Origin of the sequence: Citrobacter sp. C348 (genome assembly GCF_047467975.1) — a bacterium.
GTDB lineage: Bacteria > Pseudomonadota > Gammaproteobacteria > Enterobacterales > Enterobacteriaceae > Citrobacter > Citrobacter gillenii.
The window spans coordinates 461,374-519,044 of the sequence record NZ_JASJUJ010000002.1 but is presented as its reverse complement, the minus strand read 5'-3'; the positions used below and the strand labels follow the sequence as shown (position 1 = coordinate 519,044).

At 52.4% G+C, this 57,671-nt stretch carries 53 protein-coding genes and 1 tRNA gene (2 of these 54 only partly in view); 27 read left to right on the top strand and 27 right to left on the bottom strand.

The features are described from left to right. From efeB to putP, 4 genes are all read right to left on the bottom strand, one after another. A protein-coding gene (gene efeB, locus QNN86_RS06415; protein ID WP_115258892.1) for an iron uptake transporter deferrochelatase/peroxidase subunit crosses the window boundary here: on the bottom strand, positions 1 to 1,091 show its 5' portion. Its footprint begins 193 nt before the window's first position; only the first 1,091 of its 1,284 coding nucleotides appear in the window; its start codon is at positions 1,089 to 1,091; its stop codon lies off the left edge, out of view. 5 nt (positions 1,092 to 1,096) lie between these two features. Next, positions 1,097 to 2,224, bottom strand: coding sequence for an iron uptake system protein EfeO (gene efeO, locus QNN86_RS06410; RefSeq protein WP_414210788.1), 1,128 nt, complete (start codon positions 2,222 to 2,224; stop codon positions 1,097 to 1,099). A gap of 58 nt (positions 2,225 to 2,282) precedes the next feature. Beyond that, positions 2,283 to 3,116, bottom strand: a complete 834-nt coding sequence (gene efeU, locus QNN86_RS06405) for an iron uptake transporter permease EfeU (RefSeq protein ID WP_096757602.1) — start codon at positions 3,114 to 3,116, stop codon at positions 2,283 to 2,285. A 495-nt stretch (positions 3,117 to 3,611) separates the two neighbouring features. Next, entirely contained in the window at positions 3,612 to 5,120 is a 1,509-nt protein-coding gene (gene putP / locus QNN86_RS06400) for a sodium/proline symporter PutP (RefSeq protein WP_096757603.1), read from the bottom strand. 422 nt (positions 5,121 to 5,542) lie between these two features. Between putP and putA the strand changes: the two genes are divergently transcribed. Then, a complete protein-coding gene (gene putA, locus QNN86_RS06395; RefSeq protein WP_414210787.1) occupies positions 5,543 to 9,505 on the top strand; it encodes a trifunctional transcriptional regulator/proline dehydrogenase/L-glutamate gamma-semialdehyde dehydrogenase in 3,963 nt (1,320 codons plus the stop codon). Positions 9,506 to 10,300: 795 nt separating this feature from the next. Then, complete coding sequence (locus QNN86_RS06390; protein WP_414210786.1) at positions 10,301 to 10,696, top strand: lysozyme inhibitor LprI family protein; 396 nt, start codon at positions 10,301 to 10,303, stop codon at positions 10,694 to 10,696. On the opposite strand, the gene rutR is transcribed toward QNN86_RS06390, so the two are convergent. Next, positions 10,693 to 11,331 carry an HTH-type transcriptional regulator RutR gene (gene rutR, locus QNN86_RS06385; RefSeq protein WP_096757607.1) on the bottom strand — a complete coding sequence of 213 codons (639 nt, stop codon included), beginning with the start codon at positions 11,329 to 11,331 and terminating at the stop codon, positions 10,693 to 10,695. The two genes, QNN86_RS06390 and rutR, sit on opposite strands and share 4 nt — an antisense overlap. A gap of 194 nt (positions 11,332 to 11,525) precedes the next feature. Next, positions 11,526 to 11,699, bottom strand: coding sequence for a general stress protein (locus tag QNN86_RS06380; protein ID WP_096757608.1), 174 nt, complete (start codon positions 11,697 to 11,699; stop codon positions 11,526 to 11,528). Between the two features lie 385 nt (positions 11,700 to 12,084). On the opposite strand from QNN86_RS06380, the gene wrbA reads away from it, so the two are divergent. After that, positions 12,085 to 12,681, top strand: coding sequence for an NAD(P)H:quinone oxidoreductase (gene wrbA, locus QNN86_RS06375; RefSeq protein WP_096757609.1), 597 nt, complete (start codon positions 12,085 to 12,087; stop codon positions 12,679 to 12,681). 20 nt (positions 12,682 to 12,701) lie between these two features. Continuing rightward, complete coding sequence (locus tag QNN86_RS06370) at positions 12,702 to 12,929, top strand: YccJ family protein (protein ID WP_096757610.1); 228 nt, start codon at positions 12,702 to 12,704, stop codon at positions 12,927 to 12,929. 47 nt (positions 12,930 to 12,976) lie between these two features. On the opposite strand, the gene agp is transcribed toward QNN86_RS06370, so the two are convergent. The 5 genes from agp to QNN86_RS06345 all read right to left on the bottom strand — a co-directional run bounded on the left by agp (position 12,977) and on the right by QNN86_RS06345 (position 17,769). Then, a complete protein-coding gene (agp, locus tag QNN86_RS06365) occupies positions 12,977 to 14,218 on the bottom strand; it encodes a bifunctional glucose-1-phosphatase/inositol phosphatase (RefSeq protein ID WP_135912269.1) in 1,242 nt (413 codons plus the stop codon). Positions 14,219 to 14,361: 143 nt separating this feature from the next. Next, positions 14,362 to 14,868 carry a protein disulfide oxidoreductase gene (locus QNN86_RS06360; protein WP_279277029.1) on the bottom strand — a complete coding sequence of 169 codons (507 nt, stop codon included), beginning with the start codon at positions 14,866 to 14,868 and terminating at the stop codon, positions 14,362 to 14,364. Then, on the bottom strand, positions 14,858 to 15,481 hold the full coding sequence (locus QNN86_RS06355) for a DsbA family protein (RefSeq protein ID WP_279277030.1): 624 nt from the start codon (positions 15,479 to 15,481) through the stop codon (positions 14,858 to 14,860). Before QNN86_RS06355 ends, QNN86_RS06360 begins: the two co-directional genes overlap by 11 nt. Continuing rightward, positions 15,478 to 17,358, bottom strand: a complete 1,881-nt coding sequence (locus QNN86_RS06350) for a protein-disulfide reductase DsbD family protein (protein WP_279277031.1) — start codon at positions 17,356 to 17,358, stop codon at positions 15,478 to 15,480. Before QNN86_RS06350 ends, QNN86_RS06355 begins: the two co-directional genes overlap by 4 nt. A 48-nt stretch (positions 17,359 to 17,406) precedes the next feature. Next, complete coding sequence (locus tag QNN86_RS06345) at positions 17,407 to 17,769, bottom strand: copper resistance protein (protein WP_115258903.1); 363 nt, start codon at positions 17,767 to 17,769, stop codon at positions 17,407 to 17,409. Positions 17,770 to 18,114: 345 nt separating this feature from the next. Here QNN86_RS06345 and dsbA point away from each other — a divergent pair, with 345 nt between their 5' ends. From dsbA to cbpM, 3 genes are all read left to right on the top strand, one after another. Further along, a complete protein-coding gene (gene dsbA, locus QNN86_RS06340) occupies positions 18,115 to 18,738 on the top strand; it encodes a thiol:disulfide interchange protein DsbA (protein ID WP_279277032.1) in 624 nt (207 codons plus the stop codon). A 204-nt stretch (positions 18,739 to 18,942) separates the two neighbouring features. Beyond that, positions 18,943 to 19,863, top strand: coding sequence for a curved DNA-binding protein (gene cbpA, locus QNN86_RS06335; RefSeq protein WP_414210785.1), 921 nt, complete (start codon positions 18,943 to 18,945; stop codon positions 19,861 to 19,863). Beyond that, positions 19,863 to 20,168 carry a chaperone modulator CbpM gene (cbpM, locus tag QNN86_RS06330; protein ID WP_096757618.1) on the top strand — a complete coding sequence of 102 codons (306 nt, stop codon included), beginning with the start codon at positions 19,863 to 19,865 and terminating at the stop codon, positions 20,166 to 20,168. Before cbpA ends, cbpM begins: the two co-directional genes overlap by 1 nt. Positions 20,169 to 20,243: 75 nt before the next feature. Here the strand turns inward: cbpM and QNN86_RS06325 are convergent, their stop codons facing one another. Continuing rightward, entirely contained in the window at positions 20,244 to 20,603 is a 360-nt protein-coding gene (locus QNN86_RS06325) for a YcgJ family protein (RefSeq protein WP_181619044.1), read from the bottom strand. Between the two features lie 326 nt (positions 20,604 to 20,929). Here QNN86_RS06325 and QNN86_RS06320 point away from each other — a divergent pair, with 326 nt between their 5' ends. Both QNN86_RS06320 and QNN86_RS06315 read left to right on the top strand, forming a co-directional pair. After that, complete coding sequence (locus tag QNN86_RS06320; RefSeq protein WP_414210784.1) at positions 20,930 to 22,102, top strand: efflux RND transporter periplasmic adaptor subunit; 1,173 nt, start codon at positions 20,930 to 20,932, stop codon at positions 22,100 to 22,102. A 13-nt stretch (positions 22,103 to 22,115) separates the two neighbouring features. Continuing rightward, positions 22,116 to 25,235, top strand: a complete 3,120-nt coding sequence (locus QNN86_RS06315) for an efflux RND transporter permease subunit (RefSeq protein ID WP_414210783.1) — start codon at positions 22,116 to 22,118, stop codon at positions 25,233 to 25,235. 133 nt (positions 25,236 to 25,368) lie between these two features. On the opposite strand, the gene QNN86_RS06310 is transcribed toward QNN86_RS06315, so the two are convergent. Beyond that, positions 25,369 to 26,205 carry an alpha/beta fold hydrolase gene (locus tag QNN86_RS06310; protein WP_135912278.1) on the bottom strand — a complete coding sequence of 279 codons (837 nt, stop codon included), beginning with the start codon at positions 26,203 to 26,205 and terminating at the stop codon, positions 25,369 to 25,371. 349 nt (positions 26,206 to 26,554) lie between these two features. Here QNN86_RS06310 and QNN86_RS06305 point away from each other — a divergent pair, with 349 nt between their 5' ends. Beyond that, the gene (locus QNN86_RS06305) at positions 26,555 to 27,763 is read left to right on the top strand and encodes a multidrug effflux MFS transporter (RefSeq protein ID WP_414210782.1); all 1,209 of its coding nucleotides are present in this window, start codon (positions 26,555 to 26,557) and stop codon (positions 27,761 to 27,763) included. A gap of 39 nt (positions 27,764 to 27,802) precedes the next feature. On the opposite strand, the gene QNN86_RS06300 is transcribed toward QNN86_RS06305, so the two are convergent. Then, positions 27,803 to 28,285: a glutathione peroxidase gene (locus QNN86_RS06300; protein ID WP_137362676.1), complete on the bottom strand. Its 483-nt coding sequence runs from the start codon at positions 28,283 to 28,285 to the stop codon at positions 27,803 to 27,805. A gap of 204 nt (positions 28,286 to 28,489) precedes the next feature. On the opposite strand from QNN86_RS06300, the gene QNN86_RS06295 reads away from it, so the two are divergent. The 4 genes from QNN86_RS06295 (at position 28,490) to QNN86_RS06280 (ending at position 31,223) form a co-directional block, all read left to right on the top strand. After that, positions 28,490 to 29,086: a DUF1989 domain-containing protein gene (locus QNN86_RS06295; RefSeq protein WP_117341739.1), complete on the top strand. Its 597-nt coding sequence runs from the start codon at positions 28,490 to 28,492 to the stop codon at positions 29,084 to 29,086. Between the two features lie 95 nt (positions 29,087 to 29,181). Continuing rightward, positions 29,182 to 29,796, top strand: a complete 615-nt coding sequence (locus QNN86_RS06290; RefSeq protein ID WP_135912281.1) for a LysE family translocator — start codon at positions 29,182 to 29,184, stop codon at positions 29,794 to 29,796. Between the two features lie 132 nt (positions 29,797 to 29,928). Next, positions 29,929 to 30,228: a putative quinol monooxygenase gene (locus QNN86_RS06285; RefSeq protein ID WP_414210781.1), complete on the top strand. Its 300-nt coding sequence runs from the start codon at positions 29,929 to 29,931 to the stop codon at positions 30,226 to 30,228. A gap of 143 nt (positions 30,229 to 30,371) precedes the next feature. Further along, entirely contained in the window at positions 30,372 to 31,223 is an 852-nt protein-coding gene (locus tag QNN86_RS06280) for an aldo/keto reductase (protein ID WP_096757627.1), read from the top strand. A 211-nt stretch (positions 31,224 to 31,434) separates the two neighbouring features. Here QNN86_RS06280 and QNN86_RS06275 read toward each other — a convergent pair. Both QNN86_RS06275 and QNN86_RS06270 read right to left on the bottom strand, forming a co-directional pair. Next, positions 31,435 to 31,522 (bottom strand) — tRNA-Ser (locus tag QNN86_RS06275). Between the two features lie 143 nt (positions 31,523 to 31,665). Beyond that, positions 31,666 to 33,294 carry an ABC transporter substrate-binding protein gene (locus QNN86_RS06270; RefSeq protein ID WP_117341737.1) on the bottom strand — a complete coding sequence of 543 codons (1,629 nt, stop codon included), beginning with the start codon at positions 33,292 to 33,294 and terminating at the stop codon, positions 31,666 to 31,668. A gap of 271 nt (positions 33,295 to 33,565) precedes the next feature. Here QNN86_RS06270 and yccA point away from each other — a divergent pair, with 271 nt between their 5' ends. Further along, positions 33,566 to 34,225 carry an FtsH protease modulator YccA gene (yccA, locus tag QNN86_RS06265; protein ID WP_096757630.1) on the top strand — a complete coding sequence of 220 codons (660 nt, stop codon included), beginning with the start codon at positions 33,566 to 33,568 and terminating at the stop codon, positions 34,223 to 34,225. Positions 34,226 to 34,313: 88 nt separating this feature from the next. After that, the gene (gene tusE / locus QNN86_RS06260) at positions 34,314 to 34,643 is read left to right on the top strand and encodes a sulfurtransferase TusE (RefSeq protein WP_096757631.1); all 330 of its coding nucleotides are present in this window, start codon (positions 34,314 to 34,316) and stop codon (positions 34,641 to 34,643) included. Here tusE and yccX read toward each other — a convergent pair. Beyond that, a complete protein-coding gene (yccX, locus tag QNN86_RS06255; protein ID WP_096757632.1) occupies positions 34,640 to 34,921 on the bottom strand; it encodes an acylphosphatase in 282 nt (93 codons plus the stop codon). The two genes, tusE and yccX, sit on opposite strands and share 4 nt — an antisense overlap. 94 nt (positions 34,922 to 35,015) lie before the next feature. Between yccX and rlmI the strand changes: the two genes are divergently transcribed. Further along, positions 35,016 to 36,206, top strand: coding sequence for a 23S rRNA (cytosine(1962)-C(5))-methyltransferase RlmI (gene rlmI / locus QNN86_RS06250; RefSeq protein ID WP_096757633.1), 1,191 nt, complete (start codon positions 35,016 to 35,018; stop codon positions 36,204 to 36,206). Positions 36,207 to 36,263: 57 nt separating this feature from the next. After that, positions 36,264 to 36,581, top strand: coding sequence for a heat shock protein HspQ (gene hspQ, locus QNN86_RS06245; RefSeq protein ID WP_005123508.1), 318 nt, complete (start codon positions 36,264 to 36,266; stop codon positions 36,579 to 36,581). A gap of 49 nt (positions 36,582 to 36,630) precedes the next feature. Here the strand turns inward: hspQ and QNN86_RS06240 are convergent, their stop codons facing one another. Beyond that, a complete protein-coding gene (locus tag QNN86_RS06240; RefSeq protein WP_096757634.1) occupies positions 36,631 to 37,044 on the bottom strand; it encodes a CoA-binding protein in 414 nt (137 codons plus the stop codon). 172 nt (positions 37,045 to 37,216) lie between these two features. On the opposite strand from QNN86_RS06240, the gene csgI reads away from it, so the two are divergent. Further along, a complete protein-coding gene (gene csgI / locus QNN86_RS06235; RefSeq protein ID WP_414210780.1) occupies positions 37,217 to 37,879 on the top strand; it encodes a curli synthesis inhibitor in 663 nt (220 codons plus the stop codon). A 93-nt stretch (positions 37,880 to 37,972) separates the two neighbouring features. Further along, positions 37,973 to 38,431: a methylglyoxal synthase gene (mgsA, locus tag QNN86_RS06230; RefSeq protein WP_115258915.1), complete on the top strand. Its 459-nt coding sequence runs from the start codon at positions 37,973 to 37,975 to the stop codon at positions 38,429 to 38,431. A gap of 30 nt (positions 38,432 to 38,461) precedes the next feature. Here mgsA and helD read toward each other — a convergent pair whose 3' ends face one another. After that, positions 38,462 to 40,516 carry a DNA helicase IV gene (gene helD, locus QNN86_RS06225; RefSeq protein WP_414210779.1) on the bottom strand — a complete coding sequence of 685 codons (2,055 nt, stop codon included), beginning with the start codon at positions 40,514 to 40,516 and terminating at the stop codon, positions 38,462 to 38,464. Between the two features lie 125 nt (positions 40,517 to 40,641). Here helD and QNN86_RS06220 point away from each other — a divergent pair, with 125 nt between their 5' ends. Then, on the top strand, positions 40,642 to 41,088 hold the full coding sequence (locus tag QNN86_RS06220; protein WP_096757638.1) for a YccF domain-containing protein: 447 nt from the start codon (positions 40,642 to 40,644) through the stop codon (positions 41,086 to 41,088). A gap of 18 nt (positions 41,089 to 41,106) precedes the next feature. Then, the gene (gene yccS, locus QNN86_RS06215; RefSeq protein ID WP_279277040.1) at positions 41,107 to 43,269 is read left to right on the top strand and encodes a YccS family putative transporter; all 2,163 of its coding nucleotides are present in this window, start codon (positions 41,107 to 41,109) and stop codon (positions 43,267 to 43,269) included. Here yccS and QNN86_RS06210 read toward each other — a convergent pair. Further along, positions 43,238 to 43,852: a TfoX/Sxy family DNA transformation protein gene (locus QNN86_RS06210; RefSeq protein WP_181619032.1), complete on the bottom strand. Its 615-nt coding sequence runs from the start codon at positions 43,850 to 43,852 to the stop codon at positions 43,238 to 43,240. The two genes, yccS and QNN86_RS06210, sit on opposite strands and share 32 nt — an antisense overlap. Before the next feature lie 216 nt (positions 43,853 to 44,068). On the opposite strand from QNN86_RS06210, the gene sulA reads away from it, so the two are divergent. Together sulA and ompA are read left to right on the top strand one after the other, a co-directional pair. After that, positions 44,069 to 44,578 (top strand): SOS-induced cell division inhibitor SulA, encoded by a 510-nt coding sequence (gene sulA / locus QNN86_RS06205; RefSeq protein WP_332599892.1) that lies wholly within the window; start codon positions 44,069 to 44,071, stop codon positions 44,576 to 44,578. Between the two features lie 355 nt (positions 44,579 to 44,933). Beyond that, positions 44,934 to 45,980: a porin OmpA gene (gene ompA, locus QNN86_RS06200; RefSeq protein ID WP_181490379.1), complete on the top strand. Its 1,047-nt coding sequence runs from the start codon at positions 44,934 to 44,936 to the stop codon at positions 45,978 to 45,980. 98 nt (positions 45,981 to 46,078) lie between these two features. Here ompA and matP read toward each other — a convergent pair whose 3' ends face one another. Next, the gene (matP, locus tag QNN86_RS06195; protein ID WP_414210778.1) at positions 46,079 to 46,531 is read right to left on the bottom strand and encodes a macrodomain Ter protein MatP; all 453 of its coding nucleotides are present in this window, start codon (positions 46,529 to 46,531) and stop codon (positions 46,079 to 46,081) included. 185 nt (positions 46,532 to 46,716) lie between these two features. Here matP and QNN86_RS06190 point away from each other — a divergent pair, with 185 nt between their 5' ends. Both QNN86_RS06190 and fabA read left to right on the top strand, forming a co-directional pair. Continuing rightward, entirely contained in the window at positions 46,717 to 48,477 is a 1,761-nt protein-coding gene (locus tag QNN86_RS06190) for an AAA family ATPase (protein ID WP_115258918.1), read from the top strand. A 68-nt stretch (positions 48,478 to 48,545) separates the two neighbouring features. Further along, positions 48,546 to 49,064 (top strand): bifunctional 3-hydroxydecanoyl-ACP dehydratase/trans-2-decenoyl-ACP isomerase, encoded by a 519-nt coding sequence (fabA, locus tag QNN86_RS06185; protein ID WP_003035875.1) that lies wholly within the window; start codon positions 48,546 to 48,548, stop codon positions 49,062 to 49,064. An 85-nt stretch (positions 49,065 to 49,149) separates the two neighbouring features. Here fabA and rmf read toward each other — a convergent pair whose 3' ends face one another. The 6 genes from rmf to rlmKL form a co-directional block, all read right to left on the bottom strand. Next, positions 49,150 to 49,317: a ribosome modulation factor gene (rmf, locus tag QNN86_RS06180; protein ID WP_003035871.1), complete on the bottom strand. Its 168-nt coding sequence runs from the start codon at positions 49,315 to 49,317 to the stop codon at positions 49,150 to 49,152. A gap of 255 nt (positions 49,318 to 49,572) precedes the next feature. Next, positions 49,573 to 50,136 (bottom strand): membrane integrity-associated transporter subunit PqiC, encoded by a 564-nt coding sequence (gene pqiC, locus QNN86_RS06175; protein ID WP_181619029.1) that lies wholly within the window; start codon positions 50,134 to 50,136, stop codon positions 49,573 to 49,575. Then, a complete protein-coding gene (gene pqiB / locus QNN86_RS06170) occupies positions 50,133 to 51,773 on the bottom strand; it encodes an intermembrane transport protein PqiB (protein WP_117341732.1) in 1,641 nt (546 codons plus the stop codon). Before pqiB ends, pqiC begins: the two co-directional genes overlap by 4 nt. 4 nt (positions 51,774 to 51,777) lie before the next feature. Next, a complete protein-coding gene (gene pqiA / locus QNN86_RS06165) occupies positions 51,778 to 53,031 on the bottom strand; it encodes a membrane integrity-associated transporter subunit PqiA (protein ID WP_096757646.1) in 1,254 nt (417 codons plus the stop codon). Positions 53,032 to 53,045: 14 nt separating this feature from the next. Next, on the bottom strand, positions 53,046 to 54,953 hold the full coding sequence (locus tag QNN86_RS06160; protein ID WP_096757647.1) for an ABC transporter ATP-binding protein: 1,908 nt from the start codon (positions 54,951 to 54,953) through the stop codon (positions 53,046 to 53,048). A 12-nt stretch (positions 54,954 to 54,965) separates the two neighbouring features. After that, entirely contained in the window at positions 54,966 to 57,074 is a 2,109-nt protein-coding gene (gene rlmKL / locus QNN86_RS06155) for a bifunctional 23S rRNA (guanine(2069)-N(7))-methyltransferase RlmK/23S rRNA (guanine(2445)-N(2))-methyltransferase RlmL (protein ID WP_414210777.1), read from the bottom strand. A 98-nt stretch (positions 57,075 to 57,172) separates the two neighbouring features. Between rlmKL and QNN86_RS06150 the strand changes: the two genes are divergently transcribed. Continuing rightward, positions 57,173 to 57,671, top strand: partial view of a YcbX family protein gene (locus QNN86_RS06150; RefSeq protein WP_279277043.1) — the start only. 611 nt of this gene lie beyond the right edge of the window; the window shows 499 of its 1,110 coding nt (coding positions 1–499); it begins with the start codon at positions 57,173 to 57,175; the stop codon falls past the right edge of the window.

The window sequence follows — 57,671 nt, the reverse complement described above, 5'->3', positions numbered from 1 at the left end:
CCAGATTGCGTCACACCGAGCGAATAGCTGTAGCCACGACGCATCATCAGGCTGGATTCGGTCTCTTTGGTCCGCGGGTTCGCCAGCCGGATATGGCTGTCGAGCGCAATCACCTCACCTTCAGGATCATTGGCATAGTCCGGTACATCATGCTCATGCTGCATTCCCAGCGGAGCGCCGGTCTGTTTATCGCGCCCAAAAATGGTTTGCTGCTCTTTAAGCGGCGTGCGATCCCAGAACTCCACGCGAAACTGAATAAGTCTCACCGCCTGATAGCTGCCCCCTACCGCCCATGCAGGCTCGCCCTGATCGGCCGTGACCCACACCACGTTTTGCATCAGCTTTTCATCAGTACCATCCGGGTTCGCGGTCCCGTCTTTAAAACCGAGTAAATTTACCGGGGTTTCTTTGCCTTTACTGCGTGCAGCATGATCGGAGATAAATCCCTCTCGCTTCCAGCGCACGCTGAGCAGATCCGGCGTGTGCTTGATGATGTCGCGCAACGCGTGGATAACGGTGTCCTGCGTGTTGGCGCAAATTTGTAACAGCAGATCCCCGTGGCACAGCGCCGCATCCAGCGAATCATTCGGGAAGCGCGTCATTTTTTGCAGTGTTTTCGGCATTTGTGTTTTCAGGCCATAGCGCTCATCAAACAGTGAATGGCCGACCGACAACGTCATCGTCAGGTTGTCCGGGGCAATGTAAGCCCCCAGAATGCCGGAGTCCATTGGCGGCAAGCGCGGATTCGGCGTTTCTGGAGCCGGGCCGCCGGTGGTCAGGAACGCAAAGCGATGGGTCAGTAAACGGAACAGACGTTCAAGATCTGCTTTGTCGCTGGCGAGGACATCAAATGCCACCAGCATCATCGAGGCCTGCTGCGGCGTCAGGATCCCCGCCTGATGCGGTCCATAAAAGGGCTGTACATCATCGCGCGCATTGGGTGACAGAGTGCCCGGCGCACTGTGCGGTTTTTGCGCATGCGCAACCGGACAGCCGCCCGCCAGTGCCAGCGCGCCGCCCAATGCTCCCATGCCTTTCAACAGACGTCGGCGTGATGGTTCACTCACGCCGTTTTCATTATCTTGTTGCATGATGCTTAATCCAGACCCAGTACGCCGCGTAATTGCGACAAATCTTCTGCCAGCGTCGTAATCGGTCCTTTCAGCGCGTTGCGATCAGCATCGGTCAGTTTGTCGTAAGTTTCAAACCCGTCTTTGGTGCGATACTTGCTCAGGATGCTATCGACTTTTTTGAAGTTCGCATCCACTTTTGCCAGCAGTTCAGCATTGGATTTTTGCAGTTGCGGACGCAGGAGATCGACAATTTTCTGCGCGCCATCGACGTTGGCCTGAAAATCCCACAGGTCGGTGTGGCTGTAGCGATCTTCTTCGCCGCTAATTTTACTGGCGGCCACCTCTTCAATCAGGCCAGCCGCTCCGCCAACCACTTTTGACGGCGGGAAGGCCAGTTCACTGATGCGCGTTTGCAGGTCGATAACGTCGCTATTCAGCTGATCGGCGTATTTATCCATCCCCTTGGTGGTATTGTCGCCAAACAGCGCTTTTTCCAGGCGGTGGAAACCGGTGAATTTAGGATCGGCGGCTTTTTGCTCGTAATCATCTTCACGTGCATCGATGCTGCCATCGAGGTCAGAGAACAGCTCAGCAATCGGTTCAATACGTTCATAATGCTGGCGCGTCGGCGCGTACAGGGATTTAGCCTTCTCGATATCCCCGGCTTTAATGGCATCTGTAAATGCTTTGGTCCCCGCCACCAGCTGTGCGGTTTCTGCGGTCACATAGGCTTTGTATTCGGTTATTGCGCCGCTCAGGCTCAGCAAGGCGTCACTCTGCGGCGCATCTGCCGTTGCACTACCCTTGACGATCAGCTTCCCTTTCGGGTTCGTCAGCAGGCCGCAGGTCATATCATATTCGCCTGGCTGCAGGTTGGCGGTCATTTTCTGACTAAAGCCCGGCGCAATATTTTCACGCTCTTCCACCACCATCACGCCTTTGAGGATTTCCCACTCCAGCGCTTTCTGACTGTGGTTCTGAATAATGAACTGGGTTTTCCCGGCATTGACCGTGATCGTCATCGGTTCACACTGTTTGTCGTTAACCGTGACGTTGACCTTGGGAATATCTGCGGCGTGTGAGGCAAAAGCAGAAGTAAACAGCGCAGCCATACCCAGCTGCAGCGCACTACGGCGAAAGTTAATCGTCATGACCTATCCCTATAAATAAGTATGTTGTAACTAAATGATATTCTGCGTCGCGTTGTTATCAGGGTGCAGTACGAGACGCCGTAGAGCCTGAACGAGGCGGTAATGCAAACATAATCAGTGCCGGGATCAGGTAGATAAACCAGACGGCAACCTCACTGACGCTTGGCGCTTCCTGGTAACCAAAAATCCCTTCCATCAGCGTGCCAAACAGCGAGTGCGTTGACAGTACGCTGCTCAGATCAAATGCCACATCCTGGAAATGATTCCATAACCCGGCTTCGTGGAACGCGCGAATGGCTCCGGCGGCAAGACCTGCGGCCACCAGCAAAATGAACAAACTGGTCCATTTGAAGAAGGCCCCGAGATTGAGGCGAATGCCGCCAAGATAAATCAGGTAGCCCAGCACAACGGCCGTTGCCAGTCCAAGCATCGCCCCGACCGGTGGCCAGATACCCACATCCTGCTGAAATGCCGCAAGCAGAAAGAACACCGACTCCAGGCCTTCACGAGCGACGGCAAAAAAGACCATCATCACTAGCGCCCAGCCGTGATGATTGCCACGCTGTAGGGCGTTATCGACCGCCTGCTCCAGTTGAACTTTGACGTTGCGCGAAACTTTACGCATCCAGAAGACCATCCAGGTGAGGATCACCACGGCAATCACGGCCACGATCCCTTCAAAAAGCTCCTGCTCTTTTTGCGGAAATTCACCGGTAGTTTCATTGATGAAAATCCCCAGCGCCAGGCATAGCGCCGCCGCCAGCAGAACACCAATCCACATTACGCCAATCCAGCGACCGCGCTGAGTCCGTTTCAGGTAACTGGCTATCAGGCTGACAATCAGCGCGGCCTCTAAGCCTTCGCGCAACATAATCAGAAATGGAACAAACATGCGAAGCACCCTTAAACGTTATTCTCAGTCAACTCGTGAAAAGAAAAGTAAATTACAGTGATAGTGATTATCATTACAGGAAGGAAAAACTCAAGCAGAATGTTTTGAGAATGATGACTTAATGTAAATGGTTAGTCTGATAAGGGTTACTGTGATTTTGCGAAGAGGAAAAAAAGCCCGCACGCGGTGCAATGTTATTCAGTTAACGACACGTTTTCAGAAGGTATCAACATCTGCTGCCGGAGATAATGAACATGCTATCTCAGAGAAAGGTTCCGTTCACCTCATGTTCATCGTTTTTCTATGCCTTGAAGGCCAGTGAACGTGCAAGGGAGGCGGCGGTGAGCCTCCCTTGCACGTTCACTGGTATCTGCGCTTCAGAGAAATGACACTGCTGAGGTGAACGGAAACCTGAGCAAGAATCACATGTTCACCCTACATGCTTAACTGAACCGCATTGCCCGCACGCGGCGGGCTGTAGAAGCAATAAGCAGATTACTCAACCTGTAAACGCGACGGCGGTGCAGAGTGATAATGCGCATCAGCTTCAGCAAACCGTTTTTGCATTGCGGCTGAAGGGGCTTTACCCAGCAAGCTGAATACCACGATACCAATACTGCCGAACACAAAGCCCGGAATAATTTCATACAGGCCCAGCCAGGCGAACTGTTTCCAGACGATAACCGTGACCGCACCAATGATCATCCCAGCCAGCGCACCGTTACGGGTCATACGCGACCACAGTACGGAGAACAGCACCACCGGCCCGAATGCCGCACCAAAGCCAGCCCAGGCGTAGCTCACCAGACCGAGAACGCGGTTTTCCGGGTTAGCTGCCAGAGCAATAGAGATCAGCGCGACTACCAGTACCATGACGCGACCAATCCACACCAGTTCTTTCTGGCTGGCATTTTTACGCAGGAACGCTTTGTACAAATCTTCCGTAATGGCACTGGAACACACCAGCAGCTGGCAGCTCAGCGTCGACATCACCGCCGCAAGGATAGCCGACAGCAGAATACCGGCAATCCACGGGTTGAATAGGATTTGCGCCAGTTCAATAAACACCCGCTCGGCGTTCTGGTTCACCGCACCGGCCAGTGCCGGATTGTTATTGAAGTAGGCGATACCGAAGAAACCAACGGCCACCGCGCCCGCCAGACACAGGATCATCCACGCCATGCTGATGCGACGTGCATGCACGATGCTATGGTGAGAATCTGCCGCCATAAAGCGCGCCAGGATGTGCGGCTGACCGAAGTAACCCAGCCCCCAGCCCATCAGGGAAATAATGGCGACAAAGTTCAGGCCTTTGAGCATGTCCACGTTCTCAATGCTCTTTTGTTTGATCACTTCCAGCGAGTCTTCAAAGCCGCCGACACCAATAATCACCATCACCGGCGTCAGGATCAGAGCAAAAATCATCAGGCTGGCCTGCACGGTATCGGTCCAGCTGACGGCCAGGAAACCACCAATAAAGGTATAGATAATCGTCGCTGCCGCACCCGCCCACAGCGCTGTTTCATAACTCATGCCGAAGGTGCTTTCGAACAGACGCGCCCCTGCAACAATCCCTGAAGCACAATAGATGGTGAAAAACAGCAGAATAACCAGCGCGGAAATAATACGCAGCACGCGGCTTTTATCTTCAAAACGACCGGTAAAGTAATCCGGTAGCGTCAGAGCATTATTATTGAACTCGGTGTGTACGCGTAAACGTCCGGCCACCAGCTTCCAGTTGATCCATGCGCCTAATGTCAGGCCGATGGCGATCCAGCTTTCTGAAATCCCCGACAGGAAAATCGCGCCTGGCAGCCCCATCAGCAGCCAGCCGCTCATATCTGATGCCCCGGCGGAAAGCGCGGTGACAAACGGCCCCAGGCTGCGTCCACCCAGAATGTAATCATCAAAGTTTTTGGTTGAACGCCATGCAATAAACCCAATCAACAACATGCCAAAAATATAGACACAGAATGTCACTAACATCGGTGTGCTAATAGCCATCAAAACTCTCCAAAATTATGTATCGACAATGCCGTGGCTTGCCGTTTTATTACCCTGCCGGAACGTGGCAAAGATATCTATGTTGACCTGGGCGACCGTATCCTGCCGGAAGCAAGGATCATTCACAATCGATTTAACACACCATTTACATCAATTTTGATCTCGAGTAGATAGCATTTTTCTGGAGGTTGCACTCTCTCACACTTTTCGCGGTTGCACCTTTAAAAAGTGTTAACTGCCGCAGAGAAAAAGCGCTCGTATTTTTTACAGACATCCCAACAAATACCACATTTATTAACATTTCATTCATTTTCAAGCTTGCAAACCAAGTCACATTTAACACGGTTGCACAAAGTTGCAACATAGTGGATATTTCTCAGTAACTATCAGTCCCGTATTTCAGCACAACAGGAGTAAACGGCATGGGAACCACCACGATGGGGGTTAAGCTGGACGACGCCACACGCGAGCGTATTAAAACAGCCGCAACACGAATCGATCGCACGCCGCATTGGCTGATCAAACAAGCCATCTTTAATTATCTCGAAAGACTGGAAAATGACGATGCCCTGCCTGAGCTGCCTGCCCTACTGGCGGGTGCAGCCAATGAAGGTGATGACGCCTCGGCATACCAGAATGAAACTCACCAGCCTTTCCTCGAGTTTGCCGAGCAGATCCTGCCGCAGTCTGTTTCCCGGGCGGCGATCACCGCCGCGTATCGTCGTGCAGAAACCGACGCCGTACCGATGCTGATGGAACAGGCGCGCCTGCCGCAACCGATCGCTGAACAGGCTCATAAGCTGGCATATCAGTTAGCCGACAAACTACGTAACCAGAAAACCGCCAGCGGTCGCGCCGGCATGGTACAGGGACTCTTGCAAGAGTTCTCGCTGTCCTCTCAGGAAGGTGTTGCGCTGATGTGCCTGGCGGAAGCCCTGCTGCGTATTCCCGACAAAGCCACGCGCGATGCGCTGATCCGCGACAAAATTAGCAACGGTAACTGGCAGTCGCACATTGGACGCAGCCCGTCGTTATTCGTCAATGCGGCAACCTGGGGACTGCTGTTTACCGGACGCCTGGTCTCCACACATAACGAAGCCAGCCTCTCGCGCTCGTTGAACCGCATCATCGGTAAGAGCGGCGAGCCGCTGGTCCGCAAAGGCGTCGATATGGCGATGCGCTTGATGGGGGAGCAGTTCGTCACCGGGGAAACCATCGCCGAAGCACTGGCTAACGCACGGAAGCTGGAAGACAAAGGTTTCCGCTACTCCTACGACATGTTGGGAGAAGCCGCACTGACCGCCGCTGACGCGCAGGCCTATATGGTGTCTTACCAGCAGGCTATCCACGCGATTGGTAAAGCGTCTAATGGACGCGGCATTTATGAAGGGCCGGGGATTTCGATCAAGCTGTCGGCGCTGCACCCACGCTACAGCCGTGCGCAGTACGATCGCGTAATGGACGAGCTTTATCCACGCCTGAAGTCGCTCACCCTGCTGGCGCGTCAGTACGACATTGGCATCAATATTGACGCCGAAGAAGCAGACCGCCTGGAAATCTCCCTCGATCTGCTGGAAAAACTGTGCTTCGAACCTGAGCTGGCGGGTTGGAACGGGATTGGTTTTGTCATCCAGGCCTACCAGAAACGCTGTCCGTACGTGATTGATTATCTGATTGATCTGGCCACGCGCAGCCGCCGTCGCCTGATGATCCGCCTGGTAAAAGGCGCATACTGGGACAGCGAAATTAAACGCGCCCAGATGGACGGTCTGGAAGGGTATCCAGTGTATACCCGTAAGGTCTACACCGACGTTTCCTATCTGGCCTGCGCCAAAAAACTGCTTGCCGTGCCGAATCTGATCTACCCGCAATTTGCCACCCATAACGCCCATACGCTGGCGGCCATTTATCAGTTAGCGGGTCAGAACTATTATCCCGGACAGTACGAGTTCCAGTGCCTGCACGGCATGGGTGAACCCCTGTACGAGCAGGTTACCGGCAAAGTTGCCGATGGCAAACTGAACCGCCCATGCCGTATTTACGCACCGGTAGGGACCCATGAAACGCTGCTGGCGTACCTGGTGCGTCGGCTGCTGGAAAACGGCGCGAATACCTCGTTCGTTAACCGCATTGCCGACACCACCCTGCCGCTGGATGAACTGGTTGCCGACCCGGTCGAAGCCGTGGAAAAGATGGCGCAGCAGGAAGGCCAGGCCGGTCTGCCGCATCCGAAGATTGCACTGCCGCGCGACCTGTACGGCAAGGGACGCGAAAACTCTGCCGGGCTGGATCTGGCGAACGAACATCGCCTGGCCTCGCTGTCCTCTGCCCTGCTCAACAGCGCACTGCAAAAATGGCACGCGAAACCGATGCTGGAGCATCCGGTAGCTGACGGACAAATGACGCCGGTAATTAACCCGGCGGAGCCGAAAGATATTGTCGGCTACGTACGTGAAGCGACCCCGAATGAAGTGGAACAAGCGTTACAAAGTGCGGTGAATAATGCACCGATCTGGTTCGCTACGCCGCCGCAGGAGCGTGCCGCCATTCTGCATCGCGCCGCCGTTCTGATGGAAGGCCAGATGCAGCAGTTAATTGGCATTCTGGTTCGCGAAGCTGGTAAAACGTTTAGCAACGCCATTGCCGAAGTCCGTGAAGCGGTCGACTTCCTGCATTATTACGCCGGGCAAGTCCGCGATGATTTTGATAACGAAACCCATCGTCCGCTCGGCCCGGTGGTCTGTATCAGCCCGTGGAACTTCCCGCTGGCCATCTTCAGCGGGCAAATTGCCGCCGCGCTGGCTGCAGGCAATAGCGTGCTGGCAAAACCGGCAGAACAGACACCGCTGATTGCCGCCCAGGGGATCGCCATTTTACTGGAAGCTGGCGTGCCGCCAGGCGTGGTACAACTGTTGCCCGGCCAGGGTGAAACCGTCGGGGCACAGCTGACGTCCGATGAGCGCGTACGCGGCGTGATGTTCACCGGTTCAACAGAAGTCGCCACGCTGTTACAACGTAATATTGCCCGCCGTCTTGACGCGCAAGGCCGTCCGATCCCGCTGATCGCCGAAACCGGTGGAATGAACGCGATGATCGTCGACTCCTCGGCGCTGACGGAGCAAGTGGTCGTTGATGTGCTGGCCTCCGCCTTTGACAGCGCCGGACAGCGCTGCTCGGCACTGCGCGTCCTATGCCTGCAGGATGACATCGCCGAGCACACACTGAAAATGCTGCGCGGCGCGATGGCCGAATGCCGGATGGGCAATCCGGGCCGCCTGACCACTGACATTGGGCCGGTTATTGACGATGAGGCCAAAACCAATATTGAGCGCCACATTCAGGCCATGCGCGCCAAGGGACGTCCGGTATTCCAGGCTGCACGTGAAAACAGCGAGGATGCGCGGGAATGGCAAACCGGTACCTTTATTGCGCCGACGCTGATTGAGCTGGAGAGCTTCGACGAACTACAAAAAGAGGTGTTTGGTCCGGTGCTGCACGTCGTACGCTACACCCGCAGCAATCTGGGCAATCTGATTGAGCAAATCAATGCTTCCGGCTACGGCCTGACGCTGGGTGTGCATACCCGTATTGATGAAACCATCGCTCAGGTCACCGGCTCCGCACACGTGGGTAACCTGTACGTCAACCGTAATATGGTTGGCGCGGTGGTCGGCGTGCAGCCCTTCGGCGGCGAAGGCTTGTCAGGCACCGGTCCGAAAGCCGGCGGTCCGCTGTATCTGTACCGTCTGCTGGCTAACCGTCCGGAAAATGCGCTAAGCATCACCCTGGCGCGCCAGGATGCCGATTACCCTGTCGATGCACAGCTCAAGGCGGCGCTGAACCAGCCGCTGGATGCCCTCACCGAATGGGCAGCCGATCGCCCGGCGTTGCAGGCTCAGTGCCAACAGTTTGCTGAACTGGCGCAGGCTGGAACCCAGCGTTTACTGCCTGGCCCTACCGGCGAGCGCAACACCTGGACCCTGTTACCTCGCGAACGCGTCCTGTGTATTGCCGATAACGAGCAGGACGCGCTGGTCCAGATCGCCGCCGTGGCTTCCGTGGGCAGTCTCATCCTGTGGCCGGATGATGCTTTCCACCGTGAACTGGCTAAACGTCTGCCAGCCGACCTTTCCGGACGAATCCAGTTTGCCAAAGCGGATAATCTGACCGTACAACCGTTCGATGCCGTTATCTTCCACGGTGATTCCGATCAACTGCGCACGCTGTGCGAAGCGGTTGCCGCACGGGAGGGCGCAATTGTCTCGGTACAAGGCTTTGCCCGTGGCGAGAGCAATATTCTGCTAGAGAGGCTGTACATTGAACGCTCCCTGAGCGTCAATACCGCCGCAGCTGGCGGGAACGCCAGCCTGATGACAATCGGCTAAGGGTATGGTTAATTAAGGCTCCGGTAACGGCAATACCATTCAGTTAAGCGTGTAGGGTGAACATGTAATTCTTGCTCAGGGTTCCGTTCACCTCAGCGGTATCATTTCTCTGAAGCTCAGGTACCCGTGAACGTGCAAGGGAGGCTCACCGCCGCCTCCCTTGCAACCCAGGCTCCCGGCGGGAAAATCGTCGCTACGCGAGTTATTCGTCTTATTCCGTCTGACTGTCGGGTCGGGGCCGAGCCTGCATCCATGCAGGCCGTCCCCTCTGCCCGCATCCCTGCGGGCAGACCCGGTCAGCCGTCAACACCTCATCAATTTTCAGCCGGACCAGGGTGTCGCTTCAGCGCTCTGGCTTTCAGCTATATCCGTTTTGCTGTTCAGAGATATTCAAGTAAAAGCACAGGTGGACAGGTGTGGGCTGGTCCGGCTGAAAATTGCCGACGTGTTTCCGTAAGGCCGGGAGAGCCAGCATGGATGCTGGCTCAGGGCGCGTTTTGCAGGGACGCTACCTCGCGCCCGGCCCGATAGCCTGGAGAAATAAGCGGAGGGAACCACGAAGTGGCAATTTTCCTGCCGGGAGCCGGGATTGTAAAGGGCGTGGCGGAAAACGCCCTTTACACGTTCACAGGAATCGGTGCCTCAGAAAAACGATGAACATGAGGTGAACGGAACCTCTCTCTGAGATAGCATGTTCATCACCTCCCCAACACTGGTTGATGCTTTCTGAAACTGAGTCGTTGACTGAACAGTATTACCGGTAACGGGGCCTTTTTTATGGAGTCAGAGAGAAGCATGAAACGAATTGTACTGACATGTGCGGCACTGCTGCTCAGCAGCCCGGCGCTGGCAGAAGACTGCACCAACGCGAACACCCAAACTGAGATGAACACCTGTGCAGCAGAGCAATATAAGGCGGCCGACGCCAAACTTAATGAAACGTATCAGAATGCGCTTAAGCGTGCAGCGCCCACTCAACGTGAATTACTGAAAAAGGCGCAAGTCGCGTGGATAACCCTGCGCGATGCTGACTGCGCGTTAATCAGCTCAGGTACGGAAGGCGGCAGCGTACAGTCGATGATCACCAGCCAGTGTCTGACCGATAAAACCAATGAGCGTGAAGCGTTTCTCGCCTCGCTGCTGCAGTGTGAAGAAGGTGATTTAAGCTGCCCGTTACCGCCCGCCGGTTAACGCACGCGGATCCCTTCGATAATCATCCGCTGGACGTTCTCAACCGTTTGGTTAAAAAAGGCTTCATCGCGTAGTGTCGCACCCGTCACTGCTTCCACCTGTGGAGCAAAGTCGGCGTAGTGCTGGGTTGAAGCCCAAATCATAAAAATCAGATGATGCGGATCGACCGGAGCCAGTTTGCCGCTACTGACCCACCCGGCAATCAGCGCGGATTTCTCATCAATCAGCGTTTTGAGATCTCCCGTCAACTCGGTCATCAGCAGCGGCGCGCCTGCCAGCATCTCCATACAAAACAGCCGTGATGCCTGCGGGTAATCGCGGGAAACTTCCAGTTTGAGGCGGATATATTCTTTGATCGCCACCAGCGGCGCAAAGTCTTCACGAAAGGCCTTCAGCGGCGCCAACCAGATGTCGAGGATCTGGCGTAACACGGCAATATAGAGCACTTCTTTTGACGGGTAATAATAGAGCAGATTGGTTTTTGACACGCCCGCCTGCTCAGCCACCTGTTCAAGACGCGTGCCGTGGATCCCAAACTGGGAGAAGATATTTAGCGCCGCAGTTAAAATGGCCTGGCGTTTCGCGTTGACCGCCTGCGAGCGTTTACCTGTTTTTTTCTCTACGCCTTGAGCCATCCGCCCTCTCCTTGTTCTGAGGGCGTCAGCATAACAAATCATACGGTGAATGGATAAATTAAAGCGGCCACGGGAAGGTGTTACCGTGCATCCTTCAAACAAAAAAACCGCCGGATAATCCGGCGGCGGTGGCTTTGCGACGTCTGTCGTTGAACGCTCAGACGTCACGATATAGTTAACAGACAGCCTGGCAATTACGTTTTGTTATTGCCGTGGCTATTTTTGCCCCCTTTTTTGCCTGCCTCTGAAGCGCGTTGCGGGTCATTCTTGAAATTCCCCCCGCTGTGCTGGCCACCTTTTCGACCTGCTTCTGATGCTCTTTCGCGGTCTTCCGCAAAGTTGCCGGAACCGCCTCGATGGTTTGCCATTACTGACCTCCGTCATTGATTAGACATCATATTGCATAGGTACTGAGGAGTGATACCTCACGCAAGCTGTGGGCAATGCCCGATGTTCGCTGCGTGGGATTAAGCATAGTGAAGACTGGCCTGACAACCGGCTAACGGTAATATTCTGCAACAGGTTTGCCGGTATTTGGCGAATAATCACCGCCGGAAATCAATAACCCTTTCTTATGACTAGCAAATCCAACCTGCTCAAAAATGTATCATTTTGCGACAAAATAGAACTGCCATTAAAATTGTTATAAATCAAAGAAATGATGGTGAAATTTGCACTCCTGGCAGTACGTCATATCTTTAAAGAGAGGTAGCGATTCGCTACACAGACGGTTAACTCGAGGAGTAGTGTAAAATGGCAAAAGTTCTGGTGCTTTATTATTCCATGTACGGACACATTGAAACGATGGCCCATGCAGTCGCAGAAGGTGCAAATAAGGTCGATGGCGCGGAAGTCATTATTAAGCGTGTGCCAGAAACGATGCAGCCTGAGATCTTCCTGAAGGCGGGCGGTAAAACACAAAATGCCCCTGTCGCGACCCCGCAAGAACTGGCTGATTACGACGCCATTATTTTCGGCACCCCTACCCGCTTTGGCAATATGTCCGGTCAGATGCGTACCTTCCTGGATCAGACCGGTGGCCTGTGGGCTTCTGGCGGCCTGTACGGCAAACTCGCCAGCGTATTTAGCTCAACAGGAACCGGCGGCGGTCAGGAACAAACCATTACCTCAACCTGGACAACGCTTGCCCACCACGGGATGGTCATCGTTCCTATTGGATACGCCGCGCAAGAGCTGTTTGACGTCTCGCAAGTTCGCGGCGGGACACCGTACGGCGCGACCACCATTGCCGGGGCCGACGGCTCTCGCCAGCCAAGTCAGGAAGAATTGTCTATCGCCCGCTATCAGGGTGAATATGTCGCCGGTCTGGCAGTAAAACTCAACGGCTAATCTGCAACAGGAGGATTCGTATGCCAACTCAAGAAGCGAAAGCCCATCGCGTCGGTGAATGGGCGCGTCTGCGCAATACATCGCCGGAAATCGCCGAGGCTATTTTTGAAGTCGCCCATTATGACGAGAAACTGGCGGAGAAAATTTGGGAAGAAGGCAGCGACGAGGTGCTGATCAAAGCCTTCGAGAAAACGGACAAAGACTCACTCTTTTGGGGTGAACAGACTATCGAACGTAAAAACGTCTAGCATCATGACTCCCCCGTCTGCACGGGGGAGTTTCTTGTTATTTCACTCTACTTTGCCGCCGCATTCAGCACGCTATCGAATTTATCGATCGGGCAGAAGCCATTCGCATCTATCGGGCAGCCTTTCAGTTCCAGCGTCACGCGCTGCGCAGGTGATTTCAACGTCAACACCTGTGCATCACGCAGCTGCTGCGAGCTTTGATAAACATACTCGATTTTCATCAGATCCCGGTTAGCATTACTGTCATGCCAGCGCTGGAAGACAATCTTCCCACCAATCGGCGTGCGTTCGTTCTGGTCATGCAGCTGATACGGTTTGAAATCCAGCGCGGTGAGTAATGACGCAATGTTGGAGTCGTGACCGACCAACACGGTAATTTTCGGCGCTTTTGTACGCTCGGTCACCAGTGCGTTATCGATATATTTCACCAGCGGCCTGGCCACATTTTGCGCCACGGCCGGCGAGGTAAACAGGCTGTCCTGATAGCCATTTTTCAGCTTTGACAGCACCTTCCACTGTTGATCGGATTTGATCTCACCCCAGGCCACCTCATTTAGCGGGAACCCTTCGTAATATTGCAACGTGAACGCATCCACCAGCGAGTTACCAACCTTTAGCGGTCCTGAAACTCCAGGCTCCTGTTGGTACTTCGCAGTAAACGTGTCTTTGGCGTCGGTCAGTGAGCACTGCTGTTTTTCTTTACAGGACGGTGAGTCTTTGTAGTTTGTCATTTGCTCTAGCAACTGGTAGCTGTCGCTAAGCTGCATTTTGCTGCGCTCTTTTTCCATCGCCTGCACGGCCTGCTGACTAAAGGCGGTGGAATCATCGGTGATTACCGGGTTGAAGGTGGGATCCATGGTGCCCATTTTTTCCTGATGGTGCACGGGAACATCGCAGCCCGGAAACGCGCCGGTCACAAAGAACTGCGCCGTTGCGACCGTACGCTGCAGGCTATTGGCGTAGGTATACACCGTGTCCGGGGCCGGACACTCACCGGATTTCACCATCCCCTGCTCTGCCAGCCATTCACGCATGTAATGGCCCATATAGATTTCCAGCACGCCGCCTTTGGTGGTGAGCTGACCGCCCGGCACATCCCATTGTGGCCACGGCTTCGGCGTCGATTGCTCCAGAACGCTGCCATTATTGGCTAAAGGTGCACGTAAGTTATGTCGGCTCATCATCAATACTTGCTGGAGTTGATAGCCCTCCGGCGCGGTCTGCGCCTGTGCGGCGGATGACAGTAATACGACCCCTGCCACGGCTGCGGCGATTAACGATTTATTCATCCCTACGACCTCTTGTTGTTATCAATCACCACTGAGTGTGACAGAAACACGACATTTTTCCGGGAACGCTTTCGCAAAAATGCAGGTGTAGTTAAGGGTTTATCTTAGCTGTGTAAAAATGCCGGGTTTCCCCGGCTCGATATTCAGAACGTTTTTGCCCACCACAGCCGCAGTTTCATACCCCAGTAACTGGTCCAGCCGCTGGTCGTGGAAACCACGCGACCTTGCGACATCACCACCAGCGTCGGCGTGACGCTAACCTCCCAACTGCGGGAGAGTGCGCCATCGGCGTCGTTGATGACCGGGAAGTCCACGCCTTTACGCGCCAGCCAGCGAGACACCTCCGCCTCACTGCCAGAGCGTAACACAATGGTCATCACGTTCTCGCCTTCCCGTTGCAGCCTGGCAACTTCTGGCGTGGTGAAGCGGCAAACGCCGCACCAGCTGGCCCAGAAATAGAGCAGCACAGGTTCCTGTTTGCTCAGCGCCGCAAGGGTGACGGTTTCACCGTCCAGCGTCTGCAAAGGCGTGCTGTCAAAAGAGGCGGGGAGCGTGGGCGCGCGCCACGCATCCATCAGCAGCATGCCACCCGCCAGCAGCGCCAGTAAGATGAGCCCTTCGCGCAGCCAACGGCGCAGTTTACTGAGCATTGGCCGCCGCCAGCTTTTCTTTGACCACGGCTTCCAGCGTTTCCCACGGTACGGCACCTGGGATCAGTTCATCGCCGATGATCGTGGCAGGCGTACCGCGCACACCCACCAGTCGCGCTAGCTGCAGGTTGGTGCTCAGCGTCTCCATACTTTTATCATCCAATGTTACCGGGGTCGCCGCCGATTTTTCCTGCGCCTGTTTGATGCTGGCGGCAGTATGGTAGCCCCTTTTCTGCATCAGTTTTTCATGCAGCGCCAGGAACTGCTGCGGGTGCTCACGCCAGGTCATCAACGCGGTGCGCGCCGACAGCACCGAACTTTCACCTTTGAACGGCAGTGGTTTAATGATCACCGCAACATCCGGGTACTTTTGCACTATTTTTTCCAGCATCGGATCCAGCTGCTTGCAGTACGGGCAGTTGTAATCGGTAAAGTTAATCAGCGTCAGTTTTGCCTGCTTCGCGCCAATGCGCGGACTGTCAGGATCGTTAAACAGCGCTTCCTGAATGAGCGCTTCAATTTGCTTTTCCTGCTCCGGGGTAAACGGCGCCGGCTCTTGCGCCACACTGATGGCAGAAAACAGGGACAACAGCAGAACAATCAACAGTTTCATGGTGTGACTCCTTTAGCATCTACCAACGTGTTTAACACCGCATCGCGGGTTAACAGCGTCGGTAACGCCTGACCTTCCGGCAGACCGGGGCCATAAATTTGGTTAAACGGCACAGCAACCTGGCCGCGTTTTTTTAGAAATTCGGTAATCGCTTCAGAGGGCAGCGTCCAGTCACCGCGTAGCGCCACCACATCGGGCTGCTGCAGGGCGGTCTGCACGTCTTCTTTATTCAACACGTTGTATTTGTTGACCTTACAGGTAATACACCAGTCGGCGGTGACATCGATAAAAACACGTTTATGCTGGGCCAGCGCGCCGGTGATGGCCTGTTCGCTCAGCGGCTGCCAGTTGACGCTCTCTTTGGCGGCACTTTGCCCTGAGAATCCCAGGTGTGGGAGCAGCAACGTTGCCAGCCAGATGGCTGACCCCAGCATCATCACCCCAAGAAGACGACGCAGGATAGTCATCCAGCGCCCCGGACGCGGTAAACGCATTGCCAGACCCGGCCGCAACGCCACCAGCAGCCACGGCAGGCTCATTCCCAGCCCAAGCGCCAGAAACAGCCCCCACAGCGTCGGCAGCGGAGCCGTTAACGCCACCGCCACCGCCGTCCCCAGAAACGGCGCACTGCACGGCGTGGCAAGCAACGTCGCAAACGCCCCCTGCCAGAAATGCCCGCCCAGGCCATTACCACCGTGGGTCGCCAGCGTGGTGGTCATCGTTGAAGGTAAACGGAATTCAAACAGCCCGAACAGGCTGGCACTGAAGGTCAGCATCACCAGTACCATCACGCCGATAAACCACGGATTCTGGAACTGGATCCCCCAGCCGAGCGCCTGATTGGTCATTCGCAAGACCGTCATCAGCGCGGCCAGTGCCATAAAGGAGACCACGATCCCGGCCACCGAAGCCAGAAACTGGCGGCGAACCTGGCGACGGCTGTTCTCCTCGACGAGTAAAATTGAACCCAGCTTCATCCCAAGAACCGGCAGCACGCAGGGCATCAGGTTGAGGATCAGCCCACCCAACAGCGCCATCAACACCACCTGCCACAGCGGGAGCGCCGTGTTTTCCGCTGCCGGCTCGTCACCAATGATAAGGCGACTTTCCTGAGCAACGCCGTTATCTGCCAGCACCAGCGTAACCGATTTACCGCGCAGATCCGGCGCACCCTCGCCCCAGCTGTCATGCACCGGGATCGTGGCGCGCAGCGTTTCACCCTCCACGCGAATTTTCGGCATGCCAAAGTCCGCCTCATCGACGGTGTCCAGATACAGTCCAGGTGCAGACCAGCCACCCTTACGCTGCGCCTCGACGACCAGTTCTCCGGCGCGCGCCCCGGCGTGCAGAGAATCCGTCAGACCACTGGCAAGTGGGATCTGCCCCATGGCCTGTGCATAGTCATGGGCAAAGGTGGCGTCCAGGACAGAAGGCGTCACAGAAAAGGGATAATCTGTCAGCAGACAAACGTTGCTACAGGTCGACAGCGTCAAAACGCCGTTCAGCGTAGCCGGTGACGTACCGCGCACCACCATCGGGAACGTCACCCGATCGTGATAGCCCTGGGTGGTAATATTGGCGACCTCAAAACGCGCAGGCGTGGGCCAGAACCAGTCCACAGTTGGCATGGCGCCCTTCCAGGCAATAGACGGCGCGACGCCGCCCTCGCCCGGCGAGCGCCAGTAGGTTTTCCAGCCATCCTCCAGTTTGACGTCCAGCAGCAGCCTGGTTTCCCCCTCGGCGGACGTATCGGCACGCAGCCGCACACTGGCATGGTCATTCTCGGCTGAGCGCAGCCAGCCGATATCAGCCGCCCAGGATACGGGCAGCCATAGCAATAACAGACAGAGCAGCGCCTGCCTGAAAACAGTCATCATATTTTTTCTCCGTGAATAATTATCTAACAGTCAGCAACGGCTGCTCTGTCATTCACGGAAGACGCAAAACCTGAGATGAACCCGCAGAGTGGGCGGCGAGATAGCTCGCGGTGGGAAAAACGGCAGACGAAAAACCCGCACCGGCGCCAGTAGCGACAGAAGCAGGCAAAGCACCAGAATGGCACCTTCAAACAGCACCGGAGGCGAAGCCAGCAATGACTTCGCACTCAGTTCGCAAGGGGTCACGGGTGAGGCGTCATCAGCCTCTGTTTGCGCGCTGGCAACAACGGTTGCGGCAGTGGTGTTCATCTGCAACGCGTGCAGACCCGCCATGCGCTGCGCAGTGCATACCATCACTACGACACATGCCAGGCACAGGAACCACCATCCCATCCGTTGACGTTTTGCCATTTTACCCTCACTGATTGACGCGGTTATCTTAGCTACTGGCGAGGTTTTGGCAACCTTTACGCTGTAAAGTTATGTCGGTGCAGGACATTCATTCGCCCTGCGTGTATGTCATGGAAACAAATAATCGCCACCGTAAAATATAACGAGGGAAATATTTCGCTATTTCCGATAACTCCAAAAAATTCACCCAGGCATTTAAATACGTTATTAAAAAGCATCCATGCGTAAATCAAAGTAAGGAGCAGCGCATTATAAAATAAATGCTTTATTATAATGATGGCGTAATGGACATCGCGTTCATTATAAACATCTTTGTTTATAATATGTTATTTAGAGTATATGAAAATGAAAAAATATCTACTCCCGCTGATCGGGTTGCTGTTTACCGTGAGTGCTCAGGCCGCAACATTTACCGATGGAAAAGAATTTATCACGCTGGAAAAAGCCGTACCGTCAGCCCCTGCTGCACTGAAGTTTTTCTCCTTCTACTGCCCCTCTTGCTATCAATACGATGAGGTCCTGGAAGTTACTGATAATGTGAAAAAAGCCTTACCTGAGGATGTTAAACTCACCGAGTACCACGTCGACTTTTTAGGTCCTCTGGGAGCCGATATGACGCACGCCTGGTCTGTCGCCATGCTGTTAAATGTAGAAGATAAGGTTAAACCTTTACTTTTTAATGCCGTACAGAAGAAACAGTCGATTAAAACCGCTGATGATATTCGCAACGTGTTTATCCAGGCAGGCGTGAGCGCCAGCGATTATGATGCCGCATGGAATAGCTTTGCGGTGAAATCACTGACCGCTAAACAGCAAGAATTGGCCAAAGCCGTCGATTTGAAAGGCGTACCGGCTATCTTCATTAACGGCAAATATATGATTAACCCGAAAGGATTAAATTCCGATAACGTGAATGCCTTTGTGCAGAACTACGCAGAGACGGTCCGTTTTCTTATTACCAAATCCTGATCATTAATATTGCACGACGCACCACCAACAGAAACCATCTGCTACCGTTGGTGGTGCACAATGTCCGATTCATGCCGTCAGGCGTCACTGTTTTCGTCCCTTTCATAGTTGGCATTCGCACTTTTCAGGATTACCCTAAACTTACGGTGATGCCTTTCCCGAGGGGTATCCTTCTTCATGGGTTGATTCATACGAGATAACACTATGGAATTAAAGGATTATTACGCCATCATGGGCGTGAAACCGACGGACGATCTCAAAACCATCAAGACCGCCTATCGTCGACTCGCCCGCAAATACCATCCTGACGTCAGCAAAGAAACCGACGCCGAAGCACGTTTTAAAGAGGTTGCTGAAGCCTGGGAAGTCCTAAGCGATGAACAACGTCGTGCCGAATACGATCAGTTGTGGCAGCACCGCAACGATCCGCAGTTCAGCCGTCAGTTCCAGCAAGGTGAAGGTCAGAGCTACAACGCCGAAGATTTTGACGATATTTTCTCCTCCATTTTTGGTCAACACGCTCGTCAGTCGCAACAACGCCACGCCCATCGTGGGCACGATATCGAAATCGATGTGGCCGTGTTTCTCGAAGAAACCCTTGCTGAGCATAGCCGCACCATCAGTTACTCCCTGCCGGTCTACAATGCCTTTGGTCTGGTAGAGCGAGAGATCCCCAAAACGCTGAATGTAAAAATTCCAGCCGGTGTAGGCAACGGCCAGCGTATCAGACTGAAAGGCCAGGGCACGCCCGGTGAGAACGGCGGCCCGAACGGTGATTTGTGGCTGGTGATTCATATCGCGCCGCATCCGCTGTTTGATATCGTCAACCAGGATCTGGAAATTGTCGTACCCCTTGCCCCCTGGGAGGCCGCGCTGGGTGCTAAAGTCACCGTGCCAACGCTCACTGAGAGTATCCTGCTGACGATCCCCCCTGGCAGCCAGGCCGGTCAACGATTACGCATCAAGGGCAAAGGGCTGGTGAGTAAAAAACAGACCGGCGACCTGTACGCGGTGATCAAAATTGTGATGCCACCTAAACCTGACGACAACAGCGCCGCATTGTGGCAACAGCTGGCGGACGCACAGAAGACCTTTGAGCCACGCAAAGAGTGGGGGAAAGCATAATGGCTAACGTTACCGTCACCTTTACCATTACCGAGTTTTGCCTGCATACCGGCGTTTCCACCGAGGAGCTGACTGAGATTGTCGGCCTGGGGATGATCGAACCCCGAGAAGATGAAAGCGCCCACTGGCAGTTTGACGATCGCGCGTTAAGCGTCGTACGACGGGCTTTGCGTTTACGTCAGGAACTGGCACTTGACTGGCCAGGGATAGCCGTTGCGCTCACGTTACTGGAAGAGAATGCGCAGCTGCGTCAGGAAAATCGCCTGCTGCGCCAGCGTTTGTCGCGCTTTGTCACGCATTCGTAACGTATTGAGATTAACGCTCGATTGATAACGTGAAATACCACGGGTAAGCGACGAATTCAGCGCTTACCCGTGTCGTCAGGATTTATCCGTCTTGCCGAACAGCAACGCCGTGTAGTGGGTATTCACTTTGCCGCTGCGTTTACCGTCAGGCCCAAAATATCGGTCATCCCGGCACAGACGCTCAGTGGTGTCGCAGAACAGGCCGCCCTGGAAGGTAAAGGCCGTCGTGTCAAATTGTCCGGCCGCTGCCAGTTTATCGCCCTGCTTCTTTCCGACATACTTTGTGGTCAGCGCTACCGACAAGCCGTGCTCATCCGCACAGATGTATTTGTCGCACAGTACGCCCGCTATGGGGCTATGTGGTCCTGTCGTCACGGCATATGCTGGCAGTGACAGGATACTAACTACCAGCAGGCTACCGATTTTTATCATCATACTCTCCCTGGATTCTTCACCCGACGTGATTAATATTGTACACCAGAACCCCTTTATAACCATGAGCTACAATTATATTACTTTTAGATAATCAGCCGCACATGTGATGACAATAACGTGCAAAGGTTTACTATAAGCCTGTTTTTTTAGCAGGGAATTAAAATGAACAAAATAAAAGACGTAATAACTTCGGCCCTGACATTCGGCGTCTTCTTAAATAATGGGCTTTACCTTTCTCATGCCTGACCTCATATTATTAACCGATGACATCCCTCCCCTGCATGCAATACAAAAAATGTGCGCGTAAAAATTATTCAGGGATTACTATGAACCGAAAACGCTTACTGCTGATACCATTATTTTTTAGTATCGCGATTATCACTGCGTGTGATAATAAACCTTCAGAAAAAAACATGACCAAAGAACCCGAGGTTGGAGTTATTACCCTGACACCTTCTTCCATTGATATTAAAAGTGAACTTCCGGGCAGAGCAATATCATTCGAAATTGCTGAAATAAGACCTCAGGTCAGCGGTATAATTATTAAACGCAACTTTATTGAGGGTGATAAAGTCAGCAAAGGCGAATCGCTCTACCAAATTGATCCGGCCCCTCTGCAGGCAAAACTCGATGCGGCCAAAGGCTCTCTGGCAAAAGCGCTGTCTACCGCCAATAATGCGCGTTTAACATACCAGCGCCAATCCGCTTTATTAAAATCCAATTACGTCAGCCGCCAGGATTATGACACCACGCGTGCACAACTTAATGAGGCTGACGCTAACGTGGCCGTCGCCAGAGCGGATGTCGAGCAGGCAGCCATTAACCTTCATTACGCCAATGTCACCTCACCTATCGATGGCATTAGCGGTACCTCTTCCGTTACCGTTGGCGCACTGGTCACCGCGAATCAGGAAAGCGCGCTGGTCACCGTTCAGCAACTGGACCCGATTTATGTCGATTTAACCCAGTCAGTACAGGACTTCTTACGCCTGAAAGAAGAAAAATCCAGTGGAAAAATCGCCCAGCAAAAAGGCCAGATCCCGGTTGAATTGATACTGGAAAATGGCAAACCCTACCGCTATACCGGGGCGCTGCAGTTTTCCGATCCCACCGTTGATGAAACCACTGGCTCCGTGACCCTGCGCGCCATCTTCCCGAATCCCGACGGCGAGATTTTGCCCGGTATGTATGTCACCGCTTTACTGGATGAAGGTCGCCAGCAGAACGTTCTAATGGTTCCTCAGCAAGGAGTTACCCATAACGAGCAGGGAAAGGCGACTGCCCTGATCCTCGACCAGAAAAACAGAGTTCAACTGCGCGAAATCAATGCAGTAAAAGCCGTCGGTAACCAATGGTTAGTGACCGCAGGATTACGTCCCGGCGACCGGGTTATTGTTTCCGGATTACAACGAATCCGTCCGGGAATGAAAGCCCGGGTTCTCTCTTCGCCATCAAACAGCCCTGACACGGTAACCGAACAGCAATATTTCAGGTATTAAGGACACCTTCTTCATGGCTAACTTTTTTATTGAGCGCCCGGTTTTTGCCTGGGTGCTGGCGATTATTCTGATGTTTACCGGGGGGATTGCTATTATGAACCTGCCGATCGCCCAATATCCGCAAATAGCGCCCCCGACGATTACGATTAACGCCGCCTACCCTGGCGCAGACGCAAAGACCGTAGAAGACTCCGTCACTCAGGTGATTGAACAAAATATGAATGGTCTTGATGGCCTGATGTACATGTCGTCCACCAGCGACGCGACAGGCAATGCGTCAATTATCCTGACGTTTAAAACCGGCACATCACCCGATATTGCACAGGTTCAGGTGCAAAATAAACTGCAGTTGGCGATGCCCTCCTTGCCGCAGGAGGTTCAGCAACAAGGGGTCAGCGTGGATAAATCCAGTAGCAATATCTTAATGGTTGCCGGCTTTATCTCGGATAACAACAGCCTGAGCCAATATGATATTGCTGACTATGTTGCCTCAAACATTAAAGACCCTCTCAGTCGTACTGCCGGGGTGGGGAGCGTGCAATTATTCGGTTCACAATACGCCATGCGCATTTGGCTGGACCCGCAAAAACTCAACAAATATAGCCTCACACCGCAGGACGTTATTGCACAAATTAAGATACAGAATAATCAGATATCGGGGGGACAACTGGGGGGTATGCCTCAGTCGGCAGACCAGCAGTTGAATGCGTCAATCGTTGTTCAGACGCGTCTGCAAAGCACCGATGAGTTTGGTAAGATCTTTCTGAAAGTCCAGCAAGACGGTTCTCAGGTTCTGTTGCGTGACGTTGCGCGAATTGAGCTGGGGGCGGAAAATTATTCGACGGTCGCACGTTATAACGGCAAACCTGCCGCCGGGATCGCGATTAAGCTTGCCGCCGGCGCAAATGCCCTGGAAACATCCCAGGCGGTCAAAAAAGAGCTGAACAAATTATCGGCATGGTTCCCGGCCAGCATGAAGACCGTTTACCCCTATGACACCACCCCGTTTATCAAGATTTCAATTCAGGGTGTTTTCCAAACATTGATCGAGGCAATTATCCTGGTCTTCCTCGTCATGTATCTATTTCTGCAAAATTTCCGCGCGACGCTTATCCCCACAATCGCAGTTCCCGTGGTTATTCTCGGCACATTTTCCATCTTGTCTGTCGCCGGTTTTACGATTAATACACTGACGATGTTTGGCATGGTGCTGGCAATAGGACTTTTAGTCGATGATGCCATCGTAGTGGTCGAGAACGTTGAGCGTATTATTTGCGAAGAAAAATTGCCGCCAAAAGCGGCAGCGCATAAAGCGATGAGCCAGTTGCAAAGAGCGCTGGTCGGTATTGCCGTGGTGTTATCTGCCGTATTTATGCCGATGGCCTTTATGAGCGGCGCGACAGGTGAAATCTTCCGTCAGTTTTCCATCACCTTGATCTCCTCTATGACGCTATCGGTATTCGTGGCGATGAGCCTGACACCCGCACTTTGCGCCACGCTGTTGAAACCCGCGCCTGAGGAGGAGAACACAAGAACACATTTTCTGTTCACCCATTTCAATCATTTCATGGAGAAGTGCACCCGGCACTACACGGACAGCACGCGTAAACTCTTGCGTTGCACAGGCCGTTATATGGTCATCTATTTGGTGATCGGGGCCGGCATGATTGGCTTGTTTTTACGCACCCCAACCTCCTTTTTACCTGAAGAAGATCAGGGGGTATTCATGACCACAGCACAATTGCCTTCAGGTTCAACGATGGTCAATACCCGCAAAGTCCTCGACGAAATAACAGATTACTACCTGACGAAAGAAAGGAAAAATGTCGCGTCTGTTTTTACCGTTGGTGGATTTGGCTTCAGCGGCCAGGGGCAAAACAACGGGCTGGCCTTTATCAGCCTGAAGCCATGGTCAGAACGTGTTGGTGAAGAAAATGCAGTTACCGCCATTATTCAACGGGCAATGGTGGCTTTAAGCGCCATTAATAATGCCGTGATTTATCCGTTCAATTTACCTGCGGTAGCAGAACTGGGAACCGCTTCATGGTTTGATATGGAGCTGCTGGATAACGGTAATCTCGGACACGAAAAAATGATGCAGGCACGCAATCAGTTGCTGGAGCTGGCCAGTCAGTCATCCGGAGAGGTCGCCGGGGTGCGTCCTAACGGGCTGGAAGACACACCGATGTTCCATGTTAATGTTGACGCAAAAAAAGCTGAGGCCATGGGCGTTTCACTCGCGGATATTAATCAGACCCTCTCCACAGCGTTTGGTAGCCGCTACGTCAATGATTTTCTTAACCAGGGCCGCGTTAAAAAAGTGTATGTCCAGGCTGATACGCCGTTCCGTATGTTACCGGGCAATATAAACCACTGGTACGTGCGCAACGCCTCCGGCTCTATGACCCCGCTTTCCGCCTTTTCAACCACCGAATGGACCTATGGTTCACCCCGTCTTGAACGCTACAACGGGCAGCCTGCGATGGAAATTCTGGGACAGCCGGTTGCCGGGAAAAGCAGCGGTGATGCAATGAACTTTATGGCATCCCTGATTAATAAACTCCCTCCCGGCGTCGGCTACGCGTGGACGGGTCTGTCTTATCAAGAGGCGTTATCCACCAACCAGGCCCCCATGCTATATGCCATTTCGCTCGTGGTAGTCTTTCTTGCGCTGGCAGCACTGTATGAAAGCTGGTCCATTCCTTTTTCCGTGATGCTCGTAGTGCCCATTGGCATCGCCGGTGCGTTGCTGGCTACCGACCTGCGTGGTTTGAGCAATGATGTTTACTTCCAGGTCGGCCTGCTCACCACGATGGGCCTGTCGGCTAAAAACGCCATTCTGATCGTTGAGTTTGCCGTCGAGATTATGCAAAAGGAAGGTAAAACACCGCTTGAGGCTGCGGTCGACGCGGCGCAAATGCGTCTTCGCCCTATTCTGATGACCTCACTGGCTTTCATTTTAGGTGTAATTCCACTGGCGATAAGCAACGGCGCGGGTTCTGGTGCACAAAATGCTGTCGGCACCGGCGTAATCGGGGGCATGCTGGCGGCGACCGTACTGGCGATTTATTTTGTCCCGGTCTTCTTTGTGCTCGTTGAAAACACGTTAGCGCGATTTAAAACATCGCGCTGATATAAATAAATATAATATATCCGTATATGATAAACACTCTGGGGTTACATTATGTAATCCCAGAGTTTTTAAATAATCGATTAACAATGATTTAATGCATATTCTGAACATTCACCGCAACTTCAGAATATTTTCAGGCCTGAATGAAGTGCAACAGATCGTTATTAATCACCTCGGCATGGGTAGTATGCATCCCATGCGGATAACCTGGATAAATCTTCAGAACGCTGTTAACGAGCAATTTATCCTGCAACAGCGCTGCATTTTTATAAGGGACGACCTGATCATCATCTCCTTGCATCACCAAAACGGGTAGCGTAATGGCTTTTAAATCATCGGTCTGATCGGTTTCAGAGAACGCCTTAATTCCTTCGTAGTGCGCTTTTGCACTCCCCATCATGCCCTGTCGCCACCAGTTTTGAAGAGTTCCATTGGATATCTCTGCCCCTTCCCGATTGAATCCATAAAAAGGCCCGGTTGCCACGTCAAGATAAAACTGCGCGCGATTAGCGGCAAGCGCCTGGCGGAATCCATCGAAAACGCTGAGCGGTGTCCCTCCCGGATTATTATCGGTCTTAACCATCAGCGGTGGCACGGCGCTGATCAGCACGGCTTTCGCCACGCGACCTTGCGGTTGTCCGTATTGAGCGACATATCTTGCCACCTGCCCCCCTCCCGTGGAGTGACCAATATGCACGGCATTATGCAGGTCAAGATGCTCCACCACGGCCGACACGTCTGCCGCATAGTGGTCCATATCATGACCGTCGCTCACCTGATCTGAACGTCCATGCCCGCGACGATCGATGGCGATAACACGATAACCGTGATTAAGGAAGAATAACATCTGGTTATCCCAGTCATCTGCGCTCAGCGGCCAGCCATGATGGAATACGATAGGTTGCGCATCTTTCGCACCCCAGTCTTTATAAAAAATGTTTACACCATCTTTTGTTTTTACAAATGACATAGTTGTATTTCCCTCGAGAGGATATTCCGCCTAAAGATCGTTGATACCACATTGATCGCGCAACGTCTTACCAGCATGTTACACATCAACGCGAATGAACCTGCGTAAGGCTTAGTGAGTATAGTTGCAAAAAAAGAAACCTATTAATTTTGGTTTTACTGGATATATAACGTATGCCATCAACAAATCGTTAAAAACAAAGCGTTATTAGCTAACATCCACTTACCTGAAAATTAAACTTCACATTATTAATGAATACCACTCATAGCGCCTATCCTCCTGCTGACCATTATCTGCAAGCACAAACCCGTTAACATGGTCCTGTCTTTCAATATCCAGATGGTTCAGCATGCTTAACCTACAAGCACAAACGCAGTCAGCGACGGCTAAAAAAACCGGTCTTACCTTTGTCCTTATCCTTAGCGCCTTAATGGCCGTGACCTCCTTATCAACCGATATCTATCTGCCGGCAATGCCCATGATGGCAAAAGATTTACACGGCGATGCTGAGTTAACCATCACCGGTTTTCTCATGGGTTTTTGCATTGCACAACTGATTTGGGGACCGATTAGCGATCGTTACGGGCGGCGTCTGCCGCTATTCATTGGTTTAAGTCTATTCGTGATAGGTTCGGTCGGCTGCGCGTTATCAACGGATATTGTACACATTGTCTTCTGGCGTGTTTTTCAGGCGCTGGGTGCCTGTACCGGCCCGATGCTGGCGCGCGCAATGATCCGCGACCTGTTTAGCCGTACTCGCGCAGCACAAATGCTGTCGACCCTGATGATCATCATGGCTATCGCGCCGATTGCCGGTCCTCTGATTGGCGGGCAAATGATTAAGGTCACCTCGTGGCACACCATTTTCTGGCTACTGGCGATAATCGGTACATTCATGCTGCTGTCGTTATGCTGGCTACCGGAAACCCTGACGGAAGACAAACGTTCCCAGGCTTCCATCTCCAGCGCCTTTCATCATTATTCCGCATTACTGACCAACACCAGATATATGCGCTTTACGCTATGCCTGACGTTTTACTACATCGCGGCCTACGCCTTTATCACCGGTTCCCCGTTTGTGTACATCACGTACTTCGGCGTTGATCCGCAGCATTATGGCTGGTTATTTGCCATCAACATTGTGGGACTGATGGCCGTGAGCACGGTCAACAGACGCCTGGTTTATCGCTACCCACTGGAAGCGTTACTTAAGATTGCTGTCTTCATCGCTACCGTTGCCGCCATCGTGCTGGCTGTTACAACGGGTCTGGACGCGGGAGGGATCACCGTGATTGTCGGAGCCGTATTCGTGTTCTTATCAATGAATGGCATCATCGCCGCGACGTCTACGGCATGTGCACTGGACGCCGCGCCGAATGTCGCCGGTTCCGCATCGGCGCTAATGGGCGCGTTGCAATACGGTAGCGGCATCATCTCCTCGCTGTTGCTGGCACTCTTTAGCGATGGCACACCTTGGACAATGAGCTGGGTCATTGCGGTATTTACGACAGCCAGCGCCGTAATGGCACTGAGCATTCAGGTAAAAAATCCGCAGTAGCACGAGATACTGCTATTCCCCCAGAGAATGACAAAACACTTAGATTTCCAGTGCTGTAAGAATTGTGGCTTCTATTTTCTCTGGGGTGGTGAACGGTGCAAAACGCTTGAGCGGTTTACCGTCACGTCCAATCAGGAACTTAGTGAAGTTCCACTTGATCCGCCCACCCAGCACGCCTGGCAATTCGTCTTTCAGGTAGCGAAATACCGGATGCGTTGCGCCGCCGTTGACCTCCACTTTCTCGAACATCGGGAAACTCACACCGTAGTTGATGTGGCAGGTCTGAGCGATTTCGTCGGCACCGCCGGGTTCCTGCTTACCAAATTGGTTGCAGGGAAACCCCAGCACCACCAGCCCCTGCGCAGCGTACTTCTTGTAAAGCACCTCAAGACCTGCGTATTGTGGCGTAAAGCCACAATGGCTGGCAGTGTTAACGACCAGAACCAGCTTGCCAGCGTAGTCAGCCATAGAGATGAGCTGACCCTGCAGGCTGGTGGCAGTAAGTTGATGAAAAGTGGTCATGTCGGGATCCTCAGAGCAGACGTCGACATTGCCATGCAGCGGGTTGCTGCTGGGGTAATCGTCGCGGGTCGTGGCGAGGAGATCCGGCTCCCCATTGATTAACACCCTATTATACGAGCAATATCCGTTTCCTCATCATTCATTAGTTACGCCACTGCCATTTTGTTAATCTTCGTTACTGGTAATCAGAATGGATGTCAGGAAATGAGCGAGCAGATAAAGATAGATATTCCGCCACAGGATGGTCGTGGCTTTTGGGTTGCTAAAGGTCAAACGTTTAGTGTTATTGACCCTGAAGGGCAGCAGGTTGCGGACTTGTGGGCAATGTCTATCAGCGCTGGTGAAATTGACTGGCTAAGCACATCTCAGACGCGAGATATAACAGAGCGATTATTCCCCGCACCGGGAGAGTCTTTTTACAGTGAAAAAGCCAACCCCTTACTCACATTAGTGCAGGATAACTCACCATGCCCACATGATATGCTGTTCCCGGCCTGCAACCCTGGACTTTACGAACGAGCAGGCCTGTATGATCACCCGAACTGTCGTGACAACATGCTGAGAGCACTGCAGGCGGCAGACATATCACTCCCCATCGTTCCCGATCCGGTCAATTTTTTCCAACGCTCAGAACCGCAGGCTAACGGTAAGCTTGAGGTATTGGCTTCGAACAATCCCCCCGGAGGAAATGTGCTATTACTCGCGGAAACAGATCTCTATGTGGTGGTTACTGCCTGTTCTGTTGATTTCCACCCGACCAATGGGGGCCACTGTACTGGTATCCAGATTATCGTTGGTTGAAATTCTGATAGATTAGGACTGGGCTATCACCGACTTCCAGGACGTGCACAGCAGGTACAATAAGCCTTTCGGGGCACTTTTATTTGAGGTTAACGATGGAATTTATTCCTTATTTTTTATTTGCCGGAGCGCTGTTTCTTAATGCCGGCGTTCCAGGACCCAGTATTGCTGCCCTTGTGTCACGGGTCATTACGAATGGCTGGCGAAATGTCATACCTTTCATCGCTGCAATGTGGATAGGTGAAGTGATCTGGCTCTCCATGGCTATGGCCGGGCTAACTACCCTCGCGCAAACATTCCAGTTCGGTTTTCATATTCTGAAATGGGTAAGCATCGCCTACCTTTGCTGGCTTGCGTTTAAAATGTGGCGCAAGCCTGTGAATGAGAAAACAGACGAACTTCCGCAACGGACATCTTCATGGTCAATGTTTAGCGCGGGTATGGCATTAACGTTGGGTAACCCCAAAATCATGGTGTTCTACCTGGCTCTTCTTCCGTCGTTTATCGATTTGTCAAAAGCCGGTGTAAGTGAATGGGCAATCCTTGCCAGCATTACGCTGGTGACATTGGCCGCGATCGATCTGACCTGGACGTTCCTTGCACACAGAGCACGCGTTTTATTACGGACGCCTAAAGCGGTGAGATTTGCCAATCGTATAGGCGCTGTTGCTATGGGCGGTGCCGCTGCGGCTATCGCTGCACGCAACTAATACCCTAAAAAGTCTGCTGGCCATTTGTCGGCAGATTTATTAAATCTGAGCGTCTGTTTCTGGCTCTGACCGGCCCTTGAGGCTGGCATTATCCGTAAAAAACCTTGTACCATTTTTAATGAAGGAGTTCGCATGCTTAAAGTCATCGCCGAAGATTTTATCAAACCTGAATGCGTCGACAACGTTCTCCCTTTATACCGCGAACTCATCGCGGCAACGAAGAAAGAGCCCCTGTGTATTGCTTATGATTTGTACCGGGATGAAAAGGATCTGGGGCATTTTATTTTCATTGAAGAGTGGCCTGACCGGGCAGCACTCGATGCACACTGTGCCAGCGAGCATTTTACTCGGCTTGTTCCTTTGATTGATCAATACGCACGTAAAGCGGCGCAATATATCCTGATGGATGGTCGGGTGGAGCCGGTGAGATAAAGTCCGTTTCCGGCTCGAAGCCGACCGGCGTTGTTCCATCAGATTAATGAATCCATCTAATAAAGCTTAGTGAATTACTCCATCTAATCAAATAAATCAGTTTGCGTTATGCTGTTACGGGACAACAGTTGAAGGATAACGTCATGCAAACAGTCACACTGAACAACGGTATTAACATGCCCCTGTTGGGCTTTGGTGTATTCCAGATGACGGATGCCGCCGAGTGCGAGCGGGCGGTGATTGACGCCATCGAAACGGGTTATCGCCTGATTGATACCGCTGCCTCTTACCTGAATGAAACTCAGGTCGGCAACGCGCTAAAACAAAGCGGCGTCGCCCGCGATGAACTTTTTGTGACCACCAAACTGTGGTTACACGATACAAACTACGAAGGTGCGAAAGCCCAGTTCGAGCGGTCACTGAACCGACTACAGCTCGACTATGTTGACCTGTATTTGATTCACCAGCCTTACGGCGATGTCCACGGCGCATGGCGTGCCATGGAAGAGCTGCAACAGGCAGGTAAAATTCGTGCTATTGGCGTGAGCAACTTCCATCCCGACAGACTGGCCGATCTTATTGCCTTTAATAAGGTCACCCCGGCGGTGAATCAGATTGAAGTGAACCCTTTCAATCAGCAGCTGCATGCCGTGCCGTGGATGCAAAGTCGTGGCATTCAACCTGAAGCGTGGGCCCCGTTTGCCGAAGGGAAAAACGGTCTGTTCCAGCATCCTGAGTTAACAGCGATAGGCCAGAAATACGGCAAAAGCGTCGGTCAGGTTGTCCTGCGGTGGATCTTCCAGCGTGGCATCGTGTCACTGGCAAAATCGGTGCGCAAAGAACGTATGGAAGAGAATATCAACATCCTCGATTTTGAACTGAGCGCGGAAGACATGCTGCACATCACCGCGATCGACACCGCAACCAGCGCATTCTTTTCCCATCGCGACCCGGCCAGAGTGGAATGGTTGGCTGGCCGTAAGCTCGACGTCTAATCCGCGACACAAACAGAGGTTTACTGTCGCAAACACGTTATCTCGGTCAATCCTGGCTCGACGTGTTGGCGACAGGACTCGGTTTCATGGGGTTAAGCCACGGCTTACATGACTAACACGCTGAATCTGTTTGCCTGACACGTTAAATGCCGCAACCAGAACCGAATAAAACGAAAAAACCCAAGTCGCATAACGACTTGGGTTTCGTATTTGGCGGAAGCGTAGAGATTCGAACTCTAGAACCCTTTCGGGTCGCCGGTTTTCAAGACCGGTGCCTTCAACCGCTCGGCCACGCTTCCAATGAGGCGCACTATAAACATCCCGAACGGACCTGTAAAGCACCAATGTGTTCGTTTGCCTGAAAAACAGTCAAAATATTGTTAATCGACTGAAATAACAACAGATTGAACGTTTATTCAGCACAAATATGCTCTTCTGCCACTTAGTGTTTTTTGATGAACATATCTTTGGTGTAGTAATAGCCCCGGTTATCCGGCGCAAATCCCCCTACCCACGGCTTCACCAGATGTGCGCGAACATAGTGATAAATCGGAATGGCTGGCACATCCTCAGCCAAAAGCGCTTCCGCCTGCTGATAATACTTGCCACGTTCTTCCACTGAACCTGCTTTCGCCGCATGACTCATCGCCTCATCATAGGCAGGGTTGCTGTACTGGGTCGTGTTCTCACTATCGCCGGTACGGAAAATATTCAGGAAGCTTGAAGCATCATCGTAATCAGCGATCCACGCATAGCGCACCACATCAAAATTACCGGTGTGCATGGTGTCCAGCATCGTTTTCCACTCCTGGTTTTGCAGCGTCACCTCGACACCCAAATTTTTCTTCCACATCGACGATGCCGCAATCGCAATCCGCTGATGCGTTTCGAAGGTGTTGTAGAGCAAATTTAATGAAAGCGGATGTTCAGGGCCAAAACCGGCTTCTGCCAGTAGTTTTTTCGCTTCCGCAATACGTTTATCCCGCGGCCACGACGCGTATTCTGGCGCGGATAACGTCACCCCGCCAATTTCAGGCTGGCTGATAACCCAGGCTTCCCGCTGCCCCTGCCCCATCACCTTTTGGGCAATGATGTCTTTATCCAGCGCCATATTCAGCGCCCGACGCACGCGCGAGTCGTTAAACGGCGCCCGGGTCGTATTAAACTGGTAGTAATAGGTTGATAACAACGGTGAGACGTGAAGCTCATTACCCATTGTTTTTTTCAACTGGGCAAACTGATTCACCGGCACGCTCAAAACAATATCGATTTCACCGGCCTTGTAGCGGTTAACATCTGCCGCTTCTGAGCTAATAGGCAGATAAGTGACTTTATCAATGACCGTGTGCGCGTTATCCCAGTAGTGCGTATTGCGCACCGCGACAATTCGCTCGTTCACCACCCACTGCGACAGTTCGTACGGTCCACTGCTGACAAAATGCTCTGGTCGGGTCCACTTGTCGCCATAACGGCCAATCAGTACCTTATCCAGCGGTACCAGTGACGGGTGCGCCAGCATAGCCAGAAACGCCGCCGTCGGTTGCGTCAGGGTAATTTCCAGCGTGGTATCATTCAGTGCTTTTACACCCAGCGTGGTGGGGTCTTTTTTCCCCTGTGCGATATCGACAGCGTTGGCCACATGCATGTTGCCAAGGTAAGAGGCATACGGTGAAGCTGTTTGCGGTGAAACCAGACGCTGCCAGCTCCAGACAACATCCTGTGCGGTAATGGCAGAGCCATCAGACCAGGTAATACCCGGTCGTAAATGAAAGGTCCAGATGGTGTTATCTTTATTCTCCCAGGATGCCGCCAGTCGAGGCTCGATAGCCCCATCCTGACTGACGGCAACCAGACCGTCGAACATATCGCTGATTAAAGTAAATTCAACGTTGCTTTCAACTTTATGCGGATCCAACGATGCAGGTTCACTCCCGTTATTTCTCACCAGTTCCTGTTTTTCGGCCAATGTTGTTCCTGCAGGAACATTGGCAGCCCATACCGCACCGTTTATCGATATCAAACAGGCGGTCAACAGCGAAAACGTAAATACCTTCGATTTTTGTTGAGTCATTCCCTGCACCTTATTGTTCTGTTTTATGATGACACCGCAGTCACTCTTAAAGGGATGTAGGGGATAACGCAATATTTTTCAGTTACCTATCAGATATCGATCTGACATTTTCAAACATTAAGTGGTAACATCTGATTCAGGCACTTTTGCTGAAATAAAATGCTTAAGTCTGGCGGGTTAAAATGCGTAAAGATGGGTAAAACCGCTGTGTCATTACCCGCGATTTCATTATCCTCCGTCATTAATTACATCTGTCATAAGAGAGTGACTCATGGATCGTATTATTAGTTCATCGCGCGACCGTACATCGCTACTCAGCACGCATAAAGTGCTGCGTAATACCTATTTTCTGCTTAGCCTGACGCTGGCGTTTTCTGCCATCACCGCAACGGCTAGCACCGTGCTGATGCTGCCATCCCCGGGTCTTATCCTGACGCTGGTCGGTATGTATGGCCTGATGTTCCTGACCTATAAAACGGCAGATAAGCCGGTCGGTATTCTGTCAGCTTTCGCCTTCACCGGCTTCCTGGGCTACATTCTGGGACCGATGCTGAATGCCTACTTGTCTGCGGGCATGGGTGATGTCATCGGTATGGCGCTGGGCGGTACCGCGCTGGTCTTCTTCAGCTGTTCTGCCTACGTGCTGACCACCCGTAAAGACATGTCCTTCCTCGGCGGTATGCTGATGGCGGGTATCGTGGTGGTGCTGATTGGTATGGTTGCCAATATTTTCCTGCAGTTGCCGGCTCTGCATCTGGCTATCAGCGCGGTGTTTATTCTGATTTCTTCAGGCGCTATCCTGTTCGAAACCAGCAATATCATCCGTGGCGGTGAAACCAACTACATCCGTGCAACGGTCAGCCTGTATGTGTCGCTGTACAACATCTTCGTCAGCCTGCTGAGCATTCTGGGCTTCGCCAGCCGCGACTAAGTTGTCAACTCGCATTATCCAGCCCCGCTTATGCGGGGCTTTCTTTTTTGCTAAACTGCCGCCAGTTTGACTAACGCAGTGAAGGATTATGTTGATCTTTGAAGGTAGAGAAATCAGTACCGACAGCGAAGGCTATTTAAAAGACACTACCGAGTGGAGTGAGCCGCTGGCCGCTGCCATTGCCGAAAACGAAGGTATTACCCTGACGCCCGAGCATTGGGAAGTGGTGCGCTTTGTACGCGAGTTTTATCTGGAGTTTAATACGTCTCCGGCAATCCGCATGCTGGTAAAAGCGATGGCCAACAAGTTTGGCGAAGACAAAGGTAACAGCCGTTATCTTTACCGTCTGTTTCCGAAAGGTCCGGCTAAACAGGCAACCAAAATCGCGGGCCTGCCTAAACCGGTAAAATGTATTTAATAGCGGATACTAAATCCCTTTAAATCATCGCCAGGACGGTGGGGTTCGCTGAGAATTCTGTCTACCCTGGCGCTACGCGGGCCCCCAGCCTTTAACCACCTCATCAGTTGTTCCACCTGGTCGCTTTCGCCGCAGGCGACAATCTCTACGCTACCGTCATCCATGTTCTTTGCGTATCCGGTTAATCCCAACCGTTGTGCTTCATGCTGAGTGGTGTAGCGAAAACCCACGCCCTGTACCCGGCCGTGAACCCAGGCAATGATGCAGACTTTAGACATTACGGTTCTCCTTATCATCGCGTTGCGCGTTGCAAATCCTCGAAAAACTCAGGACAATGGCGCCCATTTCTTTGAATCGACAGAATAGCAAATTATGAGTGTACGTTTAGTGTTAGCCAAAGGGCGCGAAAAATCATTACTTCGCCGCCATCCGTGGGTATTTTCTGGTGCCGTCGCCCGTATGGAAGGTAAAGCCAGCCTGGGTGAAACCATCGATATTGTTGACCATCAGGGTAAATGGTTAGCACGCGGAGCCTGGTCACCGGCGTCGCAGATCCGTGCACGCGTCTGGACATTCGACAAGTCCGAATCCATTGATATTGACTTCTTCACCCGCCGTTTGCAGCAAGCAAAGACGTGGCGCGACTGGCTGGCGAAGAAAGACGGCCTGGACAGCTACCGTCTGATCGCCGGAGAATCCGATGGCCTGCCGGGTATCACCATTGACCGTTTTGGCCGTTTCCTCGTCCTGCAACTGCTCAGCGCCGGGGCTGAATATCAGCGTGCCGCGCTGATTAGCGCCCTGCAAACGGTGTTCCCTGAATGCGCCATTTATGATCGCAGCGATGTTGCAGTGCGCAAAAAAGAAGGTATGGAGCTGACCCAGGGGCCCGTCACGGGCGAACTGCCTCCGGCCCTGCTGCCGATTGAAGAACACGGCATGAAGCTGTTGGTCGATATTCAGCACGGTCATAAGACAGGTTACTATCTGGATCAGCGTGACAGCCGTCTGGCCACGCGTCGTTATGTACAAGACAAACGTGTCCTGAACTGTTTCTCCTATACCGGCGGTTTCGCGGTATCTGCGCTGATGGGTGGATGCAGCCAGGTCGTCAGCGTTGATACCTCGCAGGAAGCGCTCGACATCGCCAGACAAAACGTCGAACTGAATAAGCTGGATCTGAGCAAAGCTGAATTTGTGCGCGATGACGTCTTTAAACTGCTGCGCGCCTATCGCGATCGCGGTGAGAAGTTTGATGTCATCGTGATGGATCCGCCGAAGTTTGTGGAAAACAAAAGCCAGCTAATGGGCGCCTGTCGTGGCTATAAGGACATCAATATGCTGGCTATCCAGCTACTGAATCCTGGCGGTGTACTGCTGACGTTCTCCTGCTCCGGACTGATGACGACCGATTTATTTCAGAAAATCATCGCTGATGCCGCATTAGATGCGGGTCGTGATGTACAATTTATAGAGCAGTTCCGTCAGGCCGCCGATCATCCGGTGATCGCTACCTACCCGGAAGGGCTGTATCTGAAAGGGTTTGCCTGTCGCATCATGTAACTTGAAAAGTGGAATATTGCCCTTACATAGAGGGTATCTATTTCCCGGGAGGTGACTATGATTGCCAGCAAATTCGGTATCGGCCAGCAGGTCCGCCATTCCCTGTTAGGTTACCTCGGAGTGGTCGTGGATATCGACCCGGAATATTCGCTTGATGACCCGTCACCTGATGAGTTGGCGGTTAACGACGAACTTCGCGCCGCTCCCTGGTATCACGTGGTGATGGAAGACGATAATGGCCTGCCAGTGCATACGTATCTGGCGGAAGCACAGTTGAGCAGTGAGCTACAGGAAGAACATCCAGAGCAACCATCGATGGATGAACTGGCACGGACCATCCGTAAACAGCTTCAGGCTCCACGCCTGCGCAACTGACTTTAGCCGTTGCCGGATGACGATAAACTCATCCGGCAACTGCTCATTCTTATTTCGCCAGCCCCAGTCTCGGGATCTCGATAGCCGGGCAGCGATCCATCACCACAGCCAGACCCGCATCACGCGCCAGCACCGCCGCCGGCTCATTGATCACGCCCAACTGCATCCATAATGTCTTTGCCCCGATGGCAATCGCCTCCTGCGCAACACCCCAGGCCGCTTCTGAATTACGGAAGACATCCACCATATCCACCTTCTCCGGCACATCCGCCAGCGTCGCATACCCTTGCTGTCCCAGTAACGTTTTCCCGGCAACCTTGGGGGAAACAGGAATAACGTGATAGCCCTGATCGAGCAAATATTTCATCACGCGATAGCTGGGGCGGTCGGGTTTATCGCTTGCCCCTACCAAAGCAATCGTGCGGGTGGATGTCAAAATGCCAGCAATATCGGTCTCTTTCATCATCTTCCTCCAGGCTGTTTTGCAAAGTGTACGACAAACCTGACGTTGCAACCATTCATCCCATACCGGCGCATGAGAGCTAAACTGGAAATTATGTCTATATGTTAGTAAACATGATTGTCGAAAACTTTTGATACATCTTACTCAGGTATTTTCTGGACAGGAGAACCCTATGAGAGCCGGCATTGTGACAGCCTTGATTGCCCTGTGTTTGCCGGTATCCGTTTATGCGACCTCACTGCGTCTGTCAAGCGACATTGACCTGCTGGTACTGGACGGAAAAAAAGTCTCCAGCTCATTGTTGCGCGGTGCCGAAAGCATTGAGCTGGAAAACGGTCGGCACCAGCTGGTTTTTCGCGTCGAGAAAACCATTCGCCTGTCCAGCCATGAAGAACGGCTGTATATTTCTCCCCCGTTGGTCATCAGCTTCGATACCCAACTGGTCAGTCAGGTTAATTTTCATCTTCCACGTCTGGGCAACGAGCGTGACGCGGCGCATTTCGATGAAACCCCGCGCGTGGAACTGTTGGATGGTGACGCCATGCCGATTCCAGTCAAGCTGGATATTATGACCATTACGTCCGCGGCGAAAATCGTTGATTATGAACTGGAGACAGAACGCTATAACAAAGCAGCTAAGCATGCTTCATTACCCCAATTTGCCACCATGATGGCAGATGACAGCTCGCTACTCTCCGGCGTTTCTGAACTGGACCGGGTGCCACCTCAATCGCAAACGCTTACCGAGCAGCGATTGAAGTATTGGTTTCAACAGGCCGACGCGCAAACGCGAAGTAACTTCCTGCAATGGGCAGAGAAGCAGCCCCCTTCATGACATTTATGTCCACGTACGCATTTTTTTTGTCTTTCTCTTGCAGCGTCAAGTGCTTCCAGTACTCTGTAACCAGGTTAACTTGGGAGCTGTACTATGGAATTGACGACTCGCACCTTGCCAGCGCGCAAACATATTGCGCTGGTTGCACACGATCACTGTAAAAAGATGTTGATGAACTGGGTTGAACGCCACCAGCCACTGCTGGAACAACACGTTCTCTATGCGACAGGCACAACGGGTAATTTAATCCAGCGCGCGACCGGTATGGACGTTAACGCTATGCTGAGCGGCCCGATGGGCGGCGACCAGCAGGTGGGAGCGCTGATCTCTGAAGGGAAAATTGATGTGCTGATCTTCTTTTGGGATCCGCTCAATGCCGTGCCTCACGACCCTGATGTCAAAGCCCTTCTGCGCCTGGCAACGGTGTGGAATATTCCGGTAGCGACCAACGTGTCGACGGCCGACTTTATTATCCAGTCGCCGAATTTCAGCGACGAGACGGAGATCCTGATCCCCGATTACGCCCGCTACCTGGCTGAGCGCCTCAAATAATAGCCTGCAGGCGGCTGTCGCCGCCTGCTTTCAAGGTTTACGGCTAACTGGCACATCCCGCTGTTTAAGCTCATCGACAAAACACGACGGCGCGTCTTTATTAAACAGCAGCCATACCCGATGCCGTGCACGCGTAAGCGCCACGTAAAGCAAGCGTCTCTCTTCTGCATCAGGAAAATCTTCTACCGCCGGCAGCAGCGCCTCCTCCATAATTGACTCGCGGGCCGGTGCCGGGAAACCATCATTACCGTCATGAAGCCCGACAATAATGACGTAATCCGCCTGCTGCCCTTTACTGGCATGGATAGTCATAAACTCAAGCTGTAGCTTGGGCCAACGGGTCGCCGCCTTCTCCAGGCTGGCAGGTTTCAGATGATGATAGCGCGCCAGTACCAGAATTCGCTCCTCGGCTTTCGCAAAACCAGACAGCTTATCCAGCAGCGCATCCAGCTGGCTTTCATCCAACAGCGTCACCGCTTTTTTGTCACCAACCGTCAGGCTGTTAAGCGGTTTGGCGAGCTGATGCGGGTTTTGCTGAATAAAGCCGTTGGCTACCTCTCCAATACGGCTATTGAAGCGGTAAGTGGTATCCAAATCGCAGCGTTCGCCCTCGCCAAAGGTGTGATGGAAGGCAGTAGTTAACGAAAGCTGTGCGCCACTAAAGCGATAAATAGCCTGCCAATCGTCTCCTACAGCAAACAAGGTGGTCTGTGAATTTTGCTGTCGCAACGCAGCCAGCAACGCTGCGCGCTGGGGGGAAATGTCCTGAAACTCATCAACCAGAATATGTTTCCACGGGCTGATAAAACGCCCCTTTTCCAGAATGACGATGGCCTGATGAATTAGCCCGGAAAAATCAACGGCGTTTTCTTCTTTCAGGGCGCTCTTCCATGCCTTAAGCAACGGCGCCATGAGCTTGATACGTTTACTGAATAGATCGCGAATGTCCTCCGGCGCATTGGCAATCATTTCCGCTTGCGCCCCCCCGTGCATACGCATCAGGCTAACCCAACGATCCAGCCTCGGGGCCAGGCGACGCTGCAGTTTTTCATCATCCCAAAAATTACCTTCAGGTACTGACCACTGCATCTCTTCTTCTAACCATTGCCGCCAGCCTTTGGCCTGCGCCTTTTTCTCACTACACTGCTGACGCCAGGCGGTAATAAAAAGTTTATGGCGCGCGGGGGTATCGTTTTCAAGCTTGCTTACCGTTGGGACCTTTTTACTGCCCTGCTGAATGATGTGCAGCGCCAGCGAGTGGAACGTCCGGGCGGTGATGTCTTCTGTATGCAGTCGCTCACGAATCCGCTCATCCATTTCCTCGGCCGCTTTGCGACCAAACGCCAGCAGCAGAATTTGTTCGGCCACCGCGTCTCCCTTTGCCAGTAGCCAACCTGCACGTGCCACCAGCACAGATGTTTTGCCACTTCCCGCACCCGCAAGCACGAGTAACGATTGCTCACCGTTAACCACCGCCCGGGCCTGAGCCGGATTCAGCGGCGAAGATTCAATCTGCTGGAAGAACTCGGCGTACTCTGTCAGCATTGCGTCGGTATAGGCTTGATTATGCTGCAACCGGCAGGCTTCAATATCCTGCAACCATGCCTGACACTGGCGTATTGCCTCGCGACAGTTGTCAAATTCCTCCAGCCTTTCAACCGGCAGCGGCAGCGCCGCGAACGCACGGCGGATTTGCTGTTGCAGGCCTGCCGTTTGGTTGCGTGTCAGCCATTTATTTTCATGGGTACGGGCCGCAATCGTCTCGAGCTGCTCCTGCAAAACCGTGGCGGCGACCTCGCTCATTTCCTGGCTCCACTGCTGCCAAAGCATGTTGAGATGGCGATGAAAACGCTGAGTTTCTGCCCATTCCGTCCCATGCAGTCGCACAACCTTATCGCCCGGGAGCACAAATTCGAGTTCCCCCCATACGAGACCCCGTTTGCAATGAATAGCCAGTAATTGATTGAATGGAATAAGATACTCGTGACGATCGCCGGAAACTTTAATCCCGGCATTAAGAATAACGGCCCGATCGTACGGGTGTTGCGCCAGACGTTTTCCAATAGAAGTAGCTTTCAGTTCCATAAGGCTTAAGCGGATCCACACGAAGAGGTTTACTTATCAGTGTAACCGCCAGAGAAAACGTGCTCCAGCCCAAAAAAACGTTACAATTGCCGAATACACCAAAAACAAGAGTTAACCGAGAGTTTATGCGTACAGTTCTGAATATTTTAAATTTTGTGCTCGGGGGGTTCGCCACCACCTTAGCCTGGTTACTGGCAACGCTGGTCAGTATCGTGCTTATTTTTACCCTGCCATTAACCCGCTCATGCTGGGAGATAACGCGCCTTTCTCTGTTTCCCTATGGCAACGAAGCGATTCATGTTGATGAACTCAACCCGGCAGGTAAAAATGTTCTTCTGAACACCGGCGGAACATTACTGAATATTTTTTGGCTGATTTTCTTCGGCTGGTGGCTGTGCCTGATGCATATTGTCTCCGGTATTGCCCAGTGCATCACGATTATTGGGATTCCGGTGGGGATTGCTAACTTTAAGATTGCCGCAATTGCACTCTGGCCCGTCGGTCGCCGCGTGGTCTCGGTAGAAACTGCCCGCGCAGCACGTGAAGCCAATGCGCGTCGCCGCTTTGAATAACCAGGACTGATGGCCTTTATGTTAAGTCCTCTGCTCAAACGCTATACCTGGAACAGCACCTGGCTGTACTACGTGCGAATTTTTATCGCACTTTGTGGTACCACCGCGCTGCCCTGGTGGCTGGGCGATGTAAAACTCACCATCCCACTAACGCTGGGCATGGTAGCCGCCGCGCTGACCGATCTCGACGATCGTCTCGCTGGACGCCTGCGTAATCTCATCATTACGTTGATCTGTTTTTTTATTGCCTCCGCCTCCGTCGAACTGCTCTTCCCGTGGCCGTGGCTGTTTGCCATTGGACTCACGCTTTCCACCAGCGGCTTTATTCTGCTGGGCGGATTAGGTCAGCGCTATGCAACGATAGCCTTCGGCGCATTGCTTATCGCCATTTACACCATGCTGGGCACGTCGCTGTACGATCAGTGGTATCAGCAGCCGATACTACTACTCGCCGGGGCTATCTGGTACAACCTGCTGACATTGACCGGACATCTCCTGTTCCCAATCCGTCCATTGCAGGATAATTTGGCGCGCAGCTATGAGCAGTTAGCGCACTATCTGGAACTGAAATCCCGTCTGTTTGATCCCGACATTGAAGATGAAAGTCAGGCGCCACTCTATGATTTAGCGTTGGCCAATGGGCAACTGATGGCGACGCTGAACCAAACTAAGGTGTCGTTGTTGACCCGCCTGCGCGGTGACCGCGGACAGCGTGGAACGCGCCGCACGTTGCACTACTATTTTGTGGCGCAGGATATTCACGAACGCGCAAGCTCTTCACATATTCAGTACCAAACGCTACGCGACCATTTCCGTCACAGCGACGTGATGTTTCGCTTCCAGCGCTTGATGTCTATGCAGGGGCAAGCCTGTATGCAGCTATCACGCTGTATTTTATTGCGCACACCCTACCAACATGACCCACATTTTGAGCGCGTTTTCACCCATATCGATGCCGCACTTGAGCGCATGCGTGCGAGCGGCGCCCCCGCAGACTTGCTCAAAACATTGGGATTTTTGCTCGCTAACCTGCGTGCTATCGACGCGCAACTGGCAACGATTGAGTCCGAACAGGCGCAGGTCATTTCGCGCAATGAGTCCGAGAATCAGCTTGCCGATGACAGCCCACATGGATTCAGCGATATCTGGTTGCGTTTGAGCCGCAATTTCACCCCCGAGTCCGCCCTGTTTCGCCATGCTGTCCGCATGTCGCTGGTGCTCTGTGTTGGTTACGCCATCATTCAGATAACCGGTATGAATCATGGTTACTGGATCCTTCTGACCAGTCTGTTTGTCTGTCAGCCAAACTACAACGCCACCCGACATCGCCTGGCTCTGAGGATTATTGGCACCCTGGTTGGGATAGCGATTGGTTTACCCATTTTGTGGTTTGTCCCCTCTCTGGAAGGGCAGCTGATCCTGTTAGTCATTACCGGCGTGCTTTTTTTCGCCTTTCGCAACGTGCAGTATGCCCATGCAACCATATTTATCACCCTGCTGGTGTTGTTGTGCTTTAACCTGCTGGGTGAAGGCTTCGAGGTCGCGCTGCCGCGAGTCATCGATACGCTGATCGGCTGTGCTATTGCCTGGGCTGCCGTCAGTTTTATCTGGCCAGACTGGCGTTTTCGTAATTTACCGCGAGTCATTGAGCGGGCTACGGATGCAAACTGTCGTTATCTGGACGCGATCCTTGAGCAGTATCACCAGGGGCGTGATAATCGTCTGGCATACCGTATTGCCCGCCGTGACGCGCATAACCGCGATGCGGAGCTTGCTTCCGTGGTCTCGAACATGTCGAGTGAACCTGATGTTACGGCCCAAACGCGCGAAACAGCATTCCGTTTACTGTGCCTAAACCATACCTTTACCAGCTATATTTCCGCCCTCGGCGCTCACCGGGAACAGCTGACTAACCCAGAAGTCCTGGCATTACTGGACGACGCTGTCTGCTATGTTGATGATGCGCTTCATCATCAACCCGCTGACGAGCAGCGCGTATGCCAGGCACTGGAAGGTCTAAAGCAACGGATCCAGCAACTTGAACCGAGCCCGGACAGTAAAGAGCAGTTGGTCGTACAACAGGTTGGATTATTGATTGCGCTGCTACCAGAAATCAGACGCTTACAGCAGCAAATTGCGACGTTACCCTCTAATGCCCCAGTTCAGGCACCAGTGAACTGACCCACTCAACCAGCTCCTGGCGACGAACCGCCGGGAGCGCGGCTTCATGTATCCCACTGATTGCACCCTCAAGCGCATAAAGAATTTTCACCGTCAGCGATGGGTTAATTTGCAAAAGCTTCAGCCAGCACATTTGAGCCCCCAGTGTACGTAATGTACCCTCATCTTTAATTCCGGCTTCACTCAGCAGGGTCTCCAGGTGAAAGGAAATGTTCGGCAGTTCCCGTAACCGGTGTTGCGAAACACGCATCTGTTTTTCTTTTACTGCGGCATCCAGCGAATATCGTGATAAAGACACCAACTGCGGATGGTTTCGCCACAGCGCATCATTAACTTGATAATAGTTGAGTATCACGGGACGTCCCCGCTTCATAAACGTCAACCAGACCGGGGAATGTTTGACACAGTACTGTACACTTTGCTCACAGGCCCGCAGGTATAACTCACCGTTGGCGACCATGGCAAAGACCGTATCGCCCACCGTCAAGCTATAACTGCCAAATAAAGAGCGGTAGCTAATTGTACCTAAAGAGGCCAAATATTCTTGTGATTTATAGATCCTGGCATAAGAGAGGTTTTTCATAAAAGTCCTTTTAAATCATAAGATAATGGAATGATTTTCAGTAACAGATCCGTTAATGACGACGATAGGCAACTTAGCCCCAAGGGGCAAGATGAATTTTATATTTCCCGCCACGACGGCTAAAAATTGCGAGTCTGTTTCCGAAAATAAAGTTGATCTTTGGTGATAGCAGCGTTACTGTATATCCATACAGTAACTCACAGGGCTGGATTGATTATGTACACTTCAGGCTACGCAAATCGTTCTTCGTCGTTCTCTTCAACATCAAGCAATAGTGCGCGCGTTTCTTCAGAAAATGCGACTGCCGGGCTTATCAGTGAAGTGGTCTATCGCGAGGACCAGCCCATGATGACGCAATTACTGCTATTACCCCTGCTTCAGCAGTTAGGCCAGCAATCACGCTGGCAGCTCTGGCTCACGCCTCAGCAAAAGTTGAGCCGGGAGTGGGTACAATCAGCAGGGCTTCCATTAACCAAAGTCATGCAAATCAGCCAGCTTTCACCTTGCCATACGTTGGAATCGATGGTTCGCGCGCTGCGCACCGGCAATTACAGTGTGGTTATCGGCTGGCTGACTGAAGAATTAACGGAAGATGAACATGCCGAACTGGTGAAAGCGGCTGATGAGGGTAACGCAATGGGATTTATTATGCGCCCTGTTCGCGCTCAGGCACTTGCGGGGAGACAGCTTTCCGGGCTAAAAATTCACTCAAATTTGTATCATTAAGTAAAATTAGGATTAATCCTGGAATTTTTTTTCATGCTTTATTTTTATTTTGAGTTGTAATGAATTTTTAGTCTGAATGCCTGTCTCAAGCGGTTTTCAGCATGCTGGCAGTACAATTATTCATCCCTAAATGTTAAATATTGTGTATACAAGCCTTTTTTTTTCATATGCCTGACGGACTTCACACTTGTAAGTTTCCAACTACGTTGTAGACTTTACATCGCCAGGGGTGCTCGGCATAAGTCGCAGATATCGGTAGAGTAACTATTGAACTGGTCCCCGGGTGAAGGATTTAACCGTGTTATCTCTCTGGAGATAGTCATGGCGAATTTTGGATGATAACGAGGCGCAAAAAATGAAAAAGACAGCTATCGCAATTGCAGTGGCACTGGCTGGTTTCGCTACCGTGGCGCAGGCCGCTCCGAAAGATAACACCTGGTACACCGGTGCTAAACTGGGTTGGTCTCAGTTCCATGATATTGGTAACAACCAGATCAACAACAACGGTTCGACCCACGAAAGCCAACTGGGTGCTGGTGCGTTCGGTGGTTATCAGGTTAACCCGTACGTTGGTTTTGAAATGGGTTACGACTGGTTAGGTCGTATGCCGTACAAAGGCAGCGAGCAGAATGGCGCTTTCAAAGCTCAGGGCGTTCAGCTGACCGCTAAACTGGGTTACCCAATCACTGACGATCTGGACGTTTATACCCGTCTGGGTGGTATGGTTTGGCGTGCTGACGCTAAAAACAACGATGGCTTTAAAGACCACGATACTGGTGTATCCCCAGTATTCGCGGGTGGCGTAGAGTATGCAATTACTCCTGAAATCGCTACCCGTCTGGAATACCAGTGGACCAACAACATCGGTGACGCGAACACCGTTGGTGGTCGTCCGGATAACGGCCTGTTAAGCGTTGGTGTTTCTTACCGTTTCGGCCAGCAGGAAGAAGCAGCTCCAGTAGTTGTTGCTCCTGCTCCGGCTCCAGAAGTACAGACCAAGCACTTCACTCTGAAGTCTGACGTTCTGTTCAACTTCAACAAAGCGACTCTGAAACCAGAAGGCCAGCAGGCTCTGGATCAGATGTACAGCCAGCTGAGCAACCTGGATCCGAAAGACGGTTCCGTTGTGGTTCTGGGCTTCACTGACCGTATCGGTTCTGACGCTTACAACCAGAGCCTGTCTGAGAAACGTGCTCAGTCCGTTGTTGATTACCTGATCTCTAAAGGTATTCCTTCTGACAAAATCTCTGCACGTGGCATGGGCGAATCTAACCCAGTTACTGGCAACACCTGTGACAACGTGAAAGCTCGCGCTGCACTGATCGACTGCCTGGCTCCGGATCGTCGTGTTGAGATCGAAGTTAAAGGCATCAAAGACGTTGTAACTCAGCCTCAGGCTTAAGTTCTCGTCTAATAAAAAACCCCGCGATGCGGGGTTTTTTTTCACCTGTGGTTCACCATAAAAACGTGGGTGCTCAGCGCACCGAAGCCGACATCAGGCTATTCTTTTCCCAGCAGCGCTTGTAAATCCTGTTTCAATGTGGACATTCTGTTCGCGTACTTCTCTTTATGCTCTGCGTCTTCAATCAGCTGCACGATGGTTTCAGAAAGCGTTTTTCCACGCCGCTGCGCAAGCCCTGCTAAGCGCTGCCAAACCATGAACTCCAGATCGATAGATTTCTTACGCGTATGCTGATGCTCTGCATTAAAGTGCCGTTTACGCCTCGCGCGTATGGTTTGCTTCATACGATTTTGCAGCGCGGCATTCATGTGTTCTTCAATCCAGGTATTCACCCGAACCGGTTCATTTTCGAGGGTTAGCAATAAATCAACGGCTTCTTCGGCAGCGCTGGCTTCCACGTAACGGGTAATCAACTCCCCTTCACGATGCTTTTTCACCAGATACTTCCATTTCCAGCCGCTTTCAAGATTTTCAAGTTGTTGATATTTCATTGCGATCTCAATGTTACCGTGTAACTCTTATCAGAATATCAGCTTTTTGGGCATCTGAAGAAAAGAATATCCAGCCTGTGAACTGTCGCGCGTCATCATCCCCGTTTAGCGGTGCATTCCACGTGTGCAGTGCTGACGGTTACGGTATAATCTCGTTTTTTACAACAGACTAAAAAACATCAACTTTGACCATTACGAAACTTGCATGGCGTGATCTGGTTCCTGATACTGACAGTTATCAGGAAATATTTGCACAGCCGCACGTCACTGACGAAACCGATACCTTACTCAGTGATACTCAACCACGCTTACAATTTGCGCTTGAGCAACTGCTTCAGCAATGGGCGACGTCCTCCTTTATGCTGGTGAAAGCGCCGGAAGAGCTTGAGTATCTCAATCTTATCGCCACGGCTGCGCGCTCATTACATACGGATGCCGGAAGCTTAACCGGAGGTCATTACGACATCTCTGGGCACACTATCCGTTACCGTGCAGCACAGCACGCAGAAGACAATTTTGCGACCTTAACTCAGGTAGTCAATGCTGACTGGGTTGAAGCCGAACAACTGTTTGGCTGTTTGCGTCAGTTCAATGGTGAAATTACGCTGCAACCGGGACTGGTGCATCAGGCAAACGGGGGCGTGCTGGTTATCTCATTACGCACCCTATTGGCTCAACCCCTGCTGTGGATGCGCCTGAAAGCCATTGTCAGCCACGAGCGCTTTGACTGGGTAGCTTTCGACGAATCTCGTCCACTTCCTGTCTCCGTACCGTCTATGCCGCTGAAACTGAAAGTGGTGTTAGTCGGTGAGCGTGAGTCGCTGGCCGATTTCCAGGAAATGGAACCAGAATTAGCTGAACAGGCAATTTACAGCGAGTTTGAAGATAATCTGCAGATAGTGGATGCTGAAACCATGACCCAGTGGTGTCAGTGGGTCACGCATACTGCCATACGCAACAATCTTCCCTATCCCGCCCCTGACGCCTGGCAAACGCTGGTGCGTGAGGCCGTTCGTTATACCGGCGATCAGGCGACATTACCGCTTAATCCGCTGTGGATCATCCGCCAGTTCAAGGAAGTGGCGCCCCTTTGTGAAGGCGAAACCTGCAGCGCAGAACAGCTGGGTCTGATGCTGGCGCAACGCGAATGGCGGGAAGGTTTCTTGGCCGAACGCATGCAGGATGAGATCCTGCAAGAGCAGATCCTTATCGAGACGGAAGGCGAGCAAATTGGACAAATAAACGCGCTGTCGGTGATTGAGTTTCCAGGGCATCCTCGCGCGTTTGGTGAACCTTCTCGTATCAGCTGCGTTGTGCATATTGGCGATGGCGAATTTACCGATGTTGAGCGTAAAGCCGAACTGGGCGGAAATATTCATGCCAAGGGTATGATGATCATGCAGGCGTTCCTGATGTCGGAACTGCAGCTCGAACAGCAAATCCCCTTCTCTGCCTCGCTAACCTTCGAGCAATCCTACAGCGAAGTAGATGGAGACAGCGCATCCATGGCTGAACTGTGCGCATTAATTAGCGCCCTTGCCGATGTTCCTGTCAATCAAAGCATCGCGATTACCGGTTCTGTCGATCAGTTTGGCCGGGCGCAACCTGTCGGTGGCCTGAACGAGAAAATTGAAGGTTTCTTCACTATCTGCCAGCAGCGTGAATTAACCGGTACGCAGGGCGTGATTATCCCTTCAGCCAACGTCAGGCACCTGAGCCTACCGCCAGCCCTGTTACAGGCCGTTGAAGAAGAGAAGTTCACTATTTGGGCGGTGGATGATGTGACCGATGCGTTGCCACTGTTGTTAAATTTGGTGTGGGATGGCGAAGGCCAGACAACGTTGATGCAAACCATTCAGGAGCGTATTGCTGCGGCAACGCAACAGGAAGGTCGTCACCGTTTTCCATGGCCGCTACGTTGGCTGAACTGGATTATTCCGAACTGATCGGACTTGTTCAGCGTACACGTGTTAGCTATCCTGCGTGCTTCAATAAGATAAGGCTTACAGAGAACATGGTAGATAAACGCGAATCCTATACAAAAGAAGACCTTCTTGCCTCTGGTCGCGGTGAGCTGTTTGGTGCTAAAGGCCCGCAATTGCCTGCACCCAGCATGCTGATGATGGACCGTGTCATCAAGATGACCGAAACCGGTGGCAATTTTGACAAAGGTTATGTTGAAGCTGAACTGGATATCAACCCGGACCTGTGGTTCTTCGGTTGCCATTTTATTGGTGATCCGGTGATGCCAGGCTGTTTGGGTCTTGATGCCATGTGGCAGCTGGTTGGATTCTACCTCGGCTGGCTCGGCGGTGAAGGTAAAGGCCGTGCACTGGGCGTGGGTGAAGTGAAATTCACCGGTCAGGTTCTGCCGACCGCGAAGAAAGTTACTTACCGCATTCACTTCAAACGCATCGTTAACCGCCGCCTGATCATGGGCCTGGCCGATGGTGAAGTGCTGGTTGATGGCCGTCTGATCTACACGGCGAACGATCTGAAAGTAGGCCTTTTCCAGGATACGTCTGCGTTCTAATCGCGGATATCCGTCAGCCTGATAAGACCCTACAAAAGGCGAAACCTCCGCACTGCGGAGGTTTCTTTTATCTAAAGAGACAGAATCAGGCCATTAACACCCTATCCCCCATGGCTTCTCGCCAGCCTCCCAGCCAGTATGACCGTTGATTCAGCGTCTGATAGGGACACATTTCTTTTGAGCGACCGGCGATGCCGGCCTGATATCCACGTTGATGTGCCCGTTCCAGGCGATCTCGTTTTTGTCTCTTCATGCCTCGTTTCCCTCATTTTTGGGTCTGGTGGAAAAGAAAACAGTGATTACTAAGTGTGCAATCACACTAAACGAATACCCCGAAACATCTGACTCGTCAATGCGCAAAATTCACGCCAGTGTCATATTTGTGAACTACCTGGTAAATCATTTGTACAAGAATTGTGAGTCAGAACAGTTATATCAGCCGAGAAAAAAATAAAAAAACCGCCCTGGGCGCTGAGCCAAAGGCGGTGTAATTTACAATTATTTAAGCTTAAGGAATACGTTTCAGCTCTTGAGCAATAGCTGACGCCTCCTGGCTCCATGCGTTAGCCAGAACCTTCACCATCTCATCATAGCCATCCTGGGTCTGTACGGCTTCGATGTGGAACGGGCGCTTAATCAGTTGTCCCTGGTGATTCAGCAACCATTCGCCGCTGACTATCACTTTACCATCGTAGCGGCCATGGAAGCCGGTTACCGTCACGTTGAGCGTGTCCTGCGTACTGCCCAACGGTTGAGAGGCAACAACCCATCCCGGTAGCTGTGTGCTCAGGTTGGCGACGAGAGTGTTACGCAACTGCTGATCTAACGGGCTGGCCCACAGATTACTGTTGGCAATAACGTACTTCACATCGCTGGTTTGGTACACCACGCCATTACCGGCCAGGTAATCCGGTACCGCCACCTGCTCAACCCACAGCAGGCGGTTACCCTGGTTAGCGCTACTCTGTACGCCCCCTTGGGCGATAGGGAGCTGGTAATAGCTTTTATTCTCTCCGCTGGAGCTGCATGACGTCAGCCAGACCGCCATCATCACCACTAGCCACTTTTTCATTGTTTCGCCCTCTTCGGCTCTGGATCTTTTTTGTCCTTCGCTTCAAACACCAGCGCGTTACTCTTATCGTTCAACGTTTTCAGCACCGGCTGCAGCTCGCGCAGAACCTGATCAAGACGCTGCATATCTGCCACCATCTTGTTATAGGCCGCGGAGCCTGGCTGGAAGCCCTGCATGCTACGATTCAGTTCGCGCAGTGTATTCTGCATATCTGCAGGAAGCTGCTGCATCGACTGGCTACCGGTTATCTTATTCATGTTATCCAGCGTCGTTTGCAGATGCTTCATCGTGCGCTGGCTTTCTGAAAGCGTCGTCGTCGCCTGCACAATCATCGGATTCAGTGGCAGATTATTAATCTTATCCAATGCTTCCATCAAACGTTGCTGGATCTGCGCCAGACCACTGCTCACGGTCGGGATAATTTGGTAACCATTAAATTCGCGCACGCCCGTAATCGGTGGATCCTTCGGATAGAAATCCAGATCGACATACAGCGCCCCGGTGACCAGATTCCCTGTTTTCAGCGATCCACGCAGTCCGCGTTTGAGCAATTCGGCCAGATGGGTACCGACATCAGTATCTTCACCCAACTGCGCCTTAAGGCGTTCAGGTTCAATGCGCACCAATACCGGAATACGATAATCATCATTGAACACCTGACGCATATTCGGGGCAAAGAAAGGCACCTTGCTAACCGTACCGAGGCGAATACCACGGAACTCCAGCGGCGCACCAGGCTGCAACCCGCGAATCGAGTCTTTAAAGAACATCAGGTAATCAATGTGATCCGTATACAGCGAGTCCTGAATACTTTTTTGATCGTCATAGAGGCTGAACGTAGCCTGTTGTGCAACCGGCTGGCCTTGTTCTAACCCCTCCGGCACATCAAAGCTGACTCCACCGCCAAACAGCGTGGTTAGCGACCCCATTTCTACGCGCATCCCCGCTGAAGTAAGATCGACGGCAATACCGCTGTCCTTCCAGAAACGTACGTTGCTGGTGACCAGGCGATCGTTTGGCGCATTAATGAAAAGCTGATAGCTGATGGAGCGTTTTTGCGCATCAAAGGTGCTGGTCTCAACTGACCCTACGCGATACCCGCGGAACAACACCGGGTCTCCCGGGCTAAGCTGACCGGCTTTTTTGCTGTCCAAAATCACGCGGATCCCCTTCGCATCTGGCGGTGCCAGCGGTGGAGAGTCCAGCAGCTGATAATTGGCGAGCTGGCTGCCTTTGTTACCGGGCTGCAGTTCAATATACGCCCCGGATAACAGCGTGCCTAAGCCACTGATACCTTCACGTCCCACCTGCGGCTTCACTACCCAAAAGACCGAGTCTTTATGCAGCAGCTTTTCCATACCAGAATTGAGGCGTGCTTTAATTTCCACATGCGTCAAATCGTCGGTCAGCGTAGCGCTCTCAACGACGCCAACATCCACGCTGCGGCTCTTGATCGTGGTTTTGCCACCTTCAATACCTTCAGCATTGGTTGTAATCAGCGTGACGACCGGCCCCTGATGACTGTAGTGATAAAACAGGACCCACGCGCCGATGAGTGCGGTGACGATTGGGAATATCCACACGGGCGACCAGTTTTTAACCTTTTGCACTTTGGCTTCCCCACTTTTAGATTCCATGCTGTCAGGACTCCTCATGGCCTGGTTCTGGTTCACGGTCCCACGACAGACGTGGATCAAACGTCATCGCAGAAAACATTGTCATAATGACGACTAAAGCAAACATCAATGCACCCATTGCAGGATAAATGTTCATCAACCCTCCCATACGCACCAGCGCAGAGAGTACCGCAATAACAAAAACATCGATCATTGACCAACGACCGACAAATTCCACAACTTCATAAATGAAATGCATACGTTCACTGTCGCGTTTGCCGTGCCCTTTAGCATCCCAGCACAGCCAGGCAATGGCGATCATTTTTAGCGTCGGCACCAGAATACTGGCAATAAAGATGACCGCCGCCACTGGATAAGAACCTTCGCTCCAGATTAAAACGACGCCTTCAATAATGGTTGATGGCAGTTTTGACCCTAACAAATCGGTAATCATGATCGGCATAATATTGGCGGGCAGATACAGCATGATCGACGTGAACAGGAGTGCCAGCGTCCATTGCAGACTGTTTTTACGTCGCACGTAGCCCGTGGTCTGACAGCGCGGGCAGACCGGCTCGTCAGCGGGGAGGATCGCGGTACAACAGGAGCAGGAACGCAACCCCTGGTGAATACCGGGAACACCGGGCTTTAAGACCTGTTTAACCTCCGGCATTGGCGCGATATCATCCCACAGCCAGCGACGATCGACACACTGAAAGGCGCGCAGTTGAAGAACGCAAAACAGACACCACGGGATAAAGCTGCTCCCCACGCCGATATCGCCATAGGCCATCAGCTTAACAAAGCTCACCAACACGCCTGCAAGGAAAATTTCTGCCATTCCCCAGCTTTTTAACTGAAACAGAATCCGCGCCAGCCACGCTTTCAGCCGCCAGGGCATCTCAACCCGGTTCACCAGCAGTAAGATGGTGAACAGGCAAAAAGCAGGAACCAACTGCACGAATAATAAAAAGAAGGTGCCAAGACTGGCGTAGTCTTCTGAAAACAGAACGCCGGGGATTTCCAGCAACGTGACTTCGCTGCTCACCCCTGCGACATTCATGTTCACAAAGGGAAAAAGGTTCGATAAAAGCAGCATGAACAATGCTGCGATAACATACGCGGTGGGACGCTGTCTTGGCGCGTCCCACGCAACAGTTAATGTCGTGCCACATCTTGGACATGCCGCTTTTTGACCATGCGTCAGGCTCGGTAATGCCACCAGCATGTCACACTGCGAGCACAAAATATGCTTCGCGGCATGGTGATGTTCGCACATATGCGCTCCTTTAATTATGCGCCATTCTTCAAAGACTCAAGATACTCCCAGCGCTCAAAGGCTTGCTCAAGTTCTTGTTCCGCTTCGCTCAGATTAGCTAATACCTGCTGCGTTTGCTCATGTGGCTGACTGAAAAAAGAAGCATCAGCAACCTGGGCCTGCAACGTTTCCAGTTTAGCTTCCAGCTCTTCAAGCTGCGCGGGGAGCTGCTCCAGTTCGCGCTGGTGTTTATAGCTTAGTTTGCTGGTGCCGCGTTTTACAATTTCTGCTTTAGGGGCAGCAACTTCCTCTGTTTTTTTGGCAACAGGCTGTTTAAACGCCACATACTGTGACTGCTGCTCACGTGCGTCATGGTAACCACCTACGTAACGACCAATTTTGCCGCCGCCTTCGAAGATCCAACACTCGGTAACGGTGTTATCAACAAACTGGCGATCGTGGCTGACCAGCAACACGGTTCCCTGATAACCGTCAATCAACTCTTCAAGAAGTTCCAGCGTTTCGACGTCGAGATCGTTGGTTGGTTCATCGAGAATCAAAAGATTGCTGGGCTTCAGAAAAAGACGCGCCAGTAACAGACGGTTTCGTTCCCCACCGGAGAGCGCACGCACTGGTGTCATCGCACGCTTAGGGTGGAACAGGAAGTCCTGCAGGTAGCCCAGCACGTGACGTGGTTTACCGTTGACCATCACCTCTTGCTTACCTTCCGACAGGTTATCCATGACGGTTTTATCCGGATCCAGCTCCGCACGGTGTTGGTCAAAATAAGCCACTTCCAGCTTGGTACCGACATGGATACGGCCGCTGTCAGCCTGTAACTGACCCAACATCAGCTTGATTAGCGTTGTTTTACCGCAACCGTTAGGTCCAATTAACGCAATTTTGTCACTACGCTGTACCTGCGCCGAGAAGTCTTTCACCAGTTGTTTACCGTTAATCTGGTAATCAACATTCTCCATCTCAAAGACAATTTTGCCCGACCGGCTCGCCTCTTCGACCTGCATCTTCGCAGTACCCATCACTTCACGACGCTCGCCACGCTCACGACGCATCGCCTTCAGCGCACGCACGCGGCCTTCGTTACGGGTACGGCGCGCTTTAATGCCCTGACGGATCCAGACCTCTTCCTGCGCCAGTTTGCGATCAAACTCCGCATTCTGTAGCTCTTCTACACGTAGCGCTTCTTCTTTCTCCAGCAAGTACTGATCGTAATTACCCGGATAGGTCACCAGCTTGCCGCGATCGAGATCGACAATACGCGTTGCCATATTGCGAATAAACGAACGGTCGTGAGAAATGAAGATGATCGTTCCATTGAAGGTTTTCAGGAACCCTTCCAGCCAGTCGATGGTTTCGATATCCAGGTGGTTGGTCGGTTCATCCAGCAACAATACGCGTGGATTGCTGACTAACGCCCGGCCCAGTGCGGCTTTACGCAGCCAGCCACCGGAAAGCGATGCCAGCTCCATGTCTGGCTCCAGCCCAAGCTGTTCCAGTACTTCATTGATGCGGTTTTCCAGTTGCCACAGATTGTGGTGATCCAGCTGTTCCTGAACCTTCGCCAGTTCCTGCAGGTTTTTATCACTCGGATCGGTGATCACCAGATGCGAAATATCATGGTAACGCTTGAGATACACCGCCTGCTCTGCAATCCCTTCGGCAACGAAATCGTAGACGGTACCCTGCACGTTACGCGGCGGATCCTGCTGCAGACGTGCCACAACCAGATCCTGTTCATAAATAATACGTCCGTCGTCAAGACCCTGTTCACGGTTGAGGATCTTCATCAGCGTCGATTTGCCCGCGCCGTTACGGCCAACCAGACAAACGCGCTCGTTATCTTCGATATGCAGTTCAGCATTATCAAGAAGCGGCGCATCGCTGAACGACAGCCATGCACCATGCATACTGATTAATGACATTTATTTTTCCTTTCAGGCTGCGGTAATCAGCCAGCAATTGTGGATCTGACGGTTACGGGCAAAGTCCTGAGAAAGCGTTTTTTGGGTAATTTCTTGTGCTTTCAATCCCAGTTCAGCCAGACCGTCGAGGTCCATACGGAATCCACGTTTGTTGTTAGAGAACATGAGCGTGCCGTCTTTACGCAGCAGACGCTTCAGATCTTTCATTAGCGCCAGATGATCGCGCTGCACGTCAAACGAGTCTTCCATACGTTTTGAGTTAGAGAAGGTCGGTGGATCGATGAAGATCAGATCAAACTGTTCATTGGCTTCGCGCAGCCAGCCCAGGCAGTCGGCCTGAATTAAACGATGCGCGCGGCCGCTAAGCCCGTTGAGTCGCAGGTTACGTTCCGCCCACTCCAGATAAGTGCGAGACATGTCGACCGTGGTGGTGCTGCGCGCACCGCCAAGCCCGGCGTGTACGCTGGCGCTGCCGGTATACGAGAACAGATTGAGGAAATCTTTACCCTTGCTCATCTGGCCCAGCATGCGGCGCGCAATACGGTGATCGAGGAACAGACCGGTATCAAGATAGTCGGTCAGGTTAACCCACAGGCGCGCGTTGTACTCGCTCACCTCAATGAATTCACCCTTCTCATTCATCTTCTGATACTGGTTTTTCCCTTTCTGCCGTTCACGGGTTTTCAGCACCAGTTTATTCGGCGCAATCTCCAGTACCGACAGCGTGGCGGCAATGATGTCGAACAGACGCTGGCGAGCCTTCTGGGCATCAACCGTCTTCGGCGGCGCGTATTCCTGAACCACAACCCAGTCGCCGTAGCGGTCGACCGCGACGTTGTATTCTGGCAGGTCAGCATCGTACAGGCGATAGCATTCAATGCCTTCCTGACGCGCCCATTTTTCCAGCTTTTTGATATTTTTACGCAGACGGTTGGCGTAGTCTTCCGCCACCGTGGCAGGCTTACTGTCTGCGGTGGTTTCCGCGACGTGATAGTTTTTCTGTACGCAATCCAGCGGGCCATTTTTGGCTTTAAACTGCTTATCCGCGCGCAATTGCAGACTGCTGAGCAAATCCGGCGAGGCGCTAAACAGCGACAGATTCCAGCCGCCAAACTGGTTTTTCATCGTGCGGCCCAGCAGGCTGTGCAGTGCGATCAGCGCCGGTTCGCTATCCAGACGTTCACCGTACGGTGGGTTGCTGATAACCGTACCATACGGACCTTGCGGTAGCGGGTTGCTCAGTTTCGCTACGTCTTTGACGTCAAACGTCACCAGATCGGCAATCCCGGCGCGGCGGGCGTTGCTGCGTGCTTTCTCAATCACCCGGGCATCGCTATCAGAGCCATAGAAGTGCGACGTATAGTCAGCCAGCCCTTTACGTGCACGAACCTGTGCTTCCGCTTTCACCTCTTGCCAGACTGCTTCATCATGCTGTGCCCAACCGTTAAAGCCCCAGTAGCCACGGTGCAGGCCGGGTGCGCGATCGGTTGCCCACATCGCGGCTTCAATCAGTAGCGTACCGGAACCACACATCGGATCGAGCAGCGGCGTACCCGGCTGCCAGCCAGAACGCATCACGATAGCCGCAGCCAGCGTCTCTTTGATCGGCGCCTGACCGGCACGATCGCGATAGCCGCGCTGATGCAGACCATCACCGCTGAGATCGAGGGCAATACTGGCAGTATCTTTGTTCAGCCAGACGTTGATGCGCAGATCGGGGGATTCGCGATCCACATTAGGACGCGCCATATTTTTACGGGTAAAGGAATCGACAATCGCGTCCTTTACCTTCAATGCGCCGTACTGGCTGTTGCGAATGGTGTCGTTCAAGCCGCTAAAATGCACGGCAAACGTCGCTCCAGGGTTAAATATCTCTGTCCAGTCGATTGCCTGAACGCCGAGGTACAGATCAAGATCGCTGTAGACCTTGCACTCTCCCATCGGCAGGATAATGCGCGAGGCCAGGCGGCTCCACATCAGGCTCTGGTAAACAAGCCGGGTGTCGCCCTTAAAATGGACCCCACCCTGAACCACCTGGCACTCTTGCGCGCCGAGGTTTTCCAGCTCAGTTTTTAACAGCTCTTCCAGCCCACGGGCCGTACTGGCAAACAGAGAATTCATAATGTCACTTTTACTCCAATAAAATTGCTGCGCATTATAGCTAATCTCACGTCCTTGTCATAAAGTTGAAGGCTTATTTTCGTTCGAGGGACTGTACAGTGGTAACGTTAACCCGACTTTTTGTTCATCCGGTTAAATCAATGCGCGGTATTGGGCTAACACACGCCCTGGCAGACGTTAGCGGTCTGGCCTTTGACCGCATCTTTATGGTTACCGAACCCGACGGAACGTTCATCACCGCCCGGCAGTTCCCCCAGATGGTCCGTTTTACCCCTTCCCCTTTACACGATGGATTGCATTTAACCGCACCCGACGGTAGCAGCGCATTGGTGCGTTTTGCAGACTTCGCCACCCAGGATGCGCCAACGGAAGTCTGGGGAAACCATTTTACCGCACGTATTGCGCCAACAGCTATCAATCAGTGGCTCAGCAGTTTTTTCTCGCGCGATGTACAGTTGCGCTGGGTTGGCCCGCAGTTAACACGCCGGGTCAAGCGTCACAACGGGGTACCGCTCTCGTTCGCCGATGGCTTTCCTTATCTTCTGACTAATGAAGCCTCACTGCGCGATGTGCAACAACGCTGCCCGGCCAGTATCC

Coding starts and splice junctions, on each gene's coding strand:
- efeO (WP_414210788.1), bottom strand. CDS start 2,224: ATGACGATTAACTTTCGCCGTAGTGCGCTGCAGCTGGGTATGGCTGCG.
- efeU (WP_096757602.1), bottom strand. CDS start 3,116: ATGTTTGTTCCATTTCTGATTATGTTGCGCGAAGGCTTAGAGGCCGCG.
- putP (WP_096757603.1), bottom strand. CDS start 5,120: ATGGCTATTAGCACACCGATGTTAGTGACATTCTGTGTCTATATTTTT.
- putA (WP_414210787.1), top strand. CDS start 5,543: ATGGGAACCACCACGATGGGGGTTAAGCTGGACGACGCCACACGCGAG.
- QNN86_RS06390 (WP_414210786.1), top strand. CDS start 10,301: ATGAAACGAATTGTACTGACATGTGCGGCACTGCTGCTCAGCAGCCCG.
- rutR (WP_096757607.1), bottom strand. CDS start 11,331: ATGGCTCAAGGCGTAGAGAAAAAAACAGGTAAACGCTCGCAGGCGGTC.
- QNN86_RS06380 (WP_096757608.1), bottom strand. CDS start 11,699: ATGGCAAACCATCGAGGCGGTTCCGGCAACTTTGCGGAAGACCGCGAA.
- wrbA (WP_096757609.1), top strand. CDS start 12,085: ATGGCAAAAGTTCTGGTGCTTTATTATTCCATGTACGGACACATTGAA.
- QNN86_RS06370 (WP_096757610.1), top strand. CDS start 12,702: ATGCCAACTCAAGAAGCGAAAGCCCATCGCGTCGGTGAATGGGCGCGT.
- agp (WP_135912269.1), bottom strand. CDS start 14,218: ATGAATAAATCGTTAATCGCCGCAGCCGTGGCAGGGGTCGTATTACTG.
- QNN86_RS06360 (WP_279277029.1), bottom strand. CDS start 14,868: ATGCTCAGTAAACTGCGCCGTTGGCTGCGCGAAGGGCTCATCTTACTG.
- QNN86_RS06355 (WP_279277030.1), bottom strand. CDS start 15,481: ATGAAACTGTTGATTGTTCTGCTGTTGTCCCTGTTTTCTGCCATCAGT.
- QNN86_RS06350 (WP_279277031.1), bottom strand. CDS start 17,358: ATGATGACTGTTTTCAGGCAGGCGCTGCTCTGTCTGTTATTGCTATGG.
- QNN86_RS06345 (WP_115258903.1), bottom strand. CDS start 17,769: ATGGCAAAACGTCAACGGATGGGATGGTGGTTCCTGTGCCTGGCATGT.
- dsbA (WP_279277032.1), top strand. CDS start 18,115: ATGAAAAAATATCTACTCCCGCTGATCGGGTTGCTGTTTACCGTGAGT.
- cbpA (WP_414210785.1), top strand. CDS start 18,943: ATGGAATTAAAGGATTATTACGCCATCATGGGCGTGAAACCGACGGAC.
- cbpM (WP_096757618.1), top strand. CDS start 19,863: ATGGCTAACGTTACCGTCACCTTTACCATTACCGAGTTTTGCCTGCAT.
- QNN86_RS06325 (WP_181619044.1), bottom strand. CDS start 20,603: ATGATGATAAAAATCGGTAGCCTGCTGGTAGTTAGTATCCTGTCACTG.
- QNN86_RS06320 (WP_414210784.1), top strand. CDS start 20,930: ATGAACCGAAAACGCTTACTGCTGATACCATTATTTTTTAGTATCGCG.
- QNN86_RS06315 (WP_414210783.1), top strand. CDS start 22,116: ATGGCTAACTTTTTTATTGAGCGCCCGGTTTTTGCCTGGGTGCTGGCG.
- QNN86_RS06310 (WP_135912278.1), bottom strand. CDS start 26,205: ATGTCATTTGTAAAAACAAAAGATGGTGTAAACATTTTTTATAAAGAC.
- QNN86_RS06305 (WP_414210782.1), top strand. CDS start 26,555: ATGCTTAACCTACAAGCACAAACGCAGTCAGCGACGGCTAAAAAAACC.
- QNN86_RS06300 (WP_137362676.1), bottom strand. CDS start 28,285: ATGACCACTTTTCATCAACTTACTGCCACCAGCCTGCAGGGTCAGCTC.
- QNN86_RS06295 (WP_117341739.1), top strand. CDS start 28,490: ATGAGCGAGCAGATAAAGATAGATATTCCGCCACAGGATGGTCGTGGC.
- QNN86_RS06290 (WP_135912281.1), top strand. CDS start 29,182: ATGGAATTTATTCCTTATTTTTTATTTGCCGGAGCGCTGTTTCTTAAT.
- QNN86_RS06285 (WP_414210781.1), top strand. CDS start 29,929: ATGCTTAAAGTCATCGCCGAAGATTTTATCAAACCTGAATGCGTCGAC.
- QNN86_RS06280 (WP_096757627.1), top strand. CDS start 30,372: ATGCAAACAGTCACACTGAACAACGGTATTAACATGCCCCTGTTGGGC.
- QNN86_RS06270 (WP_117341737.1), bottom strand. CDS start 33,294: ATGACTCAACAAAAATCGAAGGTATTTACGTTTTCGCTGTTGACCGCC.
- yccA (WP_096757630.1), top strand. CDS start 33,566: ATGGATCGTATTATTAGTTCATCGCGCGACCGTACATCGCTACTCAGC.
- tusE (WP_096757631.1), top strand. CDS start 34,314: ATGTTGATCTTTGAAGGTAGAGAAATCAGTACCGACAGCGAAGGCTAT.
- yccX (WP_096757632.1), bottom strand. CDS start 34,921: ATGTCTAAAGTCTGCATCATTGCCTGGGTTCACGGCCGGGTACAGGGC.
- rlmI (WP_096757633.1), top strand. CDS start 35,016: ATGAGTGTACGTTTAGTGTTAGCCAAAGGGCGCGAAAAATCATTACTT.
- hspQ (WP_005123508.1), top strand. CDS start 36,264: ATGATTGCCAGCAAATTCGGTATCGGCCAGCAGGTCCGCCATTCCCTG.
- QNN86_RS06240 (WP_096757634.1), bottom strand. CDS start 37,044: ATGAAAGAGACCGATATTGCTGGCATTTTGACATCCACCCGCACGATT.
- csgI (WP_414210780.1), top strand. CDS start 37,217: ATGAGAGCCGGCATTGTGACAGCCTTGATTGCCCTGTGTTTGCCGGTA.
- mgsA (WP_115258915.1), top strand. CDS start 37,973: ATGGAATTGACGACTCGCACCTTGCCAGCGCGCAAACATATTGCGCTG.
- helD (WP_414210779.1), bottom strand. CDS start 40,516: ATGGAACTGAAAGCTACTTCTATTGGAAAACGTCTGGCGCAACACCCG.
- QNN86_RS06220 (WP_096757638.1), top strand. CDS start 40,642: ATGCGTACAGTTCTGAATATTTTAAATTTTGTGCTCGGGGGGTTCGCC.
- yccS (WP_279277040.1), top strand. CDS start 41,107: ATGTTAAGTCCTCTGCTCAAACGCTATACCTGGAACAGCACCTGGCTG.
- QNN86_RS06210 (WP_181619032.1), bottom strand. CDS start 43,852: ATGAAAAACCTCTCTTATGCCAGGATCTATAAATCACAAGAATATTTG.
- sulA (WP_332599892.1), top strand. CDS start 44,069: ATGTACACTTCAGGCTACGCAAATCGTTCTTCGTCGTTCTCTTCAACA.
- ompA (WP_181490379.1), top strand. CDS start 44,934: ATGAAAAAGACAGCTATCGCAATTGCAGTGGCACTGGCTGGTTTCGCT.
- matP (WP_414210778.1), bottom strand. CDS start 46,531: ATGAAATATCAACAACTTGAAAATCTTGAAAGCGGCTGGAAATGGAAG.
- fabA (WP_003035875.1), top strand. CDS start 48,546: ATGGTAGATAAACGCGAATCCTATACAAAAGAAGACCTTCTTGCCTCT.
- rmf (WP_003035871.1), bottom strand. CDS start 49,317: ATGAAGAGACAAAAACGAGATCGCCTGGAACGGGCACATCAACGTGGA.
- pqiC (WP_181619029.1), bottom strand. CDS start 50,136: ATGAAAAAGTGGCTAGTGGTGATGATGGCGGTCTGGCTGACGTCATGC.
- pqiB (WP_117341732.1), bottom strand. CDS start 51,773: ATGGAATCTAAAAGTGGGGAAGCCAAAGTGCAAAAGGTTAAAAACTGG.
- pqiA (WP_096757646.1), bottom strand. CDS start 53,031: ATGTGCGAACATCACCATGCCGCGAAGCATATTTTGTGCTCGCAGTGT.
- QNN86_RS06160 (WP_096757647.1), bottom strand. CDS start 54,953: ATGTCATTAATCAGTATGCATGGTGCATGGCTGTCGTTCAGCGATGCG.
- rlmKL (WP_414210777.1), bottom strand. CDS start 57,074: ATGAATTCTCTGTTTGCCAGTACGGCCCGTGGGCTGGAAGAGCTGTTA.